This window comes from Ruegeria sp. CL5, from assembly GCF_056536485.1.
In genome coordinates this window covers 113,208-168,235 of the sequence record NZ_JBQFPS010000006.1, presented here as the reverse complement: position 1 = coordinate 168,235, position 55,028 = coordinate 113,208, and the positions used below count along the sequence as shown (strand labels likewise).

General features: G+C 55.5%; 59 protein-coding genes and 1 tRNA gene (1 of these 60 only partly in view). 30 read left to right on the top strand and 30 right to left on the bottom strand.

What is annotated here, in order from left to right:
- The first annotated feature begins 74 nt into the window (after positions 1–74).
- The 3 genes from ACR0IU_RS12330 (at position 75) to ACR0IU_RS12320 (ending at position 2,182) form a co-directional block, all read left to right on the top strand.
- Complete coding sequence (locus ACR0IU_RS12330; protein WP_058282012.1) at positions 75–941, top strand: cysteine hydrolase family protein; 867 nt, start codon at positions 75–77, stop codon at positions 939–941.
- 48 nt (positions 942–989) lie between these two features.
- Positions 990–1,475: a YHS domain-containing (seleno)protein gene (locus ACR0IU_RS12325; RefSeq protein ID WP_113789121.1), complete on the top strand. Its 486-nt coding sequence runs from the start codon at positions 990–992 to the stop codon at positions 1,473–1,475.
- A gap of 137 nt (positions 1,476–1,612) precedes the next feature.
- Positions 1,613–2,182 (top strand): carboxymuconolactone decarboxylase family protein, encoded by a 570-nt coding sequence (locus ACR0IU_RS12320; protein WP_113789122.1) that lies wholly within the window; start codon positions 1,613–1,615, stop codon positions 2,180–2,182.
- Between the two features lie 30 nt (positions 2,183–2,212).
- Here the strand turns inward: ACR0IU_RS12320 and ACR0IU_RS12315 are convergent, their stop codons facing one another.
- Positions 2,213–3,130: a LysR substrate-binding domain-containing protein gene (locus ACR0IU_RS12315; protein WP_170668234.1), complete on the bottom strand. Its 918-nt coding sequence runs from the start codon at positions 3,128–3,130 to the stop codon at positions 2,213–2,215.
- 118 nt (positions 3,131–3,248) lie between these two features.
- Between ACR0IU_RS12315 and ACR0IU_RS12310 the strand changes: the two genes are divergently transcribed.
- From ACR0IU_RS12310 to ACR0IU_RS12295, 4 genes are read left to right on the top strand one after another with little or no spacing between them, the layout of a single operon-like run.
- Positions 3,249–3,533 (top strand): hypothetical protein, encoded by a 285-nt coding sequence (locus ACR0IU_RS12310; protein WP_480716460.1) that lies wholly within the window; start codon positions 3,249–3,251, stop codon positions 3,531–3,533.
- A 51-nt stretch (positions 3,534–3,584) separates the two neighbouring features.
- Positions 3,585–3,875: a hypothetical protein gene (locus ACR0IU_RS12305; RefSeq protein WP_480716459.1), complete on the top strand. Its 291-nt coding sequence runs from the start codon at positions 3,585–3,587 to the stop codon at positions 3,873–3,875.
- Between the two features lie 60 nt (positions 3,876–3,935).
- Complete coding sequence (locus ACR0IU_RS12300) at positions 3,936–4,916, top strand: alpha/beta fold hydrolase (RefSeq protein WP_480688841.1); 981 nt, start codon at positions 3,936–3,938, stop codon at positions 4,914–4,916.
- A 55-nt stretch (positions 4,917–4,971) separates the two neighbouring features.
- Positions 4,972–5,883: a PhzF family phenazine biosynthesis protein gene (locus ACR0IU_RS12295; RefSeq protein WP_480688843.1), complete on the top strand. Its 912-nt coding sequence runs from the start codon at positions 4,972–4,974 to the stop codon at positions 5,881–5,883.
- A gap of 230 nt (positions 5,884–6,113) precedes the next feature.
- On the opposite strand, the gene ACR0IU_RS12290 is transcribed toward ACR0IU_RS12295, so the two are convergent.
- The 7 genes from ACR0IU_RS12290 to ACR0IU_RS12260 form a co-directional block, all read right to left on the bottom strand.
- On the bottom strand, positions 6,114–6,290 hold the full coding sequence (locus tag ACR0IU_RS12290) for a hypothetical protein (protein WP_480688845.1): 177 nt from the start codon (positions 6,288–6,290) through the stop codon (positions 6,114–6,116).
- 192 nt (positions 6,291–6,482) lie between these two features.
- On the bottom strand, positions 6,483–6,776 hold the full coding sequence (locus ACR0IU_RS12285) for a hypothetical protein (RefSeq protein ID WP_480688847.1): 294 nt from the start codon (positions 6,774–6,776) through the stop codon (positions 6,483–6,485).
- A gap of 53 nt (positions 6,777–6,829) precedes the next feature.
- The gene (locus ACR0IU_RS12280) at positions 6,830–8,119 is read right to left on the bottom strand and encodes an AAA family ATPase (RefSeq protein ID WP_480688849.1); all 1,290 of its coding nucleotides are present in this window, start codon (positions 8,117–8,119) and stop codon (positions 6,830–6,832) included.
- Between the two features lie 4 nt (positions 8,120–8,123).
- A complete protein-coding gene (locus ACR0IU_RS12275) occupies positions 8,124–8,621 on the bottom strand; it encodes a hypothetical protein (RefSeq protein WP_480688851.1) in 498 nt (165 codons plus the stop codon).
- Entirely contained in the window at positions 8,614–9,036 is a 423-nt protein-coding gene (locus ACR0IU_RS12270; protein ID WP_480688853.1) for a hypothetical protein, read from the bottom strand. The genes ACR0IU_RS12275 and ACR0IU_RS12270 overlap by 8 nt, the downstream gene beginning before the upstream one ends.
- 502 nt (positions 9,037–9,538) lie before the next feature.
- Positions 9,539–10,054 (bottom strand): hypothetical protein, encoded by a 516-nt coding sequence (locus ACR0IU_RS12265; RefSeq protein ID WP_480688855.1) that lies wholly within the window; start codon positions 10,052–10,054, stop codon positions 9,539–9,541.
- A gap of 209 nt (positions 10,055–10,263) precedes the next feature.
- Positions 10,264–10,494, bottom strand: coding sequence for a hypothetical protein (locus tag ACR0IU_RS12260; protein WP_480688857.1), 231 nt, complete (start codon positions 10,492–10,494; stop codon positions 10,264–10,266).
- A gap of 1,918 nt (positions 10,495–12,412) precedes the next feature.
- Between ACR0IU_RS12260 and ACR0IU_RS12255 the strand changes: the two genes are divergently transcribed.
- From ACR0IU_RS12255 to ACR0IU_RS12240, 4 genes are read left to right on the top strand one after another with little or no spacing between them, the layout of a single operon-like run.
- Positions 12,413–13,093: a hypothetical protein gene (locus ACR0IU_RS12255; RefSeq protein ID WP_480716458.1), complete on the top strand. Its 681-nt coding sequence runs from the start codon at positions 12,413–12,415 to the stop codon at positions 13,091–13,093.
- The gene (locus ACR0IU_RS12250) at positions 13,090–15,297 is read left to right on the top strand and encodes a Mu transposase C-terminal domain-containing protein (protein ID WP_480688860.1); all 2,208 of its coding nucleotides are present in this window, start codon (positions 13,090–13,092) and stop codon (positions 15,295–15,297) included. Before ACR0IU_RS12255 ends, ACR0IU_RS12250 begins: the two co-directional genes overlap by 4 nt.
- A complete protein-coding gene (locus tag ACR0IU_RS12245; protein WP_480688862.1) occupies positions 15,297–16,295 on the top strand; it encodes a TniB family NTP-binding protein in 999 nt (332 codons plus the stop codon). The genes ACR0IU_RS12250 and ACR0IU_RS12245 overlap by 1 nt, the downstream gene beginning before the upstream one ends.
- A complete protein-coding gene (locus tag ACR0IU_RS12240) occupies positions 16,228–18,135 on the top strand; it encodes a TniQ family protein (RefSeq protein ID WP_480716518.1) in 1,908 nt (635 codons plus the stop codon). The genes ACR0IU_RS12245 and ACR0IU_RS12240 overlap by 68 nt, the downstream gene beginning before the upstream one ends.
- A 1,591-nt stretch (positions 18,136–19,726) precedes the next feature.
- On the opposite strand, the gene ACR0IU_RS12235 is transcribed toward ACR0IU_RS12240, so the two are convergent.
- Both ACR0IU_RS12235 and ACR0IU_RS12230 read right to left on the bottom strand, forming a co-directional pair.
- Positions 19,727–19,864: an entericidin A/B family lipoprotein gene (locus tag ACR0IU_RS12235; protein WP_010443271.1), complete on the bottom strand. Its 138-nt coding sequence runs from the start codon at positions 19,862–19,864 to the stop codon at positions 19,727–19,729.
- Positions 19,865–20,052: 188 nt separating this feature from the next.
- Complete coding sequence (locus tag ACR0IU_RS12230) at positions 20,053–20,394, bottom strand: ArsR/SmtB family transcription factor (RefSeq protein ID WP_010443270.1); 342 nt, start codon at positions 20,392–20,394, stop codon at positions 20,053–20,055.
- Positions 20,395–20,689: 295 nt separating this feature from the next.
- On the opposite strand from ACR0IU_RS12230, the gene ACR0IU_RS12225 reads away from it, so the two are divergent.
- From ACR0IU_RS12225 to ACR0IU_RS12200, 6 genes are all read left to right on the top strand, one after another.
- Entirely contained in the window at positions 20,690–21,322 is a 633-nt protein-coding gene (locus tag ACR0IU_RS12225; RefSeq protein WP_010443269.1) for an ATP-dependent Clp protease proteolytic subunit, read from the top strand.
- Between the two features lie 137 nt (positions 21,323–21,459).
- Positions 21,460–22,725, top strand: coding sequence for an ATP-dependent Clp protease ATP-binding subunit ClpX (gene clpX / locus ACR0IU_RS12220; protein ID WP_170685905.1), 1,266 nt, complete (start codon positions 21,460–21,462; stop codon positions 22,723–22,725).
- Positions 22,726–22,917: 192 nt separating this feature from the next.
- On the top strand, positions 22,918–23,280 hold the full coding sequence (locus ACR0IU_RS12215; RefSeq protein ID WP_480716457.1) for a RidA family protein: 363 nt from the start codon (positions 22,918–22,920) through the stop codon (positions 23,278–23,280).
- A 79-nt stretch (positions 23,281–23,359) separates the two neighbouring features.
- Positions 23,360–23,743, top strand: a complete 384-nt coding sequence (locus ACR0IU_RS12210; RefSeq protein WP_480716456.1) for an NADH:ubiquinone oxidoreductase subunit NDUFA12 — start codon at positions 23,360–23,362, stop codon at positions 23,741–23,743.
- Positions 23,744–23,754: 11 nt separating this feature from the next.
- On the top strand, positions 23,755–24,207 hold the full coding sequence (gene mlaD, locus ACR0IU_RS12205; protein ID WP_480716455.1) for an outer membrane lipid asymmetry maintenance protein MlaD: 453 nt from the start codon (positions 23,755–23,757) through the stop codon (positions 24,205–24,207).
- Positions 24,204–24,563, top strand: a complete 360-nt coding sequence (locus ACR0IU_RS12200) for a DUF2155 domain-containing protein (protein WP_480716454.1) — start codon at positions 24,204–24,206, stop codon at positions 24,561–24,563. The genes mlaD and ACR0IU_RS12200 overlap by 4 nt, the downstream gene beginning before the upstream one ends.
- Here ACR0IU_RS12200 and aat read toward each other — a convergent pair.
- The 4 genes from aat to ACR0IU_RS12180 all read right to left on the bottom strand — a co-directional run bounded on the left by aat (position 24,527) and on the right by ACR0IU_RS12180 (position 27,754).
- Positions 24,527–25,159, bottom strand: coding sequence for a leucyl/phenylalanyl-tRNA--protein transferase (gene aat / locus ACR0IU_RS12195; protein WP_480716453.1), 633 nt, complete (start codon positions 25,157–25,159; stop codon positions 24,527–24,529). The two genes, ACR0IU_RS12200 and aat, sit on opposite strands and share 37 nt — an antisense overlap.
- Positions 25,160–25,207: 48 nt before the next feature.
- A complete protein-coding gene (accC, locus tag ACR0IU_RS12190) occupies positions 25,208–26,557 on the bottom strand; it encodes an acetyl-CoA carboxylase biotin carboxylase subunit (protein WP_039534085.1) in 1,350 nt (449 codons plus the stop codon).
- 9 nt (positions 26,558–26,566) lie between these two features.
- Entirely contained in the window at positions 26,567–27,067 is a 501-nt protein-coding gene (accB, locus tag ACR0IU_RS12185) for an acetyl-CoA carboxylase biotin carboxyl carrier protein (RefSeq protein ID WP_480716452.1), read from the bottom strand.
- A 150-nt stretch (positions 27,068–27,217) separates the two neighbouring features.
- Positions 27,218–27,754 (bottom strand): helix-turn-helix domain-containing protein, encoded by a 537-nt coding sequence (locus tag ACR0IU_RS12180; protein WP_010443260.1) that lies wholly within the window; start codon positions 27,752–27,754, stop codon positions 27,218–27,220.
- A gap of 176 nt (positions 27,755–27,930) precedes the next feature.
- On the opposite strand from ACR0IU_RS12180, the gene ACR0IU_RS12175 reads away from it, so the two are divergent.
- The 5 genes from ACR0IU_RS12175 (at position 27,931) to ACR0IU_RS12155 (ending at position 33,843) form a co-directional block, all read left to right on the top strand.
- Positions 27,931–29,226 (top strand): short-chain fatty acyl-CoA regulator family protein, encoded by a 1,296-nt coding sequence (locus ACR0IU_RS12175; RefSeq protein WP_480716451.1) that lies wholly within the window; start codon positions 27,931–27,933, stop codon positions 29,224–29,226.
- 78 nt (positions 29,227–29,304) lie between these two features.
- Positions 29,305–29,685: a response regulator gene (locus ACR0IU_RS12170; RefSeq protein ID WP_170775084.1), complete on the top strand. Its 381-nt coding sequence runs from the start codon at positions 29,305–29,307 to the stop codon at positions 29,683–29,685.
- A complete protein-coding gene (locus tag ACR0IU_RS12165) occupies positions 29,682–30,002 on the top strand; it encodes a hypothetical protein (RefSeq protein ID WP_480656068.1) in 321 nt (106 codons plus the stop codon). Before ACR0IU_RS12170 ends, ACR0IU_RS12165 begins: the two co-directional genes overlap by 4 nt.
- Entirely contained in the window at positions 29,990–32,671 is a 2,682-nt protein-coding gene (locus ACR0IU_RS12160; protein ID WP_480716450.1) for an ATP-binding protein, read from the top strand. The genes ACR0IU_RS12165 and ACR0IU_RS12160 overlap by 13 nt, the downstream gene beginning before the upstream one ends.
- 77 nt (positions 32,672–32,748) lie before the next feature.
- Positions 32,749–33,843, top strand: a complete 1,095-nt coding sequence (locus ACR0IU_RS12155) for a FliM/FliN family flagellar motor C-terminal domain-containing protein (protein WP_480716449.1) — start codon at positions 32,749–32,751, stop codon at positions 33,841–33,843.
- A gap of 5 nt (positions 33,844–33,848) precedes the next feature.
- Here the strand turns inward: ACR0IU_RS12155 and ACR0IU_RS12150 are convergent, their stop codons facing one another.
- The 4 genes from ACR0IU_RS12150 to ACR0IU_RS12135 are packed head-to-tail and all read right to left on the bottom strand — an operon-like array spanning position 33,849 to position 36,037.
- Positions 33,849–34,277 carry a TIGR01244 family sulfur transferase gene (locus ACR0IU_RS12150; protein WP_170543264.1) on the bottom strand — a complete coding sequence of 143 codons (429 nt, stop codon included), beginning with the start codon at positions 34,275–34,277 and terminating at the stop codon, positions 33,849–33,851.
- 9 nt (positions 34,278–34,286) lie between these two features.
- Positions 34,287–34,718 (bottom strand): DUF6691 family protein, encoded by a 432-nt coding sequence (locus ACR0IU_RS12145; protein WP_480716448.1) that lies wholly within the window; start codon positions 34,716–34,718, stop codon positions 34,287–34,289.
- Positions 34,718–35,146 carry a YeeE/YedE family protein gene (locus ACR0IU_RS12140; RefSeq protein WP_260022869.1) on the bottom strand — a complete coding sequence of 143 codons (429 nt, stop codon included), beginning with the start codon at positions 35,144–35,146 and terminating at the stop codon, positions 34,718–34,720. The genes ACR0IU_RS12145 and ACR0IU_RS12140 overlap by 1 nt, the downstream gene beginning before the upstream one ends.
- A 27-nt stretch (positions 35,147–35,173) precedes the next feature.
- Positions 35,174–36,037: an MBL fold metallo-hydrolase gene (locus ACR0IU_RS12135; protein ID WP_170775067.1), complete on the bottom strand. Its 864-nt coding sequence runs from the start codon at positions 36,035–36,037 to the stop codon at positions 35,174–35,176.
- 242 nt (positions 36,038–36,279) lie between these two features.
- Here ACR0IU_RS12135 and ACR0IU_RS12130 point away from each other — a divergent pair, with 242 nt between their 5' ends.
- Entirely contained in the window at positions 36,280–36,495 is a 216-nt protein-coding gene (locus ACR0IU_RS12130) for a hypothetical protein (RefSeq protein ID WP_010443250.1), read from the top strand.
- A 9-nt stretch (positions 36,496–36,504) separates the two neighbouring features.
- Here ACR0IU_RS12130 and ACR0IU_RS12125 read toward each other — a convergent pair whose 3' ends face one another.
- Positions 36,505–36,723 carry a hypothetical protein gene (locus ACR0IU_RS12125; protein ID WP_010443249.1) on the bottom strand — a complete coding sequence of 73 codons (219 nt, stop codon included), beginning with the start codon at positions 36,721–36,723 and terminating at the stop codon, positions 36,505–36,507.
- Positions 36,724–36,870: 147 nt separating this feature from the next.
- Here ACR0IU_RS12125 and ACR0IU_RS12120 point away from each other — a divergent pair, with 147 nt between their 5' ends.
- Positions 36,871–37,137, top strand: a complete 267-nt coding sequence (locus ACR0IU_RS12120) for a DUF2312 domain-containing protein (RefSeq protein WP_170686114.1) — start codon at positions 36,871–36,873, stop codon at positions 37,135–37,137.
- Positions 37,138–37,147: 10 nt separating this feature from the next.
- On the opposite strand, the gene ACR0IU_RS12115 is transcribed toward ACR0IU_RS12120, so the two are convergent.
- Positions 37,148–38,023 (bottom strand): hypothetical protein, encoded by an 876-nt coding sequence (locus tag ACR0IU_RS12115; protein ID WP_480716447.1) that lies wholly within the window; start codon positions 38,021–38,023, stop codon positions 37,148–37,150.
- Between the two features lie 179 nt (positions 38,024–38,202).
- Here ACR0IU_RS12115 and ACR0IU_RS12110 point away from each other — a divergent pair.
- Positions 38,203–38,278, top strand: a tRNA-Thr gene (locus ACR0IU_RS12110).
- Positions 38,279–38,382: 104 nt separating this feature from the next.
- Here the strand turns inward: ACR0IU_RS12110 and ACR0IU_RS12105 are convergent.
- Positions 38,383–38,883 (bottom strand): hypothetical protein, encoded by a 501-nt coding sequence (locus tag ACR0IU_RS12105; RefSeq protein WP_480716446.1) that lies wholly within the window; start codon positions 38,881–38,883, stop codon positions 38,383–38,385.
- A gap of 278 nt (positions 38,884–39,161) precedes the next feature.
- Between ACR0IU_RS12105 and ACR0IU_RS12100 the strand changes: the two genes are divergently transcribed.
- Complete coding sequence (locus ACR0IU_RS12100) at positions 39,162–39,596, top strand: hypothetical protein (protein ID WP_480716445.1); 435 nt, start codon at positions 39,162–39,164, stop codon at positions 39,594–39,596.
- Positions 39,597–39,869: 273 nt separating this feature from the next.
- On the opposite strand, the gene ACR0IU_RS12095 is transcribed toward ACR0IU_RS12100, so the two are convergent.
- The 6 genes from ACR0IU_RS12095 to pepN form a co-directional block, all read right to left on the bottom strand.
- Entirely contained in the window at positions 39,870–40,301 is a 432-nt protein-coding gene (locus ACR0IU_RS12095; protein ID WP_480716444.1) for a DUF4177 domain-containing protein, read from the bottom strand.
- A 98-nt stretch (positions 40,302–40,399) separates the two neighbouring features.
- Entirely contained in the window at positions 40,400–41,638 is a 1,239-nt protein-coding gene (gene pepT, locus ACR0IU_RS12090; protein ID WP_480716443.1) for a peptidase T, read from the bottom strand.
- 153 nt (positions 41,639–41,791) lie between these two features.
- Positions 41,792–43,303, bottom strand: a complete 1,512-nt coding sequence (gene gatB / locus ACR0IU_RS12085) for an Asp-tRNA(Asn)/Glu-tRNA(Gln) amidotransferase subunit GatB (RefSeq protein WP_480716442.1) — start codon at positions 43,301–43,303, stop codon at positions 41,792–41,794.
- 77 nt (positions 43,304–43,380) lie between these two features.
- Entirely contained in the window at positions 43,381–44,634 is a 1,254-nt protein-coding gene (locus tag ACR0IU_RS12080; protein ID WP_480716441.1) for a hypothetical protein, read from the bottom strand.
- A gap of 126 nt (positions 44,635–44,760) precedes the next feature.
- Positions 44,761–45,147, bottom strand: coding sequence for a hypothetical protein (locus ACR0IU_RS12075; RefSeq protein ID WP_260022846.1), 387 nt, complete (start codon positions 45,145–45,147; stop codon positions 44,761–44,763).
- Positions 45,148–45,185: 38 nt separating this feature from the next.
- Entirely contained in the window at positions 45,186–47,738 is a 2,553-nt protein-coding gene (gene pepN, locus ACR0IU_RS12070; protein ID WP_480716440.1) for an aminopeptidase N, read from the bottom strand.
- A gap of 205 nt (positions 47,739–47,943) precedes the next feature.
- Between pepN and ACR0IU_RS12065 the strand changes: the two genes are divergently transcribed.
- The 3 genes from ACR0IU_RS12065 (at position 47,944) to ACR0IU_RS12055 (ending at position 51,540) form a co-directional block, all read left to right on the top strand.
- Positions 47,944–50,118, top strand: a complete 2,175-nt coding sequence (locus tag ACR0IU_RS12065; RefSeq protein WP_480716439.1) for a malate synthase G — start codon at positions 47,944–47,946, stop codon at positions 50,116–50,118.
- Between the two features lie 81 nt (positions 50,119–50,199).
- Positions 50,200–50,625 carry a GlcG/HbpS family heme-binding protein gene (locus ACR0IU_RS12060; protein ID WP_480716438.1) on the top strand — a complete coding sequence of 142 codons (426 nt, stop codon included), beginning with the start codon at positions 50,200–50,202 and terminating at the stop codon, positions 50,623–50,625.
- A gap of 135 nt (positions 50,626–50,760) precedes the next feature.
- Positions 50,761–51,540: a gamma-glutamyl-gamma-aminobutyrate hydrolase family protein gene (locus ACR0IU_RS12055; RefSeq protein ID WP_029622151.1), complete on the top strand. Its 780-nt coding sequence runs from the start codon at positions 50,761–50,763 to the stop codon at positions 51,538–51,540.
- Between the two features lie 39 nt (positions 51,541–51,579).
- Here the strand turns inward: ACR0IU_RS12055 and ACR0IU_RS12050 are convergent, their stop codons facing one another.
- Together ACR0IU_RS12050 and ACR0IU_RS12045 are read right to left on the bottom strand one after the other, a co-directional pair.
- Positions 51,580–53,820, bottom strand: coding sequence for a xanthine dehydrogenase family protein molybdopterin-binding subunit (locus ACR0IU_RS12050; RefSeq protein WP_480716437.1), 2,241 nt, complete (start codon positions 53,818–53,820; stop codon positions 51,580–51,582).
- A 3-nt stretch (positions 53,821–53,823) separates the two neighbouring features.
- On the bottom strand, positions 53,824–54,288 hold the full coding sequence (locus tag ACR0IU_RS12045) for a (2Fe-2S)-binding protein (protein WP_170476616.1): 465 nt from the start codon (positions 54,286–54,288) through the stop codon (positions 53,824–53,826).
- A gap of 99 nt (positions 54,289–54,387) precedes the next feature.
- Here ACR0IU_RS12045 and ACR0IU_RS12040 point away from each other — a divergent pair, with 99 nt between their 5' ends.
- On the top strand, positions 54,388–54,966 hold the full coding sequence (locus ACR0IU_RS12040; RefSeq protein WP_480716436.1) for a TetR/AcrR family transcriptional regulator: 579 nt from the start codon (positions 54,388–54,390) through the stop codon (positions 54,964–54,966).
- Here the strand turns inward: ACR0IU_RS12040 and kynU are convergent.
- A protein-coding gene (gene kynU, locus ACR0IU_RS12035) for a kynureninase (RefSeq protein ID WP_480716435.1) crosses the window boundary here: on the bottom strand, positions 54,959–55,028 show its end. The gene runs 1,124 nt beyond the window's last position; the window shows 70 of its 1,194 coding nt (coding positions 1,125–1,194); its start codon lies beyond the right edge, outside the window — the gene reads right to left on this strand; its stop codon occupies positions 54,959–54,961. The genes ACR0IU_RS12040 and kynU overlap by 8 nt on opposite strands.

The window sequence follows — 55,028 nt, the reverse complement described above, 5'->3', positions numbered from 1 at the left end:
CTTTGTCAGATCCACCTGGGGCGCTCCCGAGTAAAGCAAACCAATTTGCCCCTCTCAGACAAAGGAAATTTGCAATGAGCAATCATGACCACAAACATGGAGCAAGCTGCGCTTGCGACGTCACGCCCGAACGCGTTGATATGGCGCGCCGGCGACTCTTGCAACAAGCCGCCGGTGCGGCCGCGGCAGGTACAACAATAGTGGCTGGCGGGCAGGCCCTTGCCGCGACCGACGAAGCACGCGCCTACTATGCTGACCCGGAAAATCCAGGCCTTCCCCAAATCGACATGACCATCGAGCCGGGGCGTACTGCGCTTGTGGTGACCGACCCCCAGATTGATTTTTTGTCAGAGGACGGTGTGACGTGGGGTGTCGTTGGCGAAAGCGTGACCGAACAGGGCACGGTCGACAATATCGAACGGCTTTTCATTGCCGCCAAGGCTGCGGGGATGCCGGTCTTCATCTCGCCCCACTATTACTACCCACATGACCACAAGTGGGAGTTCGAGGGCACTCTGGAAGCCACGATGCACAGCATCGGCATGTTTGACCGCCTGGGACCGCTCAATTTGGACAACTTCGAGGGCTCAGGTGCCGACTGGATGCCGCAATACAAGAAGTACATCGAGGATGGCGAAACCATCATTTGCTCGCCACACAAGGTTTACAGCCCTGCTCAGAATGACCTGAACCTGCAATTGCGTAAACGCAAGATCGACAAGGTGATCCTCGCGGGGATGTCGGCGAACCTGTGTACGCAGGCGCATCTCTACGAGCTGCTGGAGCTGGGCTACGAAGTCGCTGTCGTTCGCGATGCCACAGCCGGGGCCAAGGTGCCTGAAGGTGACGGGTATCTCGCCGCCATCATCAACTTCCGAATGGTCGCCAACGGCGTCTGGTGGACCGACGACGCGGTTGAGCGCATTGGCCAATCGGCCTGACGCAAATCGATCTTCAAATTTGATCCTGACATCCTGAAAGGACATATCATGACACGCATCTTCACATTTCCCGCACTTACAACAGCGTTGACTCTCGCCCTGGCGGCGGCGGCATTGGCTGACGATGAATACAACGTTTCGAACAGTCTTACCTTGACTGGGCAGCCCCTCGGCATGCATGGCGTCGATCCTGTATCGATGTTTGAAGCCGAAAAACCCGAAATGGGCAACGCCACTTTTACATCGGCCCATGATGGAGTGGACTACTATTTTGCGTCGCAGGCAGCGCAAGCCACATTCGAGGCGGATCCGACGGCACATCTGCCTCAATTCGGCGGGTTCTGCGCCTTTGGCGTCTATGTAGGCAAGAAGCTTGATGGCGATGTTCGGTATGCCGATATCGTGGACAACAAGCTCTATCTCTTTGTGAATGAGGACATCTTCAAGAAGTACCTTGAGGACAAAGAGACCGTGATCCAAGGCGCCCATGCCAAGTGGGCAGACATCCACCACACGCCTGTCGGCAGCCTTTGATCGAGGAATTTGGTGGCTTTTGCCGGTCGGAGCCACCGCTGCCTCTCCCCTCCCCAAAAGGCCGGCATTTCTCCAAGACGCCCTGTCCGCAATGACAATTCGCGTGCGTCGAAAACTCTTCCCAAAGGAAACCAGACATGACTGATTTTGAGACCTATACAATCGCCTCAGCCCCTGATGCCGCGAAACCAATTCTGGAAGCATCGCTGAAAGGATATGGTTTTGTGCCCAACCTTTATGCGGCCATGGCCGAAGCGCCCGCAATTTTGGAAGGCTATACGACACTTTCCAACATCTTTGGAAAGACCGGCCTGTCAGAGACTGAGCGCCAGATCATCCTTATGACCAACAACCGGTTGAACGGGTGCAAGTACTGCATGGCCGCCCATACCACTCTTTCACAGATGGCCGGTGTCCCCGAAGACGTGATCGCAGCGTTACGCGATGGCAGCCCTATCGCCGACCCCAAATTGGAAGCACTGCGCAAATTCGTCATCGTGATCAACGAAAGCCGAGGCTGGCCCAGCGACGCACAGGTCGAGGCGTTTCTGACGGCTGGCTATACCCGCCAGACCATGCTGGAAGTCATCCTTGGCACAGCGTTGAAAATCCTGTCGAACTATACGAACCATGTGGCGGAAACGGCTTTGGATGATGCGTTTGTCCCAAATGCATGGACCGCCTCATCCGCGGCGGCGGCTGAATAGCGCGATTTTGCCTAATTGTTGGTCTTGCGCTTAGGCCTGAGTTTGGTTCTGGCCAATAAGGAAATCCGATTTGAGACGTTCGACCGCAAAATCAACAAAAGCGCGTACCTTCGCAGACACGGTTCGACCCTCTTGATGCACAAGATGGATGGGAACCTCGGGTGGCTCATATGACTTCATGACAGTCTTGAGCCGCCCATCTGCAATGTAGGGTGCCACCTGATACGACAAAAGCCGTCCGATCCCATGACCTTGCAACGCCAACTCAATCACGGCGTCATTAGTATTCATGCTGATGCGTGGGTTCACTCGTTTGGTTATGCTCTTTCTACCGCTTTGAAAATGCCATTGGGCGGATGCATTCAGGGCAGTAGAATTAATGATCGCGTGGCAGGACAAATCATCGGGCGTATCTGGTTCGCCATATTGGTCAAGATATTTACGGGAAGCAAACACGACCTGCCTCACCGTACCACACCTGACAGCCATCAAACTGGAATCAGCGAGGTTGCCAATTCTGATCCCGACGTCGAGACCCTCATCAATCAGATTGACCACGCGGTCCACATAGAGCGTGCGCGCTGAGAGCTTTGGATACAGATCCAGAAATTCGCCCAGAAGCGGAGTGATGAACATACGACCAAACAAGACCGATGCGGTGACACTTAGTTCCCCGGTTGGTTCGGCATAGGAACCGAAAGCGGCGCGCTCGGCCTCTTCAAGATCAGCCAAAATACGTCTGGCATCCTCAAAAAACCTTTGTCCACTATCAGTCAGCATCACCGAGCGCGTGGTGCGCACAAAAAGACGGATCCCCAGGCTGTCCTCAAGCATGGAAACCATTCGGGTCACTGTTGGCGGTGACATGTTGAGGTGGCGGGCCGCCGCGGCAAAACCTTTCAACTCGGCCACCTTCACAAAGACGTTTAGCGCGTGAAATCTGTCCACAGCATTATTCCACTTTTTGGAATAATATATTGCCAAGTATCTGAATTCCGCAACATAGAAGCTCTGATTAACTTCACCTCAGTCCCAGGGCATCGCCCAGACCGAGATGGAGAATTCAATGGCACGACCCTTTGCAGAGATCAGCTTCACGCCTTCCGTGCGCGAAACGCAGGCCAAAAATGGTTCAGCGAACGGTTACGCGAAGTTTCTGGAAGGCACCCGTGACGAGGACCTGATCAGCCCAATTGAGGCCAGCTTCATCGAGCAAAGGGACGGCTTCTATCAGGCCACGGTCTCAGAAACCGGCTGGCCTTATGTGCAATTCCGCGGCGGTCCAACGGGTTTTCTGAAAGTGTTGGATGAACGGACACTTGCCTACGCCGATTTCCGCGGCAACCGGTAGTACCTCAGCACTGGGAATCTGCTGGGCAATGACCGCATCTCGCTGATTCTGATGGACTACCCCAATCAGAAGCGTCTCAAGATCTGGGGTCAGGCGATGATCATTGGTGCCGAGGACGATCCGGCCCTGATGCAGCGCCTGAGATCGCCGGACTATCGCGCTCACCCGGAGCGGGCGGTTGTGATCAAGCTTGAAGCGATGGACTGGAACTGCCCACAGCACATCCCCCAACGCCTGACCTTTGAAGAGTTTGAAGATTATCTGGCCCCGTTTCGCACTGAGCTGGCAGCGCTGAAAGCACGAAACGCAAAGCTCGAAGCGTCGCTCGGACAGCAAATCTGACCAGTGTCAATCCTGGCGTGTTCAGACGCGCCCCCCGTAACCCAATGAAAGGAAATACCCATGTCGCGCAATTTGAAATCCATCCTGAGCGCCAGCATTCTCGCACTTTCCATTGCTGTGCCATTTGCTCCGGCGCCTGCAATCGCCGTAGAGACTGGAGTTGAAGCTGCGCAAGCCGTCAGCTTCCGCACGGAAGAAATCGGCGACATCGCTATCGCCTATCGTGAGGCCGGAGATCCGAGCAGGCCCACCGTCCTGCTGCTTCATGGCTTTCCGACTTCTTCGCATATGTTCCGTAACCTTATCCCGGAACTGGCCAAGAACTACCACGTGATCGCGCCCGATTTCCCCGGATTTGGCGCGTCGGACATGCCGATGGCTGAAAACTTCGAGTATTCTTTCGCAAATATCTCTGGAATGATGACGGCGTTGCTCGACCGGAAGGGTATCGATCAATACGCGGTCTATCTGATGGATTACGGTGCCCCGGTTGGTTTCCGTATGTTTGCGGAACAACCCGAGCGGGTCACTGGCTTTATCATTCAAAACGGGAATGCTTATGAAGAAGGGCTGCGCGAGTTCTGGGATCCAATCAAAGCCTATTGGGCCGAGCCATCGCAAGAGAACGGCGACCAGCTTCGTGGATTCCTCACTCTGGATGCCACCAAATGGCAGTTCACCCACGGAGTTCAAAAACCCGAGTTGATCAGCCCGGATAACTATTGGCACGTCCAATACCTGCTTGACCGCGATGGCAATCAAGAGGTGCAACTTGAACTCTTTCTGGATTACGGCACCAACGTTGCCGAGTACCCAAAATGGCAAGCGCTGTTTCGGAAGCATCAACCCCCGGCGCTGCTGATGTGGGGCAAAAATGATCACATCTTTCCGGTCGAAGGCGCCTATCCCTATCAACGCGATCTGAATGATCTCGAGTTTCATCTGCTCGATACGGGACACTTTGCACTCGAAGAGTATGGGCCCGAGATTGCAGCGCAGATGACCGCCTTTCTGAACCGCATCACCGCCGCCAGCAACTGACGTGGAACTGGCCGCACCGCGCTCAAAGGTGCGACCTCACGCATGGAGTAAGTCAATGAATACGCAAACAAATACTGCCGTAGAGGTAACAGTGGAAATCGTACACGGCTTTGTCGACGGTGGCGCCGGAGGAAACCCCGCAGGCGTCGTCCTGGACGCTGATGAATTGAGCGAACAGGATATGCAAGCCGTTGCGGCAAGGGTTGGATTGTCCGAAACGGCCTTTGTCTCTCGGTCTGAGACCGAAGGCTTCAAACTTGATTTCTTCACACCAAACCGGCGCATTGCTCATTGCGGTCACGCAACAATCGCCGCCTTCTCGCGCCTTGAAGCGCTAGGCCGGATTCCCAATCCCAACACCTCGAAGGAGACGGTTGATGGGCCGAGGCGCATACTCATGAAAGAAGGTGCCGCCTATATGGAACAACTGGCCCCAAAATACGCGATACCAGAGGAATGGGCGGAAAAGGGTGTAAGCATCGACGATGTACTGAACTCCCTTGGGATCAGCAGACATCAACTTGATCAGGAGATCCCACCGGTTTTGGTCAATACCGGCAACAGTTTCATTGTTATCGGCCTCGCTGATGCCGAAGGTCTTGCCAAGGTGAAACCAGATTTCGCCAAAATCACACAAATCAGCGAACAACTGGATCTGATCGGCTATTACGTCTTTACAACAGACCCATCAGCGACCAACCGAGACGCGACAACCCGCATGTTTGCGCCCAGATATGCGATTGAAGAAGAAGCCGCGACGGGGATGGCTGCGGGGCCTTTAGCGTGTGTATTGCACGACTTTGTCGGATCATCTCAACGATCATTTCAAATCGAACAAGGGGTGTTTATGAACCCGGCGAGTCCGAGCCTGATAAATATCGATCTGGAAATCGATAATGGAACAATCTCTGGCCTCATGGCAGGTGGTTTCGGCAGGGTCATGTGCTCGCGTCGATTTGTTTTCTAGCGTGGCGCTCGCGGCGAATGGCGGGCTGCACCGCAGCAACGACGCCCATCGGGCGACGTCCGAATTGGGCCGTCCGCTGAATTTTGCAAAGTCCGCTGTCTGCGCATCGCTGACGTTTGGGTGGAACGCAGCGAATGTCCGAATTCCGCACCGTGTGTCAAAATCTGACGTCTGCTTTGGGCTGCGAGCGGCCTATCGCACAATTTCAAAACCGGCGACACTTGCCCTTGTTAAACCTGCTTTGGAGCGAGTTCTCCCCACTCATCCGCGCTCATGCTTTTTCGCGTTAGCCCATCCTCTGAGGCGAACTGAGCTGCTTTGACGAGGAGAAAGGCCACGGTGATCGCATCTACCTCGCAGCGTTTCTCGAATTCTTCCGTAGTCTCATTGGGCCTTTCTTCTGACATTCCCATTCCCCTCTGTATCCGACGCTTTCGGGCAATTGGCTAACTTTGCATAATACTTCGTCGCACTCGGAAAGCCAATTCTCGGGCGTGCGACCGCTTCTTCCGAAGAGGCTCTAATTCCACAAACAAGCTCGTCCTTCAGCGCGAGTAGGTTGCAATGGTGTAGAAGGACGGGAAACCGGCTCCAGCACCTCATTTTTCGTTTTGTTGCGTGTCATCTGGCGGCCCGTCCTGCTCATCGTCAGACTTTGCTTCAATCTCCCGAACGGCCAACCCGGCGATCTTTCGAACCAGATACCAAACGCTGCTGCGGCGTGTGTGCCCCTTGATCCAGCCGGTCACATCCTGAGCCGGGATGTCTAGATGTGGGGCTTCATCTTCGAATACTCGGACCTTGTAGTCGGAAATATCCGCAAGCCCGCTCATGTTTCCTGCACGCGCCTCCGCAATTGGGGTGTGGTTTACATAAACAACAACTCTTAGCATTTTCATCTTTCCTATTTTGGTATGTTTGCACGCTTGGCCGTCATGGACCCGCCTTAGTTCCACGGGTGATTTTTGGTCTTTTGATGCAGCAGGCCCCGAACTAACCGTCTCAGAACCCGCACTGATCTGTGCCGCCCATAGGTGCCTACCAAAGCTTCAACATCGCCCAGATCCAGCCGAAAGAACTCAGGTCTCAACCCAAACTCAGCAGCAAATTCGCTCACCAGGCTTTGAATGATCGCAGGTAGTTGCTCTGGTGTCGGAGGTGGGATTTCATAGATTGTGCAGCGGCTGAGAAGAGGCGCAGGAATGCCACTCAGATCATTTGCCGTCAGAATCCAGCTCACGTGGGAGGCGTCCACGTCAGCCGCCAGATATTTCTCTCGATATCTCCTGGCTTCAGAGGGCTCGAGCAACGCCAGAAGTTCGCCGGTGATATCTCCGTTGCGGCTCGCGTGCGTCTTGTCGATTTCGTCAAGGATGATCATTGGGTTAAGGATGCGTGCCGTTGCCACGGCCTCCGTCACGATCCCTGCATGCGCGCTACTCCAACCTACCGAAAGACCAAACAAATGGTTCTCCGATTTGCCGCCGACGTTTGCGCTTTGCACATAAAGGCCGAGAGCTTTACAGGCTGTCTTTGCAAAAGCTGTTTTGCCAACGCCGGGCTCGCCAACCAGTAGGGTGGGTTGGATATAAAGGATGTCAGATCCGATGCTCCATCGGCACTCGATGTCATGGGCCATCTCTTCGATGACGAAGTTGCAATGAGGGAACCTGTGGGAAACCTCACGAAGTTTGTTCAACTCATCAAGTGAGGCCAGCCGGGAAAATTGATTGCTCCAGGTTGTGAGTTGCTTGATATGTTCCGGCATCTCTTTTCTGAGTGTGCGCGGCAGGTACTCAAAGTCCACCTTGTCCAGCAGATACCTAGCAGCAGTGGCTTTCTCACTCTCTGCTCGCGAGGCTTCCATGCTCATATCGGCAGTGTGACGTTCGGAAATAAGGCCCATGACCTCTTTCCAGCGCTTCAGGCTCGTCATCTGTTCCACTGTGTCTTGGGCGAAGACCGCCAGAGCAGGATCGATTTCCCTCAAACGGTTAATTTCAATCTGCCGCCAATTGTCGGGTTCATCGCTAAATCTTGCAGTTTCTTCAGATCTTTCATTGATCACCTTGAGGAGGTCTTCAGAACCGGCTCTTTCCAAAATCATTTGCTTCACGATTTCCCAAGACGCATGGGAGTTGGCTGCGCTCAACACAGGGCGGAGGATGTCTGCCTTGTCATGGCTGAAGCCAGCCAGCGTAAAAATCTCATCTTCTTCCCAGGTTGCATCACTCATCGGGCTACCAACCTTTCGCAACACAGGCGGGGCATCGGTGGCCCGATGCGCCCCAGGCAATTTGGCCGATATAGCCGCAGCTACGACATTGAAGCGCATCTCGCTTGGCACGAGTATTCAAACGCACTGTGGGAAAGGTTTCCATCCGCTCACTGGCCGCCTCGTGCGCGTGCCAACAGCACAGGTTGACATGCCAGGCGGCGATGACCTGAGTTGTAGAGGCGTTTCCGCACCGCTCGCAGGACATCTCCGCTTCCTGCATAGCTTGCTGCAACCGCAGTTGAATGAACGTGTCTTCCTGCGCGCCATCTAGGTAAATCCGAAGCGAGCCGAATTTCTGCTTGATCTGGCCGACCGAGGGATAGCTTTCCTCTCGCTGATCGCAGTGCTCCTTGATCGCTTCAAAGCACTCGGTGATAATCCGAACCCATCCCAGATTGTCTTTTCCGAGGTGCTTCTCAACGGAGCCGCGGATGTCATCGTAGTCGAAGGTGTTAGTCATCCGCCGAATCCCCGGTTCTAGGGGGCTCGGACTCTTGCGCTGAAGCGATTTCCTCCAGCGCAGCAATAAGACGATGCAGGCCTTTTTCTGTCTCTGCCGCCACCGTCGATTTCAGAGCAGAGAAGTGTTCGTCCGGTAAGTCGAACAGGCATTCAGAGACGTTTTGATGACTGATACTGTCAGGATCGAATTCGTGAAAAGGGAATACCAAGCGCAGAATGGCGTCTGGAGGAAGACGGCGTCGGTCTTCTTTCCCATCGTCTGAGTACATGCGACCTGTAGCGCCATGGAACAGAAGCGTTTCTTTCAGCTCACCAGTCTCGATGCGCGTTTTGACTTCCGATAGAAGCTCGTCGTTGGCGTAGAGCTTCAGGCGTCTTTTCAGGTCTTCAATTGTTTTGGGGTCTTTTGACATGGACTGCCTCCAGAGGTTGGTAGGAGGCGTCGGAATCGAACCGACTCGTGCACTCTAATCTGGAGCTTTCACAGGGGTATAAGCCCCGCCCGCATAACCAATGCTGCCTCCCACGTGTTTCGGTGGGGTATCGACTTAAGCCGATATTCGTTGGCAGTGGATGCGTGTGTTGGTCATGGGGCGAAGCTGAACCAGCATGGGTCGTCATGTCAATATGAAGCGTGCAAAACGTCGTGATTCACCGCGTAGTTCCGGGATCTTTCTATCATGGGTTGTTCGAAACGCTGCCTCCCGACCGTATCAGGCACGTATATTTCCCCACTCAAGGTGAGAATCTGGAGGTGATTCTGGTTTCATAAAGAGCGCCAGAACGTCCGGTTTCTTAGTCGGCGCGAACTGGTTTGAAGCTTCCATGTCTTCTTTGAAACAGCGGGAGACCAGTTCTTAAGCCACTCCACATGAGGCGATGAGTTTCGTGAGCAGCGTGGAACCCGCCCAGATCTCACCATCCTTTTTTCACGCAACTGGGGCACCTCCGCCTGTCATCTGAACGGTCGATATGTCCAACGTAACCACAGACCGCACAGACGAGGTGTTCGGGTGCGTCCGTTCGGCGGAAATAGCGGCGTTTGTGCTCGTTGAACCGTCTGGCCGCTTCCTCATGTGCGCACCAGCAGCATAACGTTATGATCCAGCTTCCTAAATTCTGCGGGCGAGCCGCGTTCCCGCAACGCTCGCAACTTTGGTTCGCCCTATCGATAGTGGCTGTGACCCAGCCGCGGATGCGTTCGTCCTCAGATGCCTTGCTGAAGTAGATTCGGAGTTCGCCGAGTTTTTCCTTGATTTGGAGAACCTTCGGATAGTCGATCTCGATCTCGTCACTGCGTGCTTTGATGTGCTCAAAAAGTTCAGTCACCATCCCCGACCAACCCAATGGGGTTTCGCCTAATTCGAGCTCAACGCTTTTCTGAATGTTGTCGTAGTCGACCACATTGATGGTGGCTTCAGCTTCAGACATTGCGCGCCCTCCTGGAATTCCGCCGGTAGGAGGGTCAGCTCCGATTGGGTTCCGGCAGCACTTTGGCGGGACAACGGTCTTCGCTTAGGGTGTCAACTGCAAGTTGTAGTATCTATTACTACAAGAAAGTCGCGTTTCTTTGTGCCGGAATTGCAACTGCTTTCGTCACATGATCACAGGACCTATCGGGCCGGCGGTGAATTAATTTCCTAGAGCGCGTGTTTGCCAGGCCTTTGCTGTTCCAACCGCTCTATCTCGGCTTTTAACAGCGCAATCCTCTGCGATGTCTGATGTTCCGCAATCAGATCGAGGAACATCTTGGTCTTACCGCCATGCTTCATGCCATAGCGCTCGTAGACCATCGTATTAAACTCATCCAGCTTCGCCTTCGGGATCCGGAACTGGATGTGCTCAAAGTGTTCAGTCTCAGTTTGTGTCATCGAATCCACCTCTTTTGGCTGAGGATAGCAGACCAAAGCCAGTGGTGTTGCCAAGGCTTCAGCCAGGACGTTGGCACTCAGGCAAACTTCAGAACGCGTTGTCCATTTTGAACTTCGCTATCTCACACCACGCGAAATGAACCCACCCTTCAAATAGCAGTATTGAAGTGCGGGCCCCGGTTTTTCAGCGACGATTCCGGATGGATTTCACCCGTGTTGCGAAGTGTCCCACGAATGAGGTTGCATGAACTGTGGGACAGCCACGGTCTTGCCACTCAGTCTCTGTAAAGATTCCTTTGTCAACTCAAGCGCCATCCAGGCCTCTGGTGTAGACATCAGGTTCGCGTGTGGCGTCTGCTTGTCCGTTGGGACACACCCATATCGAGGGTAAAACGCAGGGACGCTCAACACGAACACCGCATCCGTGCTGACGGAACTGAGATGTTCAATACTGGCCTCCAAGATATCTTTCCCAACGCCGTGGCCCAGATACGCTGGTAGCACCCCGCAGGGTGCCGGCAGGTAACAGTTCGCGTCAGAGAGATCTGACATTCAAGAGAGCATTATGCTGTGAAAATCAGTGCCGCTGTAGAGCGCTGAAAACGACCATATGATCCAAGTGGCAAGGGTTTCGGTGGTGTGGCTCCGTTTGAATTTGGACACACTTTATAGGCGTATTGCTCCTCAACCAGTGGTTTTTCCAACCTCCTGCATTTAAGTCACTATGAGTCCCCCACTACGGTTTGGTTATCATCTGGAGAAATTTGATCAACATAAAGAAACGCAGTTGCCGACAACAGATTCTGCCATTTTCTGTTGCTGCGATCTTGGTTGAATTCTCCCGCGGTAGTGCTTTGACACTGACTAGCTTCCATTGCCAGTACCAACTTTGGTAGTGAGTATTGCCCGGAGAGCCTCGCTCCGAACAATCCCAATTTACCGAAGCATCGCTGCCTGCGGAGTTTTGGAAGTATGACAGCTCCGTCATCTCAGTTTTCTCACTCAACCAATAGTGCCGCTCCGGGATTGGATCGACTTCGAACTGGGTGAAATCGTACGAGATTTTCGGGAAAATCTCAATAAGATATTGTTTTAAAACGTTTATCCTTGATGGCCTGTGGGAATAAGCAAAACCGGTTTGAATTAGGCTTTGCCTAATTCACGCAGCGAAAAACCAAGAATAAACCTGCTTCCATACAAGAATAGAGTCGTTCTCTCAGCAAATTTTGAAGGCACCTTACTCCAAAATTTGTTCGCTTTAAGTTCTCTTTTGGGAGTGCTCAGAATGTAAGAAACCCGCTGCCTTGTGAAACTGATTCGGATGGAGCAGTAAGAGCCGTCAGGCAGTTACTTTCACTAAAGAACCCAAGTTGGTTTTTGCTACTCAGAGCGTTTTCAATTCCTCGATGACCAGTTTGATTGGCTCGCGCCGTGGAAGATCTCACGGTTCGGGCAGGGTCGCAATTTTCGCTGATCTCACACCAATAAGTAGAAGGAAATTTTTGGAAGGCGTAAGTTTTGCCTTGATCTGGAACGCAAGATGTGTGAATTGAAGGGTCCAATGACGAACAAGTGCTACGATATCGCTTTCGCTCGTATAAGAGCCTGCTGAATCTCCGTAACGGAAGTTCAGGTCGTCTGTCATTGCATTCACTACGATTGCTGCGACCTTCAGTGGTTTTGAGTTCGGAATGAGGCAAGAGTCGTGGTCGTCATCCTTTCAAGAAATGTTCGATTGCTCCGATTTTTTGGCGTGAGCCATAGCTTTGCGATTAAGGGCATTTTTCACATCTTCAGTTTCGCACGAATAGCCGGATAAACCAGCGGCATTCCCGCTGGTTTCGTGGTCTATCCGAAATTGACCAAGCATCATCTCAGGGTTGCTGAGGGTGCGGTCGAAAGCGTGCGAGAAAGAAACATGTACCATGTAAAGGGTGGCATTAAGTTGCCAGCTGCCTCTAGGGCAGACAGAAGAATTGCGAACGCCTCCAAGGGGCATTGTACGGCATTTGCCGTCCTTGGTGAAAACGAAGGATATCGGGTTCAAGCTGAATCCCACCTCGAACTCTGCAATCTTTTACTTTTGAATGCGAGTGGCGAGGTCGAGCGCCTCAAGGAACAGGCACTGTTCGAATGGGAAGAGGGTGGACGTACTAAACGTCACTATTTCGATGTCCTTGCATTTCTGAGATCAGGCGCACGTATCGCCTATACCGTCAAACCAGAAAGACGAGCATCGTCTGAACGTTTTCTTTCCGAAATGAGAGTTGTAGCTGGTCATGCAGTCCACTCGGGCTTCTGTTGTGAGGTTCGCCTGGTGACTGAAAGAAGCTTTTGCCAGATCGACCTTCGAAACGCAGCTATTTTTGCGTCTGTTAGACCATCCGAGTTTAGTGCCGGAGCCGAAGACAAAGCTAAGAAAGTTACCGAAAACTTGGTCGGTTCCGTCACACTGCGTGATTTGAGCACGAAGGTTGGTATGGCGGCATGTGGCTATCGCGCATTGTTGTTTTTGGTTCGGCGGGGCGTTCTTCGGCAATCACGTCATGAAGTCCTTTCACCCGAGGCTCTCGTGCATGCGGTGGGAGCTGAAAAATGACCCAAGCAAACTCATCTCACTACGGCCGATTTCAGATTAACCAGCATGACCGTGTCGTCATTGGAGGCAAGGCGATGCGTTTGGTCTATCAATCGGGGGATAGCTATATTCTCCGGTCAACAGACGATGTCGGACTTGCTGAAACATTTTCGTTCGGTGAATTGGCACGCTTGAATGGAAGCGGAAAGATTCTCCATGAACCGGACTATTTTTTACCAGAGCATGCGCGCCAACGGCTTGTAGCTCCTGTGTCCCGTATCTCGGACCTTACGCCAAAGCAGAGGGCTCGTCTCCGCTTCAAACAGGCGTATGTTTCAGCCTACCTGGATATGCATGCTGAAGGTCTGGTTGCTGCGAATGATCCCTCAATCGAGCTGAACATGACTGAAATCTGTTCGCGAGGATCTGAGTACCTGCGCGAAGTGGCGCCAAGCCCGGACGAGATTCAAAGAGAGAACGAAATCCGCGCGGGTCAACGTCGTCGGCGTCCCGGTGGAAAGGCCACCGAGGTGCTCGATAAGGTTCATGCCAGAACTCTCCGAAAATGGGTAACCGCCTATCGCGAATATGGACTCGCAGGCCTTGCGGACAACATGTCCAATCGCGGAAACCGTAACAGTTACTTCACCCCAGAAGAGCGGGCACTACTCGTCGCAACTGTCAGGGAAAGCTATCTTTCTCCCAATCGCCCTTCCAAAGCCAACACCTACCAAGACGTCAAAGCAAAGTTCTTTTTTGAGAACCAGCAGCGCGTTGAGCAGGGCTTGTCGGAGTTCCGGATTCCTTCCCGGGAAACTGTTCGCAACACAATCAATGACCTCGACAAATTTGAAGTCGTCTTGAACCGGGAAGGCCGACAGGCAGCAGAGAAGATGTTCAAGCCGGTTGGCCGTGGTCTGGAAGTTGCGCGCCCATATGAAAAAATTCAAATCGACGAGTGGAAAATCGATCTTATCACGCTCATGGCCGACAGTGGCCTCCTCGGTCTTTTTTCTACGGATGAACTCCTTGAGCTTGGTCTAAACAACGAAAAGGCGCGATGGTGGATTACCGCAGCAATCGATTGTCGAACGCGCTGCTTCGTTGGGATGAAGCTGGCACGCAACCCAAAGGCCTCTGGTGCTATTGATTGCCTTCGAATGAGCATGTGCGACAAAGGTGAATGGGCAGACCGTGTAGGTGCCGTGTCAGGGTGGCACATGGCTGCGACACCAGAAATGGTAGTTACCGACAATGGTTCAGCCTTCAAATCCGGCGTATTTGCTGATGTCTGCGCGGAACTCTGGATTGTTCTGGAACGAACAATCGCGGGCATCCCGGGTATGCGCGGAACAGTCGAACGTCTGTTTCGGACGGCCGGGCTGACGCTGCTGCATCGATTGAATGGTCGAACTTTCTCATCAGTTCTTGAGCGGGGAGATCATCCCTCTGAAGATCGCGCTTGTCTTACTTCTGAAGACCTGTGTTACGCGCTGGTGCGTTGGATCGTCGATATCTATCACAATACGCCCCATTCTGGATTGGGGGGGCGCACACCTCTGGAGCAATGGAAAGCCGACCATGAGGCAGGGAACTATCCGTTGCGAGCAACTCCGCATGAGAAGCACCAGAGGCTTGCGTTTGGAACTCACCTCTCTCGCAAAGTCAGTAAGAATGGTGTCACCGTACTTGGTGTTCGCTACCATTTTGAGGGACTCGCCGCTTGGTTCACTCGGTATGGTAACACTGAAGTCGAAGTGCGGTGGCTACCAGACGATATTGGTTCCATCGAAGTGCGGCTTGGTGACATCTGGGAGACGGTCCAAGCAAGCCATTCTGGGTTTTCTGGCGTACACGCGCAAGTTTGGATGGAGGCGCGACGCAGCCTCCGCACGAAAGACCAAAAGGCGCTCAAATGGCGAGATCGTGTGGTCTTCGAAGCAATCGATGCGATCAATATGATGAACCAGCAGCGCTCGCTGGAATTCGGCCTGATTTCGCAAAACTGGTCCCCTGAACGGGTCAAGAACCTCGAAGACTCCCTCTTTGTCGGGTTCAACGTCTCATCTTCATCAACTTCACTAAATGAGGCTTCTTCTGGCTACGGAGAAATCATTTCTCCCGCTGAACCAGATGAACTTCAGCATCCTAAGACTACTGTGCCGCCGCGTACGGAAGAACCGGCACCGAACCCAACCTGGACAATCAAGAAAGGCGAAGAATGATGTCGGATTTCAGCCAAAATGAGAAATACACGACCCTGATGGAGCTGAGGAAGCACCACGTAGAAACAGACCGCGATAAGCAGATTCTACGACACCTCAATCGCCTTTTGATGCGCGATGAACATGGAAACTATTTGCCGCGGGCGAGGCGCTTCACTGGAGACCTTGAAACTCGTGGCATCACGATCATCGAAGCTGCGGGCAGCGGGAAAACTACTGCTGTCAATCGTGTGTTATCACGACACCCCGCGCTTCAAGTCAAACAAGGCGAAGACTGGCCGCGCTATCTGAGAATTCAAGTGCCCAGCCCTGCAACACTTAAAAGCCTGGGTCGTGCCGTTTTGTCCGCGACCGGGTTGGATCGGGTCGCAGCAAGTACCACCGCGTGGGAGATTTGGCGCATTGCACGTCATCGGCTGGCTCTTCTCGACATCGTGGTCCTTTGGTTCGATGAGGCGCAGGATATGTTTCTTTCTGGTTCAGCCCGAGAGATCGACGACATGCTCAAAATGTTAAAAACTCTGATGCAAAATGATTCCGCTGTCATCCCGATCCTTAGCGGGACGGAGCGTCTCGCAGAAATCACAAGCTACGACCCGCAGGTGAATCGCAGGTTCACGAAAGTCGTACCGGCTCCACTGGCGCCGGGCTTGGATGACGCCAATTTGCTGCATCTGATTGAGGCATTCACCGATGAGATCGGTCTTCGATTTGAAAGAGACAAACTTCTCGCAGGGCGATTGATTCACGCGAGTCGATGCCGATTTGGAAGAGCGGTTGAAACTATCCTGAACGCAATTGAGTGCGCTGTTGAAGAATGTGCACCCAACTTGACCACAATGCACTTTGCCGAAGCATGGGGTATGCAGGAGGGCTGCGATTGGGAGCGAAATGTCTTTGTGTCTCCCAATTGGGCTTCCATTGAACTTGATGCTGGGGCTGCGGCATTCGAGGCCGCGCGCACAGCTCGACAGAATCTTCAGGCCGGGCGGAAGTAACTCAATGGCGATGCGTCCCAATCTGCCTTTGGCGGCAGGCGAAAGTGTTGTGTCGTGGGTCAACCGTTTTGGATTGCTTCATTGCGGTCTCGGCGCAACGGAGTTTTTGAAACTCATCGGTGTGTGTCAGAGGGAGTTGATCTCTGGAAAGCGGAGTGCGCTGGAACGCCTAACCGAGGTTACAGGGGTCTCGTTTGAGTTGCTTGCCTTGGGGGCGTACGAAAACGTTTCCCACCGCCTTTATCGCTTCAAAGATGAACAGTTCCATCGTGAGTTTCTGGATATGAATTGCATTCAGTTTTGTCCAACTTGCCTGTTGTTGGGCATTGAAGATGAAACGGACGGTGTTCGCGCCGGGACCTTTCGGATCAACTGGTCGTTTGCTCCAATACGAACCTGCGCCATCCACAGGTTCCCATTGGTAAGGAAACGTGTGGCTAAAACTTGGGGAGTCGTTGGAAAATATGCTGAATTCGCCGGCAATCGGAGCGCATTGGAGGAATGCTTGCAGGTTTCTCAACCAAGAGACCCGTCCGCCCTGCAACTCTATGCTGAGGCACGATTTGAAAGGTGTAGTAGCTATCATTGGATGGACTCGCAGCAGATTGATTTGGCTTGTCGTGCCACCGAGATGCTGGGCGCCTGTATCGAGTTTGGCGCACAAGTTACACTGTCAAAGCTCTCAGAAGATGATTGGGATGTTGCCGGTCAAACGGGTTTTGAGTTCACATCCCGTGGAGAAAAGGGCATCGTTGAGGGGTTCGAAATCATCTGTAGTCGTCCGGTAAAAAATGCCTCTATGGTCGGACCCAAGGGAATCTTTGGGAAGCTCTACGAGTGGGCTCAGTTCAGAAAGAACGATAAACCTGTTGGACCCATCCAGGATGTCTTTCGTGAGTACATTCTCGACAGGTTTTACGTACCTGCGGGATCGAAATTGTTTGGGAAGACTGTGGACCGACCGAGACGGCACACGGTCGCGTCGTTGTCGGCTCAATACGGCCTTCATCTTAAGACGACCACTCACGCGCTTCGCAAATCAGATCTTCTACCGTTGTTTGACCGAATTGACGATGAACGGCGAACCGTGCCTGCGGATCAGGCCGAAGCTCTCTTTGAAAAACTGAGTAGAGCTATTCCAGTAGCCAAGATCCCAAGAACTATCGGGTGCAGCAGAGCGCAGGCCGAACTTTTGCTAAAGAGCGGTATCTTAAAGCCAGTCATTCAGGATGACGGTGACACTAGCGGGAGACACAAGGGCGTAGATTCAAACGACCTGAACAGTCTGGTCGAAAGAATGCGGCAAACCGGTTGTTCGGTTGCTCAGCCAAGCGTGGGAATGTCGAACATCTGTGATACAGCAATCACCCTGCATTCGCCCTCCATGGAGATTCTGACTTTATTGCTCGACGGTCACCTGAACAAAGTCGAACTTCTACCGATTGACCTCAAGTTCCAGTCAGTGTTGGTGAATCTCGAAGAAGTCGCGAACAAGCTCGGCGTAAAAGCAGGTCAACCTGGCTTTACAATCTCGGAGGCTTCACGAGAGCTAAGCGTCCTCCCGAACACTGTGAGATTTCTCTTGCAGGCAAAGGAAACTGATGGCCATCCCGTTTTGGAAGCTAGCGGACAGGTTCTTCACATGGGGGTCATGCGCGAACTGGTGGATTACGAAAGCCTGCGCAAGTTCGAAAGCCGATTTCGAAAACTCTCAGCCATTGACGGCTATTGGAACCGCGAGCCTGAACGTCTACGCAAAAAATTGGTCGCCAAAGGTCTCAGGCCAGTGTGGGATCCAAAGGTTGCCGGTGCCGAGTTCTACAGGGTCTCCGACCTCTGACGACAAAAGCTTAAGATCTTTGACCTAGACCGCTCTATTGAGCGGTCTTTTTTGTTGCAAGTGATCTTTCACGTGGGCGGGAATGACCTTGTCGTATGGGCCATTCGGTAGCCGGATACCATGCATCCATTGTTTTTTCACTATTTTTGAGCGGTGATCTGTCTACGAGTGGGTTCTAATAGGTTGGTGCTTCAACTGCGTGACCCACCAAGCGATTGAGGCTCAAATCGAATTTTCTCACCTGAGTATCAAAATCCCCTCGTATACATAGTGATGAGAAAGCGCTTGATATTTCTAGTCGAACGCTCTGCTTGTCGTGGCCAAATGGTCGAAGCTATTAACGCGCTCCGGAGTAGCGCTAGTTAATACTATGACGGCTTCGCAGCATATCTTTCTCATACGGTTTTTTGATCTGCCCCTGTTAGGGCAGATCTTCGATTACTCTTCTGCTTTCTTCTTTTGCGTTTGTATTGGTCAGTTCATCTGGCTGGATAGATGAAGGAGTAGCCTTGAGGACCATCAAATTCCTACTCGTGTCGGATCCCAATACGAAACAGGTGCCGTGCGCATTAGTTTACAGAATACAAAAAGTATTTGCGCAATACAGGGCTGCCCAAAAGCGCATTAGAAATGATGAACACTTGGCCGATTTCGGAAGAGGTGATTTCACCAATGCGTTTGCGCGCAATCAGATGGGGTTACGTTAATCCGGCATGCCAACTCGTCCTGAGGATCGCAAGTGAATGGAATTGTCACGTGCGCTAGGGAATCATTGGTTCTTCGATTCGAAAAATCGGGGTCCAGAATACCGATTCCTTTGGTACTGCACCCTAAGAACAACGCTCAGAACCTTCGCAAGTGCAGAAACTGGGTGATATCTGGCTCGTAGCACGCTTTTTAATTTGTCTGCGTCCAAGCCTGTGTCATGACGCAAATTCTCGGGTTATCCACATTTATCTCCCGCCGGATATCAACAGTTTATCCCCGTCTAATTTTCATGCTGCAGTGCTATTTTCTTGCCCGAACAGGGTCCTGATGCAAAAGTCTGGATACGGCTTCTGATCTCAGGAACAGGGGCTGGACGCAAAGGCCAAGGGGGCCACGGCGACAAAGGCAGGTTTTAGGATTTGCTCTTGGTTGCAATGGTTTACCGGTAGTGGATCAGATAAACTGGGCTTCGGTTCGGATTAGGTGGTCAGCTTCTCAGAAGGTCTGCGCGGGCTGCGACGCGACATAGCGCGTGTGGCAGTCGCCAACGCCTCTTCGGGGGCAGAGGCAACTGGATCGGGACGCCCCTCGGGCGGTTCGAACCGGCAAGGCGTCAGGAGTGTCCGTAAGGATGCATGCAAAGACCGCGTCTGAGCACCTGGCGCCTTTTCCTTTTTTAGAACTTAAGGTTCATACAGGCTACCACGCACAAACCTCCGGAACGGAACGGGGTTCTTTTGCTTGCGCAAAAGAACCCCGTAGAAGTGTCAGAAATGCAATGCCGCGTCTATGCACCTGTGCGGACGACACTACGCCTGTTGTTTGGGTCTGGCAACTACATATTGCGGATTTGGCGTTGCTAAACCGCAACATCCCGTCGCAATCAGATGTTTTCCTGAACGTCCTCAGCCGCGTTCTGGATAGCATCGCCTGCATTTTCGATGTCTTTGCCCGCACCCTTTGCGGTTTCGCAAGCGGTAAGTGTGAATAGGGCCAGGCCAATTAGAATTGCTCGGATCATCGATTGCTCCATAAGTGCTTGTTTCGAATTGGGTAGCAGCTTTTATGTATCAGAGCCACAGATTTTAAAGGCTCCTTCGCTTACATCGCTCGTATAGCGAACGGCGCGTAAATACGACCTCAAGACTACGGAGAAGGCCTTGGGCCCGTTTCCAGTTACACCTTGGATTTTAGCCAGATTTACAGGGATTAGCCTGCTTCCGGACTACAGAAGAGCTCGTACACCACCTCAAGTATCCGCGCGGGTCTTTCGTCCGCTAATCGGTAGTAGATTGTCTTGCCCTCCCGTCTGGGAACGACAAGCCCCTCCAATCTGAGGCGTGACAATTGCTGTGAGACCGCCGCCTGCCGGGCCGACAGGAGCCGCTCTAATTCGGTCACGGATTTCTCGCCGGAAACAAGGTGGCACAGGATCATCAAACGCCCTTCGTGGCTGATCGCCTTGAGAAAATTCGACGCACGGGTTGCGTTTTCAACCATCCGCTCAAGTTCGGACTGTGACATATCTTCGGTCATTTGCGGCAAAGCCATGATCGTGTTCCTCGATTATATTCGCCCAAGTTCGAGATTGTCTGAAGTTACTAGGTTGAAAGTGCAATTGGTACAACTACTAGGCATGTATCACTATATGCACGGATCAAAATAACGTGATGTTATATGGTATATTCCTGTCGGTTTGCCAGACCTCTCGTGGAGGAGTTTCGGAAACCGAAGGAATTCCTCGGAACGCTCAGCCCCCCTTGCAGCCCCCCAACAGCAGCACTAAGACTCGGGTAACTCTTCTTCGGGTAAAGTCCCGATCCATCGCAAAGCAGGCAGGTTCCGAATGTTCGATCCAGTTGAAACATATATGAACACTCTTGTCCCCATGGTCGTCGAGCAGACCAGCCGGGGCGAACGCGCGTATGATATTTTCTCGCGCCTTCTGAAAGAGCGAATTATTTTCATCAACGGACCGATCCACGATGGAATGAGCCATCTGGTCGTCGCTCAGCTGCTGCATCTCGAGGCGGAAAACCCCAACAAGGAAATCTCGATCTACATCAATTCGCCCGGTGGCGTGGTCACCAGCGGTTTGTCGATTTACGACACAATGCAGTATATCAAGCCGAAATGTTCTACATTAGTGATCGGTCAGGCGGCTTCGATGGGGTCCGTTCTTTTGGCTGGTGGCGAGAAGGGAATGCGGTTTTCTCTGCCCAACAGTCGGATCATGGTGCATCAGCCCAGCGGTGGATATCAGGGTCAAGCCAGCGACATTATGATTCACGCAGCAGAGACCCAAAAGCTGAAGGATCGCCTGTATGATATCTATGTTCGTCATACGGGACAGACAAAAAAGGCGGTTGAAAAGGCTCTGGATCGCGACAATTTCATGAGCCCGGAAGAGGCCAAGGAGTGGGGTCACATCGACGAGATCGTCGAGAACCGCGCCAAAATGGACGGCGACGACGCCTAGGTTCAAATCCGCGCGCGTCAGGCGTGAGGATTGATTTTGAGATTGTAGCTGCCAGAGGGCTGGCCTAAGCTGCAGGCATATACGGCAAGCGCGGCCCCGAGACGGGGGCTGCTGAGACGGAGCCCGAGGGGTAAAGCATGGCGACGAATTCAGGCGGTGACGGCAAGAACACGCTCTATTGCAGCTTTTGCGGCAAAAGCCAGCATGAGGTGCGTAAGCTGATCGCAGGCCCGACCGTGTTCATCTGCGACGAATGTGTCGAGCTGTGCATGGACATCATCCGTGAAGAGACCAAGGCCAGCGGCCTGAAGTCGTCGGACGGCGTGCCAACGCCCAAGGATATCTGCGAAGTGTTGGATGATTATGTGATCGGTCAGGCCACCGCCAAGCGGGTTCTGTCGGTTGCGGTACACAACCACTACAAGCGCCTGAATCACGCCCAGAAAGCGGGCAGTGATATCGAGCTTGCCAAATCCAACATCCTGTTGATCGGTCCCACCGGTTGCGGAAAGACCTTGCTGGCGCAAACGCTGGCACGGATTCTGGACGTGCCCTTTACGATGGCGGACGCAACCACACTGACCGAAGCGGGTTACGTGGGTGAGGATGTCGAAAACATCATCCTCAAGCTGCTGCAAGCCAGCGAATACAATGTCGAACGCGCACAACGCGGCATCGTCTATATTGACGAGGTCGACAAGATCACTCGCAAGTCCGAGAATCCATCGATCACTCGCGATGTCTCGGGTGAGGGCGTCCAGCAGGCGCTGCTGAAGCTGATGGAAGGCACCGTGGCCAGCGTTCCGCCGCAGGGTGGCCGTAAGCATCCTCAGCAGGAATTCTTGCAGGTGGATACCACAAATATCCTGTTTATCTGTGGTGGTGCCTTTGCAGGCCTCGACAAGATTATTGCGCAACGTGGCAAAGGCTCGGCTATGGGCTTTGGGGCTGATGTCCGCGACAATGACGAACGCGGTGTGGGCGAGATCTTCAAGGATCTTGAACCCGAGGATCTGCTGAAGTTTGGCCTGATCCCTGAATTTGTTGGCCGTCTGCCGGTTCTGGCAACGCTCGAAGATCTGGACGAAGATGCTCTGGTCACTATCCTGACCAGCCCGAAAAACGCTCTGGTCAAGCAATACCAGCGCCTGTTCGAGCTGGAAGATGCCGATCTGGCCTTCACCGATGATGCGCTGAAAGCCATCGCCAAGAAGGCTATTGAACGCAAAACCGGCGCACGTGGCTTGCGCTCGATCCTCGAAGATATCCTGCTGGATACGATGTTCGAGCTGCCGGGCATGAAGAATGTGACCGAAGTTGTGGTCAACGAAGAGGCGGTGACGTCAGAGTCGCAACCGCTGATCATCTACGCTGACACAGCTGAATCTGCTTCCGCTGGTTGAGCCGAGGCTGATTGCCCGCGGCACTGGTTAGGGGGCTCTGCCCCCGTCGCCATTGGGCGACTTCCCCAAAGTATTTATAGCCAGATGAAGCAGGGGTCCGCTCTTCATCTGGCTATAGATACTTCGGAGCGCGAGGCAGAGCCTCGCATTGAATCGGCTTTGAGGTCATTGAGGCAATATTAGTAGGCAAGCATGGCAATCAAACGGATATCTTCTGGCGGCGAATTCGAGGCCAAGGCTGGCTATTGCCGCGCAGTTGTCACTAGAGGCTGGGTGCATGTCGCGGGGACTGTAGGTCAGGGGGACACGGTGGTTGACCAATGTCGCTCAGCTCTGTCGATTATCGAAAATGCGCTTATCGAGGCTGGCTCATCATTCTCAGACGTTGTGCGCGTCACATATATGTTGCCGGATCGCACCGAGTTCGAGCCTTGCTGGCCTGTTTTGGCCGAGAGGTTTGGCGCGAACCCTCCTGCAGCCACGATGATTGAATGCGGGTTGGTCGATCCGAAATATCGGATTGAAATTGAGGTTACCGCTATTCTGCCGGAATGACGCAGGCGAGCCCGGTGGCACTGGACCTCAGCGTGCCTTTGGTCCATATCTTCGGGGACAGAAATGCCGGAGGCAGCCGATGGGAATCCTGAACAGTCTATTGCGGGCCGTGACCTGGTGGAACGGAGCCACCCTGAACACGCAGTTCTACACTGCGCGCAAAGGGATCAAGGTCGGTGAAGACGATGAAGGCAACGTGTTCTATCGTAACGCAGACGACAGCAAACGTTGGGTGATCTTCAATGGTGAGGCCGAGGCCAGCCGGATTGACCCTGATTGGCATGGATGGCTGCATCGCACTTGGGATGAACCGCCAACCGACAAACCTCTGGCCCACAAATCCTGGGAGAAACCGCATCAGGAAAACCTGACGGGAACCGCGCTGGCCTATGCACCTGCCGGTTCGCTGCGTCGTGCCGATCCGGTTGAACGCAGCGACTACGAGGCGTGGAACCCGGAATAGGCGAAGCACAGATGTCTACTCATACCAAGACCGAAGTGATTGTCGGCGGGGTCGTACTGGCCTGCGCTGTTGCGTTTGGCGTCTATGCGAGCCAGTCCACTGGCCTTTCTCAATCCAGCACAGGTTATGAGCTGGGCGCGTCTTTCCGCTCGCTGGAAGGTGTCGGCGTCGGCACCGATGTCCGTCTTGCCGGCGTCAAGATCGGGACGGTGACGGGTGTTACGCTGAACTCTGACACGTACCGCGCGGATACTCAGTTTTCCGTGGCTGATGGTATCCTTATCCCGGATGACAGCGCGGTCGTGATCTCGTCCGAAGGATTGCTGGGTGGCAACTTTGTTGAGGTCATGCCGGGTGGTTCCCCGTTTTATTTCGAGGCGGGTGATGAGATCACTGATACCCAAGGCGCGGTCAGCCTGATCTCGTTGCTGGTCAAGTTTGTGGCCGGGGACGGCAGCGAATGATGCGGGCGGCCCTTGTGGCCCTGATCGTCACCGCGACCGGAGCCGCAGCGCAGCAGAAGGTCGAATCCGGCCCCGGTGCCATGTTGCGCGGTTTGGACAAGGTCAGCGGGCAGACGGTGGATATCGAGGTGCAGAACGGCGAGACAGCGACGGTCTTTGGCCTAGACGTCGCGCTGGGTGATTGCCGCTATCCAGCCGAGAACCCGACAGGCGACGCCTTTGCCTATCTGACCATCTGGGAACAGGGCAAGGCGCAGCAACTGTTTGATGGCTGGATGATTGCAACCTCGCCCGCGCTGAACGCGCTGGACCACGCGCGCTATGACGTCTGGGTGATCCGCTGTATCACACCCTGAGGGGTCTGCTGCAGATCAGCGGTGAAGTCCGCATCGACCTCAAGCGCTTGTTTCAATTCGCTATGATAGACCGCACGCGGGATTTCAATCGCACCCAATGAGGCCAGATGCGCCGTCAGAAACTGCGTATCGAACAGCGTAAACCCGGTTTGGCGCAGCCGATCCACCAGATAGGCAAGTGCAATCTTCGATGCATCCGTGCGGCGCGAAAACATGCTTTCGCCAAAAAAGGCAGCTCCGAGGACCACGCCGTAAACGCCGCCAATCAGCGACGAACCATCCCAAACCTCAAGCGAATGCGCGCGACCGCTCCGGTGTAGTTCCTGATACAGGCGGCGCAGTTCGGGATTGATCCAGGTGTCCGATCGGTCGGCGCAGCCATCCACCACGCCCACAAAGTCCTGATTGATGCTTACCCTAAAGCCGCAGGTCCGGATACGCCGCGCCAGACTGCGTGAGATGTGAAAGCCATCCAGCGGGAACACGCCGCGAAACTTTGGGTCGACCCAGAACAGCTCGGGGTCATCGCGGTGCTCGGCCATCGGAAAAATGCCGATGGAATAGCCATGCAGCAGAAGTTCGGGGGAAAGGCTCATGCCGGGTGCCCCGGGACCAGAGGGCCGTAGCCCTCTGATCCCGTTTTCTTATTGGGCCATGTTCTCCGCAAGCCAGTGCTCCAGCCAGTGGATGTTATAGTCACCGCTATGCAGATCTGGTTCCTGCAGCAGCGCGTGGAACAGCGGCACGGTGGTGTCGATGCCGTCGACGATCAGCTCGCCCAAGGCACGTTCCAGACGTGCCAACGCTTCGGCCCGGTCGCGACCTTGCACGATCAGCTTGGCGATCAGCGAGTCGTAATAGGGCGGGATCGAGTATCCGTCATAAAGCGCCGAATCCATCCGCACGCCCAGACCACCCGGCGCGTGATAGGCCGTAATCTTGCCCGGGCAGGGCGAGAAGTTCGGCAGCTTTTCCGCGTTGATGCGAACCTCGATGGCGTGGCCGTTGATTTCCAGATCGTCTTGACCAAACGACATGTCCTCACCAGCGGCGACGAGGATTTGTTCGCGCACCAGATCGACACCAAAGATGCCCTCGGTCACCGGATGTTCCACCTGCAGGCGGGTGTTCATCTCGATGAAGTAGAACTCGCCATTCTCATAGAGGAACTCGATGGTGCCAGCGCCGATATAGTTGATCTTGGCCACCGCGTCGGCGCAAACCTTACCGATCTTGGCGCGTTCTTCCGGGGTGATGCATGGGCCGGGGGCCTCTTCGAACACTTTCTGGTGGCGACGCTGCAGCGAGCAGTCGCGCTCGCCCAGATGAACCGCTTTGCCCTTGCCGTCGCCGAAAACTTGAATCTCGATGTGGCGCGGCGTCGTCAGGTATTTCTCGATATAGACCTCGTCATTGCCAAAGGCTGCTTTGCCTTCGGCGCGCGCGGTCATGAAGGCGCTTTCCATCTCATCTGCGGTCATCGCGACTTTCATGCCGCGACCGCCGCCACCGGCGGTGGCTTTGATGATGACGGGATAGCCGAACTCTTCGCCGATGCGCTTGGCATCTTCCAAGGTGGGAACGCCGCCATCGGAGCCGGGAACGCAAGGCACGCCCAGTTCCTTCATCGTGTCCTTGGCGGTGATCTTGTCACCCATGACGCGAATATGTTCTGCGGTGGGGCCGATGAAGGTGATGCCGTGATCTTCGACGATCTGCACGAACTCGGCATTTTCGGAGAGGAAGCCATAGCCGGGATGGATCGCCTGCGCGCCGGTGATTTCACAGGCCGAGATGATCGCGGGCACGGACAGATAGCTTTGCGGGCTGGGCGGGGGGCCGATGCAGACCGATTCGTCGGCCATACGCACATGCATCGCGTCGCTGTCGGCGGTGGAATGGACGGCAACCGTCTTAATCCCCATCTCGCGCGCAGCACGGATCACGCGTAGGGCGATCTCGCCTCGGTTGGCAATCAGGATTTTGTCGAACATGGGCCCGCCTTACTCAACGATGACCAGAGGCGTGCCGAATTCCACAGCATCACCATCGCCGACCAGAATGCGCTTGATGGTGCCCGACTTGGGCGCGTGGATGTGGTTCATGGTCTTCATGGCTTCGACGATCAGCAGTGTGTCGCCTTCGGATACCGACGCACCGACCGAGATAAACGCAGGCGCGCCCGGCTCGGGCTGCATGTAAACGGTGCCGACCATGGGAGAGGTCACAGCTCCGGGGTGGCTTGCGGGATCATCCACTGCGGTGGGTGCCTCGGCAGCGGCAGGAGCGGCGGCGGCAGCAGGGGCAGCAGCGGGTGCAGCCGCAGGAACCGCAACCTGAACCGGAGCGGCCACGGTTTGCGACATACGGCTGACACGCACATTCAGGCTGTCGTCATCGCCATATTCGCGTTTGACCTGCAGTTCGGTCAGGTCGTTTTCGCGCAGCAGTTCGGCCAGTGCCTTGATAAACGCGACATCCGCTTCGTGTTTGGTATCTGTCATGAGTGTCCTCGAAGGTTCCCCTATGGCCCGTCTGTTCCCTGCGGGCTTGGTCTGATTACGCAGGGTTATAAGCTATGCAGACGCCCATGAAAAGCGTCGACTGAGCCCGTTAAATAGGGGTTTTCGCTTCAAGTTCGAGGGGCGCTGCAATTACAGCGGCGTCCCTGACAGTTTTGCCACCAACTCGGGCAGCTTTCGAGCGCCATATTTCTCTAGAAGACGAGCGCGATAGGCCTCGATTGTGCGATAACTCAGCCCCAACTCCACTCCGATTTCTTTTGCAGACAGGCCGCGGCAGGACAGGATGGCGACTTCGCGTTCGCGGGTGGTCAATTGCACAAGTGGGCGTTCTTCCGAGATATCCGAAAAGCTCCATATCCCGTGACGAAACGGATCGTCGGGCGTAAGGGACCGCCCTCGTGCGCGGCACCAAAACAGGTCCCCGTCGCGCCTCCGCATAACTCGTTCATCCGTATAGTACCCGGTGTCGCGCATCACTTGCAGGCTGCGTGCTCCAATCCGCTCCCAGTCGGCAACCGAGGGATAAAGATGTAGCAAGGGCATGTTGCGGTAATCAGCTTCATCCCCGCCAAAGGTCCGCGCAAATTGCAAATTGCACCGCCGGATGATCCGGTTCTCAAGCTCAACAAGGCCGATAGGGGCGTATTCGAAGGCGGGATCGCTCATGTACTTATCGTGACGGGTATTGCGTTGAATTAGAAGAGCAGGTGGCGGGAAACGGTGGGTTTCTTTCTGTTGTCGCTGTCAAAGTTGTAAATCTTCTTTGATAATTCTTCGCCAAGGGTTAAAAATCATGCAGTTATTCTGCAAATCAGTTTGCAGACGTCAAGGATACAAACAAGATGCGAGATACCCTTACCGGCAGCCGGATACGCGAAAGGCGGCAAATCTCGGGGTTGCGACAGGCGGAACTGGCGCGGCAGGTGGGGATTTCGGCATCGTATCTGAACCTGATCGAACACAATCGCCGCCGCATTGGTGGCAAGCTTCTGATTGATATTGCGGCGGCATTGTCAGTGGAACCATCGCTGCTGACGCAAGGGATAGAAGATACGCTCATCTCAGCCCTGCGCGAGGCGGCGGCAGATTCGGTTGGTCAAAAGGCCGAGGTTGACGGGCTCGAAGAATTCGCCGGACGCTTTCCCGGCTGGTCTGGCGTTCTGGCACAGATGCATCGCCGCGTAGTGACTTTGGAACGTACAGTCGAAACCCTTTCGGATCGTTTGACCCATGACCCACATCTGGCCGCTTCGATGCATGAGGTGCTGTCGACCGCTGCCGCCATTCGTTCAACCGCCGCGATTCTGGCCGAACCCGGAGAGATCGAGGCCGAATGGCGCGACCGCTTCCATCGTAATCTGCATCAGGATGCCGAGCGGCTGGCTGAAAGCTCCAAAGCGCTTGTGGCCTATCTTGATGACAGTGACGGGCAACGCGATCTGCGTGGCATCCCACTTGATGCGGTCGAGGCCTTTTTTGCTGAACAGGGATATCATTTCCCGGAACTCGAAGCCGGAGGGGAATTAACCGATGTGCTGCTGGATGGGCTCGAGTCCTCCGCCGCCAACGCCGTAGCCTCGGGCTTGCTGAACCTTTACGCAGCCGATGCGCTGGCCATGCCGTTGGATCAGGTACGCGACGCGCTTGATGCAACGGATCTTGACCCGCTGGCCCTCGCGGCAGCGTTTTCGGTGGATTTGGTTACGGTGCTGCGACGGTTGGCCTTTCTGCCCGAAGGCACGCTGGCACGTCCTGCAGGGCTGGTGATCTGCGACGCCTCGGGCAGCGTTCTATTCTATAAGCCTGCGCCGGGCTTTGCCCTGCCGCGCCATGGCGAGGCGTGCCCGCTCTGGCCTTTGTTCACGGCGCTAAACCGTCCTCTGGTGCCGATCCGCAAGCGCGTCGTGCAACTTGGCCGCACCGCCGCCCAGTTTGAATGTTTCGCCATCGCCTCCCCCCAACCGGCCGAGGCGTTCGGAGCCGAGCCGGTCTACCGTTCGGTCATGTTGGTGCTGCCGGTTGAAGACACCGTGCGGCCGACGGAGAACGCGGCGCAAGTCGGGGTCAGTTGTCGGATTTGCCCCAAACGAGATTGCGGCGCACGTCGGGAACCGTCGATCTTGAGCGAAGGGTTTTGACAGTTTCGTGACGCTGCGCTTAAGCTGGTCTGGACAGGTGGCCGGACGTGCAACCGGTCCTGGGGAGGAAGTACAAATATGAGCCGTAAGGTTCTGTTGATCGAGGATGAACCCAATATCACCGAGGCGATCCGTTTTTTGCTGACGCGTGAAGGGTGGCAGGTTGAAACGCATGCCGAGGGAACGGACGCGGTGCAGATAATCCTGTCCGCTCAGCCCGATTTGGTGATTCTGGATGTGATGTTGCCGGGTAAAAGCGGAATGGATGTGCTGCGTGATCTGCGCGAGCATGAAGAGATGAAGGCATTGCCAGTCCTGATGCTGACCGCACGCGGGCAATCCCGTGACCGGGAGATGGCAGAACAAGCCGGGGTTAGTCGTTTCATGACCAAGCCGTTCTCGAATACCGAGGTTTTGACGGCGGTGCGTGACCTGCATGCGCAGGCGTCACAGTCATGAATTCCCCGGACGACGGCAAAGACCGGCCCTCGCCGGCCCGACCGTCTCTGTTTCTCGAGCGGCAGGGTTATCGTCGGCGCAGACTGGCGGATGCGGCGCGGCTGCTGCCATTTCTGGGGGCCGCCCTGCTTGCGCTACCGCTTCTATGGCCTGATGAAAGTGAAAGTGCCGAGGCGTTGTCGCTTTCCTCAGCCATGTTTTACATCTTTGCCTGCTGGGGGGTTCTGATTCTGATCAGTGTGGTCTTTGGCATTGCTGCCAGGCGTATGGCAGCACGCGAGAACGCCGAGCCCGGGGCCGAGTCATGGCGACACTGAATGTCCTGATCCTGGTCTGTCTGGGCTACGTGGTGCTGCTGTTCGGCGTGGCCTTTACCGCTGATCGGGTTGCGGCACGCGGAGGTGGGAAATGGCTTCGGTCCCCGCTGATCTATACGCTGTCTCTGTCGATCTATTGCACCGCCTGGACATTCTATGGCGCGGTCGGCAACGCCGCGCGTTCTGGACTGGAATTTGTGACCATCTATTTGGGTCCAACTCTGGTAATGATCAGCTGGTGGTGGGGCCTGCGCAAGTTGGTTCGTATCGGACGCAGCCAGCGTGTGACCTCCATCGCTGACTTGATCTCGTCGCGTTACGGTAAGTCCAACACCCTGGCGGTTTGCGTGACGATCTTGGCGGTGCTGGGTGGCACGCCGTATATCGCGCTGCAATTGCAGTCGATCACGCTGTCCTTTTCGATCTTTGCCGAGGCTGATCCAACCGGCCTTTACCGCGAGGGATCCAGCGTATTCTGGGTCGCTGCCGGTCTGGCGGTCTTTGCGATCCTCTTCGGCACTCGCAATCTGGACGCAAACGAGCGCCACCACGGCGTTGTCACGGCTATTGCCTTGGAATCAGTTGTTAAACTCTTTGCTCTGCTGGCGGTTGGTATCTTTGTCGTCTGGGGCGTCGCGGGGGGGCTGGGGCCGATGATGGACCAGATCGACGCGTCTGAGATTGGTCAGTGGCATGTGGATGCTGGGCGCTGGACCACTTTCATCTTCCTCTCGGCAGCGGCTTTTGTCTGCCTGCCAAGGATGTTTCAGGTCATGGTGGTCGAGAATGATGACGAAGGCCATCTGCGCACTGCAGCCTGGGCCTTTCCGCTTTATCTGCTGCTTATGAGCCTATTTGTGGTGCCGATCGCGGTGGTCGGGCTGGACCTGATGCCTGAGGGATCGAACCCGGACCTGTTTGTGCTGACCGTGCCGCTGTCGCAGGGCAATGACTGGCTGGCGATGCTGTCCTTCATCGGCGGGTTCTCCTCGGCTACGTCGATGGTGATCGTCACGGCCATGGCGCTGTCGACCATGGTCTCGAACCACTTGGTCATGCCGATCTGGCTGAATACCCAAGAAGGCACCGCGTCGGTATCCGGTGATGTCCGGACCATCGTTCTGATGGCCCGCCGTGTCTCGATCGCTGTGATCATGGCACTGGGCTATTTCTACTACAGCTTGTCAGGTGGCGGGGCTGCACTGGCTTCAATCGGTCTGGTGGCCTTTGCAGGGATCTCTCAGATCCTGCCCGCTCTGGTGGGTGGTTTGTTCTGGCGCGGTGCGACCAGAACCGGGGCGTTGGTGGGGCTCAGTGTTGGGTTCTTCCTGTGGATTTATACTCTGCTGCTGCCCGGCATGGAAGGTGGTATCATCCCGGCGTCGGTGATCGAAAACGGACCTTTCGGCTGGGGCTGGCTACGCCCGCAAGCGCTCTTTGGGATCGAAGGAATTGATCCGATGGTGCATACAGTCATGTGGTCGCTGTCACTGAACACAATCGCCTTCTGCGTCGCTTCGATGCTCAGCTTTCCAAGCCCGCTGGAACGCCTGCAGGGTGCACAATTCGTCAATGTCTTCGACCACTCGGTTTCGGCGCGCGGCTGGACCGGGTCAGTCGCGCAAAGCGAAGATCTGATGATCATGACCCAGCGGATTTTGGGCACCATACCCGCGCAGGAATTCTTTCAGGCCGAAGCGGAACGGCAGAATGGCCGGCCTGGACGTCTCCCCGAACCGACTCCGCAGTTTCTGGAACGGCTGGAACGTGAACTCAGCGGTTCGGTAGGTGCCGCAACCGCCCATGCGATGATTGGTCAGATCGTGGGTGGTGCGTCTGTTTCGGTCGAGGACCTGCTGGCCGTAGCCGACGAATCCGCTCAGATGCTGGAATATTCCAGCCAGCTCGAAGCGAAATCGGCTGAACTCAGCCGCACTGCGCGCCAGTTAAGAGAGGCCAACGCCAAGCTCACCCAAGTATCAAAGCAGAAAGACGCCTTTCTCAGTCAGGTCAGCCACGAGTTGCGCACGCCGATGACCTCGATCCGCGCATTTTCCGAAATCCTGCGCGACGCCGAGGGCCTGAGCGCAGAAGAGCAGACCCGCTATGCTGCGATCATTCATGACGAGTCGCTGCGTCTGACCCGGCTGCTAGACGATCTGCTGGATTTGAGTGTCCTTGAAAGCGGGCAGGTCAGCCTGAATATGGATGACGCAACGCTGAACGAGGTATTGGATCGCGCAGTCTCAAGTGCTCTGGCAGGCAGTGATCGCAAGATTTGTGTGCGGCGGGTGCGCGCCAACGAACGCATCCCGCTCTACACTGATCTGGATCGGCTGGGGCAGGTCTTCATTAATTTGATCTCGAATGCTCAGAAATACTGCGACGCTGATGAACCGGTGCTGACGATATCGGCCCATGATGTTGGCGGGCAGATGGTGATTGATTTCATCGACAATGGCAGCGGCATCCCAACCGAGGCCCAATCGCTGGTGTTCGAGAAATTTGCCCGCGTTGGCTCGGACAAGGCAGGTGGGGCCGGGTTGGGTTTGGCGATTTGTCGCGAGATCATGCAGCGCCTAGGGGGCGAAGTCGCCTATTTGCCTGGGCAGGCAGGAGCCGCCTTCCGTGTCAGTCTGCCTCTTGCTTATCGGCAGGCCGCGCAATGAGGATGTCATAAAGATATTTGTAACGATCTGCGGGTTACACAATTCCTAGGTGTATTCTAAGACGGCAGAGCGAGGCGATGACTAAATCAGCATTGGCACGCAAACTATCGGCGAGGCAGGGTGAAGTTGATACGCCCCGTTCAATTCTACGTGCCCTGCGGCTTGGTTTGGCGCGGGCGGCAGGTGATGGCATGGGGCTAGCGCTGACAGTCATCGGGGCCAAACAGGCGTTGCGTGCGCAGGAGGATGTGACCGCGCGATTGAAACAGGGTTGGTTGATACTGCTTTTTGGCTCGGATCACGGTAGCGTGGCGGCAGTGTGTCTGGACCCGGGATGCGTGTCGGCCGTGATTCAGCAGCAGACGATCGCAATTGTCACCTCTGATCCACCGTCGGAGCGAATGTTTACGGACACTGACGCCGCCATGGTCGCCCCCTTGATCGAGGATATGCTGGGCCGGGCGCAGAAGCTGGTCGAATCCCCGGCGGATATGGCCAGCCTGTCGGGGTTTGAGTTCACATCGCGAGCTGAAGATCGGCGCAGCCTGACACTGGCGCTGGTGGATGAGGCATATCGTGTATTCGATCTGACAGTCGAGTTGGCTGGCGGTCGCCGACAGGGGGAGGTTTGCGTGTTGTTGCCTGACCGACCGCTGTCTGATGCGGAGCAGGAGGTGGAAAACAGTCTCGAGGGTAAGAACCTCGATCAGGCATCCGGCGTGATGCGCGCTGAACTGAACGCTTTAATAAGCCGTATTTCACTGCCGTTGACTGCTCTGTCAGAGTTGACAGTTGGCGACGTCCTTCCGTTGCTAGGCGCGCGTGTGGATCGGGTTGAAGTTCTGTCAATCGACCGTGCCCGTATGGCGATTGGTCGGTTGGGGCAATGCGGTGGGATGCGCGCGGTTCGGATAAATGAACACAATCCGGTCGCGACATTGCCAACGACGGACGAACAGTCATTTCTGGCTCACAAGTCTGGCCCAGTTTCCAAACTGGACGATGACGAAAAGTCAGCGTTGCTGGACGAAGAAATTGTGACCAGCGAACAGGCAATGAATGATACTCTGCTTAACCCGGATGATATTTTGCCATCGAATCCTGACCAACGCGTTGCCGAGATTTCACATCTTGCTGGGCTACCAGCGCCTGAGGGCGATGGGCCGTACTAGGTGGCTTAGTCCTGTGCGCGCAACTGCTCCAGCGCTGGGCGAAGTCCGTCGAGCGCATAGCCAGCCTTACCCGTCGCGTCCAGAATTTCATCCGTGCTTAGCCGGTTGCACTGTCCCAGCGCCCAAACAACGGAGCAACGGGTACCGGATGCGCAATAGGCCAGGACAGGCCCGCTGCAGCTTTCGGCCAGATCGCGCTGCAGGGCGACATTCTCTGGCGTCATAGTCTGGTGCGTCAGTTCCAATACCTCGTATTCCATTCCGGCCTCGCGCACGGCCTGCCCGATGGCATCAGACTGCTGATCTGGCGGCACCTCCGTATTAGGACGATTGCAAATCACCTTGACGAAACCTGCCTTGGCGATGGCTGGCACATCCTCAACCGTGATCTGGGGTGAGACAGCATAGCGGGGGGTAATCGGTCGAATCTCCATGACAACTGATTAGGCCGCGTCAGCCATCCTGTCCAGTTGTGCACCCAGCTTTGGCGCGGCCAACATGCCCGCAATCATTGCGATTAGGAACACAATTCCGCCAACACTACCATAACTGAGTGAGGCCATCGCCGGGCCCGGGCACAGACCTGCCAACCCCCAGCCAACCCCGAACAGAACCGAACCAACGATCAGCCGACGATCCAGCTCAACACGAGGTGGAGCAGGAAATTTGCCACCTACCAGCGGCGTTCGGTTCCGGGTCATTTGCCACGCCACCAACATGGGCAGGATCGCCCCGCCCATGACAAAGGCCAGCGTCGGGTCCCAGTTGCCGAACACATCCAGCCATCCCTGCACCTTGGTGGTGTTGGTCATGCCTGAGATCAACAGCCCGGTGCCAAACAAACCTCCGGCGAGAAAAGCAAATACTGAGCGCATCAGATCACCCCCAGAACTTGGCGAAACAGAACAACCGTTAACCCGCCAGCAAGGATATAGAAAACCGTGGCGACAATCCCGCGCAGGGAGAAGCGAGAAATCCCGCAGACGCCGTGACCCGAGGTGCACCCATTTGCAATCCGCGTGCCCACACCGACCAATAACCCGGCCAGGATCACAATTGCTAAATCCGGGGTCAGATGAGTCTGAGTCTGTGGTGCAATCAAGGGGCGTAGCAAGAAAGGTATCCCGATCAGCCCAATAACAAAGGCTAAACGTTCCGTCATTGCACTGCGGTCGCTGCGCTCAACCAATCCGCCAAGAATGCCACTGGCTCCCATGATCCGACCATTGCACAGAAGATATACAGCGGCACCCAGCCCGATCAGCAGGCCACCCGCAAGACCCCACATCCACTCCACATTCATTTCTAGTTCCTCACCCGATATTCCGTGTCAAAGCTTGTTGACCGGAATTTTCATGAAAACATCACCTTGTTCATCCGCCGGTGGCATCTGACCGGCCCGCATATTGACCTGCAGAGAGGGTAAGATCAGACGTGGCATTGCCAAGGTCGCATCCCGCGCATCGCGCATCTCGACAAATTCCTCAACGCTTCGGCCTTGTCCGATATGGACATTCAACGCCTTCTGTTCGCCTACCGTCGTTTCCCAGGCAAATTCATCTCGTCCGGGCGCCTTATAGTCATGCCCTACGAATACCCGTGTCTCGTCGGGCAATGCTAAAATCTTTTGGATTGAGGCAAATAGATCCTCCGAAGATCCGCCCGGGAAATCGCAGCGTGCGGTTCCAAAATCCGGCATGAACAATGTATCGCCAACGAATGCTGCGTCGCCGATCACATAGGTCATGCAGGCCGGAGTATGACCCGGCGTATGCAGGACGTCCCCGCGCATCTGGCCGATGTGAAAGCTGGCCCCTTCCGTAAACAGAGCATCGAACTGGCTGCCATCACGCTGGAACTCGGTCCCTTCGTTGAACACTTTGCCGAATGTGTCCTGCACGACTACGATATTCTCACCGATCCCGATTTTTCCCCCTAGCTTTTCCTGCAGATAGGGCGCTGCTGACAGGTGGTCGGCATGGACATGGCTTTCCAGTATCCATTCCACCTTCAACCCGTTGTCGGTCACATATTCGACAATCTGATCGGCCGAACTGGTGTCAGTGCGCCCCGAGGCGTGATCAAAATCCAAAACGCTGTCGATGATGGCGCAGGCCTGTCCTTCGGGCTCCTGCACCACATATGAGACTGTGAAGGTCTGAGGGTCAAAAAAAGCTTTCACTATGGGCGTCATGGGATCCTCCGTTCGGCTCTATCTCATATATCAATACTGGAATGTGATTAAAGTGCCAAATCACGAATTGATGTCAGTCAAAGCAAATGCCGCGAATTGAGCATATGTTTTGGGCGACCAAGGTCATATTGACGGAATTTGGCCCTCACAGGCAAGATTCCGCGATGTTTTGGCCCGGTCTCGTGCTGGTCTTAATCTTGTTACCTATATCAGGCAGACTGGCACTGTATGGGAGGATGCAAATGACTGCTCAGGATCTTTATACAGAGGCGGAACGGCTGGAAGAAAGGCTACATGGTGCATGCTTGGAGACCCGACTGGCTCTTCAGCCCCGTGTCAGTCAGGTTCTGGATAAAATGCGCGCGCAGCGTGTTCAGATACCTTCGCGCTTGCGGCGGCTGGATGCAGCGCTGTGCGAAGATGCGTTAGAGGCGCGGTTCGACAATATGCCCGTGTGATCTGTTCGGTTAACTAAAAGAAATTCCGAGGATAACCATCATTAGCCCCAGAACCGACAGGAAAAGGGATGCAAGATTCCAGGGTAATACGCCCTGAACTGCAGCGCGGAGTTCCTCATCGGTCAGGTTAGCTTTGCGCGCTTTCATCACCCGCAAGATGCACCAGACCAGACCGATCAGCCCGGCCATGGACAGGGCGGCACCGCCCCAGACGATAATGTCGAACATAGTTGTTTACGCTCACCCGTTGAACCCGTCGTCGCGCTTAGCGGATCGATGCCATTCAGACAAGCCCGTCGTATGGATTGTCTGCTTGCGATCGGGTCGGTGCCGATGTATCCGGCTGCTTATTTTCAGCCCTTGGGAGAGACGCAGATGGAAGACATCACTGAAGATCAGGCCGCAGCAAATTACCGAGTGACCGCAGGCGAGCTGCGCCAGTTCATCGAGCGTTTCGAGCGTCTTGAAGCCGAAAAGAAAGATATTGCCGACCAGCAGAAAGAAGTCATGGCCGAGGCCAAAGCCCGTGGCTACGATACCAAAGTCATGCGCAAGGTCGTCGCCTTGCGCAAGCGCGACAAGGACGATATCGCCGAAGAAGAAGCCGTGCTGGAAATGTACAAAGAAGCGCTGGGGATGTAACTTCAGCCGCTTACGGGTTCAAAAAACGGAGATCTGGCATGGTCCGAAGCCGCGCCAGATCCTGCTCATAAAGCTCGGTAAACGCCGCGATAATGTCTTCGCTCCAGCCGGGCAGTTCCACCTCCTCCTCGATCGCCTCTGTCAGCGCATGCTGCTGAAAAATCTGTGCTAACCTTCCTCTGAAAATGGGATCGTTGGGTGGGCTTTGTTGTTCCCTCAACCCCTTCAGCTCCTGCTTACCCAGATCCGAGATGAGCGAGGACAGCAGCGCGTATTCCTGATCAAGCTGCGTGTCCGCGGGTAGTCCGACAAGTGCGCGTGCAATGTCACCAAGGATCAGAGGAGAATCCTCGTTACTCCACAAGGTGATCTTGACGTTTGGAGCAAGATCGCGAATGTCCTCAATCATCGCAAGCCAACTCAGGCAACTCAGATCGGTCGTCGCAACTATATGTTCGCGCTCGGGGGCTGATAGCAACATCAATACCTTCGGAATAAAGCTGCCGGGATTGCGCAGCCCCACAAACAGTTCGACTGACGAATCGCTGAACAGGTGGTCCATATAGGACATCCTTTGACCCGCATTCGCATAGAACTGCCCATCCATGATGATCGATGCCCGTTCACCTAGATACAGCGCACTTGACAGGATCGCTCGATCAACCTGTTGCCCCTGAGGCATTAATTTCTGAAACCTTGCCCGCGTATCTTGGTGCGAAGGGCGGTCAGCCGCAGGCTTCAGTGCTGGCCGAAAGATCTTTCTGAACGGACGCATCCCCCAAAATGCCGCATGGCTCTCAGCGACAAGCTGGACGTTCGCCTGAAGCAGATTGAGCAACGGATCGTGGTCGGTAAAGTGTGCTCCGGCTTGGATGACCATCTGCATATTGGAATTGTCCTTGCCTCGGGCGAATTTATCGATTGGGTTACAACCAGTCCCCGGCGCAGTCAAATTTGGATAAGGCCTGATTATTAGGTTATCCTAAGGCAAACCATCACAAAGTTAAGGTGACGCGAAAATTCGGGCTTGCAGTCCCTGTTCCGAGCGATTAATCGACACCCAGTGCCCCTATAGCTCAGCTGGTAGAGCAACTGATTTGTAATCAGTAGGTCCGCGGTTCGAGTCCGTGTGGGGGCACCATTCAAACACTTAGAGATCAAGTGGTTAAAGGCCTATCGTGCGACGGGCCTTTGTTTTGGTTGGGTTTTCTGCAACGTCTCTGCGACATCGACTACACCCGACGCCTAGAAATCTCCCAGATCGTCGAAGTCGCCATTGCCGTTTTCGCCATGCGCTTCGCCGTATTGGCAACCGGGGCCGCAGGGCAAATCACAGTCGAAACGGTCACCAAGTTCAAGATTGCGCTTCTTGGTAGTGATTTTCAGGTTCCAAGGAACGTGCAGGTCACACACCACATGGCGGCCCGTATCTGAACACTTGCCGACCAAAGTTACGATGTGATGAACGTGATATTCCATTCCGGCCGCCTGTTGCTTTGCTGCCGCCAAGTCGTACTTCGCAAGAATTTGTGTGCGTTGCTCATCCGTTGGCAACGGCGGTACCGCGTTGAGCGATTCTGCGCGTTGCGTCGCTATTTCGTGATGCATTAGGCCGCGATTATTGGCTTTGTATCGGAGTCGCCGTGGTATCGCCTTCAGCTCTGTCTCGCGCTGTTGTTGCTCTTTGAAGGCGACTATTAGATCGTACTCTGCTTGCAGTTGCTCGACGATGTCAGCCGGGTCCACCGGTCATAGGTTAGTCATGTAGATAAACGATTCCTTCCAACGGATAGTTTAGAGAACGCTAGTTTGAAGCACATCATGCTGCTTCTTGGTCACATTATGACACTTCGAGAGGCGGGGTGAACTTTTAAGATTGAACTTGAAGCAAGACTTTATCCTTTTGGCCCCCTAATGAGTTCTCTGTTCCCTAATGAAAACCTCAATACGTGTTAGAAGATGAAGAAGTACGCAATGGTTGGCCTGTTCCTAATGGGCTTGAGTGCATGTGAAGTAGCCAACCCATGAAACTAAGAAACAAACTAAACGCTGCTGTCATGGTGGCTTTACCTGCTGCGTGGCAGCTACCCAGTTCTGCCAACGCGCAGTCACAGGCTGATCCAAAATATTCGATTCAATACGAGTGGTCGAACATCCCAGATAATCTGGATGTTATGCCAAACCTCATGGGGCAGACGATAGACTTCGGAACCTACAAGGTGTTCCACTGCCAGTACGATTTGGTGGTTGCCTCTGAAGCTCTCTACGTTAGCGCAAGCTATGATGTGGAAACGATGAACGTAGTGGGTTCAATGTTTGCCGATGGTGAAAAGAGGCCCTTTCCTGAGGACATGGGGTTTCTGGCTAGGCTGATAGGTAAACTGACCCCAGAAGCCGTGCCTCCCTTTTTCGAGTGTATTGATCGCATGGATGAAGAGGCAACGGCAGAGGCGCACTAAAAGCTACAACCGCTCGTGAGAGGGTATGTGATATCGGTAGGTGGATTTAATCAATGTGGGGGCACCATTCAAACCTAGGTGCGACCACATCCACCGCTTCGTTTGTTCGTACGAATTCAGACAGTTTCGAACATCCGATTGGGGCTCATCGCAAGAGGTCGGTATCGCGATGTGTCAGGGTTGATGAGTAATTATCCTGATCACACGCGAGTATCATTGGTGCTACTGGTCACATTCAACGCAAGCTGACTAATTAGAACTCTCGAAGTCACGCTAGCGCGAAGGCCCGGTCTGGTCTTTTTCTGCCGTTTCATCCGAGGGCTTCAGCGACAATGGCGGGGCTTCCGGCTCTTCTGAGATCGGGGCAGGGGCGGCCGGAGGTTCTGTCAGTCCATCGTCAGGTCCGGGAACCGGGCGCGCGGTCGGGGTGGCGCCTTCTTCAACCGGGTTTTTCGAATCCGGCTCATCCGGAGCAAGCACCCTGCGAAATACCAGCACATTTCGCCAGTTGGTGGTTGAACCCGTCAAACCTGTGCGTTCCTCGCTGGGCAGCAATTCTGCGCGCTGATATTCCCAACCCTCTTGGCCCAGTTGGTTCAACAACTGCTCAATTGAGGTGGCGAACCGGCCCTCGGGCGTTTTCACTCCCTTCGCCTTGGTTCCCTTTTGCGGAGCGGGGACAACTTTATATTCGTAGCGCTGCATCAATTGGTCCTAATTGCGTAACCCGGGCAAATTAACATTTTGACAGGCGGGTGAAAGCCAAGATCACGCATTGGCGAATTTCGGCCCGCACTGTGGCTTTAGCTCCGCGCGGCTTTGCCCACAAGCGACAGACAGGTTTCGGTTGCGATCGCCATGTCCTGCACCGAGATCCACTCCAGCGGACCGTGTATGCATTGCATTCCCGTGAAAATGTTGGGCGTGGGCGTGCCAAACTCGGTCAGGCGTGAGCCGTCGGTGCCACCCCGGATCGGCACCGAAACGGGCTCGATCCCCTGTTCACGGCAGGCTTCACGCGCCAGATCGACGGGCGTCATGTCCTTTTCCAGCCAATAGCGCATATTGCGGTACTGGTGCGAAATCTCGCAGGTGATGGTGGCGCGCGGCTCGGTGGCCTGTACGGCGGCGCAGACCTGACGGACAATCACGCGCTGGGCTTCCAGCGCGTCCATTTCGAAATCACGCAGGATCAGCTTGATTTCCATCTCTGACGAGCCGCCATTCATATCTGTGACATGGATGAACCCCTGACGCCCGTCCGTGACTTCGGGCGTCATCGTCGCCTGCGGCAGGGTCTGCACGATCTTCGCCGCCAAATGCGCCGCGTTTACCATCTTGTCTTTTGCCAATCCGGGGTGGATCGACACGCCGGTGATCTTGATCACCGCGCGGTCGGCTGAGAAGCTTTCATATTCGATCTCACCCAGTTCTTGCCCGTCCAGCGTATAGGCGAAATCCGCACCCAGATCTTTGGGCAGCTGTTCGGTAACACCGCGCCCGATCTCTTCATCGGGTGTAAAGGCGATACGAATCGGGCCGTGTGGCAAGTCTTTGTTCTCAAGCAAGTGCCGCGCCATCGTCATCAGGATCGAAACGCCTGCCTTGTCATCGCCCCCCAGCAGGGTGGTGCCCGACGCGGTGATCAGATCATGCCCGATTTTCTCGGCCAGATAGGGGTGTTCTTCGGGTGATAACACCAGATCGGGATCATCGGGGAAGGTGATCCGGCCGCCGTTATACCCTTTGATCACCCGCGGCTTGACACCGGTTGCGTTGAACTGGGGCGCGGTGTCCACATGCGCCAGAAATCCGATGGTTGGTCCGTCGGCTGTACCGGGTATGGTTGCCACTACAACGCTGTCCCCGGTCATCTGCACATTCTGCGCACCGATTTCCGTCAACTCCTGCTGCAGCAGGTTCAGCATGTCGAACTGGATTTCGGTACTGGGGGTCGAGGGCGAGGTCTCATCGCTCTGACTGTCGATGGCTGCGTAGCGTACCAGCCGGGTTTCCAGTTCCTGATCAAACCGATTTTTCATGTCTGCTTCCTCTCCGCGTTGCGGGAAGAAGAATGCCCATTTGGGCGGGGAGTCAAGCTGAAGGCCTGCCCGTTTTGAGCAGCCTGAAATTAACTTTTTTGTTATGTACAAGTTGAACAAACCCCTGTGCGGGGTTTGTTCAACTTGGAAGATTTACGAACCCAGCTTCTTGCTGACCAATTCGTTAACGGCCTTCGGATTGGCCTTGCCGCCGGTGGCCTTCATCACCTGACCGACGAACCAACCCGCCAGTTTAGGGTTCACCTTGGCCTTCTCAACTTGCGCCGGATTGGCGGCGATGATCTCGTCCAAAGCAGCCTCGATGGCGCCGGTATCGGTCACCTGTTTCATACCGCGCTCTTCGACGATCTGCGCTGGATCGCCGCCTTCGGTATAGACAATCTCGAACAGATCCTTGGCGATCTTGCCCGAGATTGCATCCGACGAAATCAGATCAATGATTCCCGCCAACTGAGCGGGTGACACCGGAGACTCGGTGATGTCATGGTCTTCTTTCTTCAACCGGCCAAACAGCTCGTTGATCACCCAGTTTGCAGCCAGCTTGCCGCTGCGCCCCTTGGCGACCTCTTCGAAATAAGCCGCTGATTCCACCTCAGCGGTCAAGACCGAAGCGTCGTAGTCGGTCAGGCCGAACTCGCTGATAAAACGAGATTTTTTATCGTCAGGCAGCTCCGGTAGCTTGGCTGCGATGTCGTCGATCCACGCTTGTTCGATCTCCAACGGTAGCAAGTCAGGATCGGGGAAGTAGCGATAGTCATGCGCTTCTTCCTTAGACCGCATCGAGCGTGTCTCACCCTTATCCGGATCATACAGGCGCGTTTCCTGATCAATCGTGCCGCCGCCTTCGACGATTGCGATCTGACGACGTGCTTCGACCTCAATCGCTTGCTGGATAAAGCGCATCGAGTTCATGTTCTTGATCTCGCAGCGTGTGCCTAGATGCGAAAAGTCCTGTGTTTCCTGATACTTCTCATACGCACCCGGCAAACAGATCGAGACGTTCACGTCCGCCCGCAAGTTGCCGTTCTGCATGTTACCGTCGCAGGTGCCGAGATAACGCATGATCTGACGTAACTTGGCGATGTAGGCGGCAGCCTCTTCCGGTCCGCGAATATCGGGACGCGAAACGATCTCCATCAGGCAGACACCGGTTCGGTTCAGGTCGACAAAGGACATATGCGGATCCATGTCGTGGATCGATTTGCCCGCGTCCTGCTCCATGTGGATGCGTTCGATCCGTACCATACGCGCAGTGCCGTCACCCATCTCGACCAGAACTTCCCCTTCACCCACAATGGGCTGATAAAGCTGGGAAATTTGGTACCCTTGCGGCAGGTCAGGATAGAAATAGTTCTTACGGTCAAAGGCCGATTTCAGGTTGATATCCGCTTTCAATCCCAGCCCGGTGCGCACGGCCTGTTCAACGCAATACTCGTTGATCACCGGCAGCATCCCCGGCATCGCGGCGTCCACAAACGCCACGTTCGAATTCGGCTCGGCCCCGAATTGGGTCGACGCGCCCGAGAACAGCTTGGCATTGGATGAGACCTGAGCGTGCACCTCCATCCCGATCACCAGTTCCCAATCGTGCTTGGCCCCGGCAATGGTTTTGGGTTTGGGCATTTCGTATGTCAGGTCGAGCATGGCGCGCCTCATTTCCGCAGAAGTCTAAGCCTGCGTATTAGGCCCGGCGCGCCAAAGGGGCAAGGGGCAATGGCGGTTTAGTTCCCCGAGAACTGCAGCCCTGACGGAGTGAACGTCACACTTTGCCCGCTGCGCAGTTCTTCGCGTAACAGGTTGGCGATGGCCTTTAACGCATCGCGGCGACCGCGTGCAGCAAATCGCTCGGATGAGTTGATGCGAAGGCTATTGTTGAACCCGTTTGCTGCATGGGCCCAAATCAGAGGGTGCAGTTCGGTCAGGTGGTCGCGGATCAGCCAATTGGCAGCCTCACAAATCTGTTTGCGGGCGATATCCGCCTGAGGGTTTTGACCCATTCGGTTCTGCTGGGTGATCGCGCAATAGGCCGCGAGTAAGTTGATAGTTTGCTGATCCGGGCGACGCGCTACGATATCCCGCAGACCCTCAAGGAAATACTCCACATCCACCCGTGCGCAGGCCTCGTCATCCAATGCGATGGCGTCGAACTGTACCCAGGTGTATCCGCCTGCGCCCCATGTTTTCTGGGTCCGCGCCGCGTTGCGCAATGCTTGAACTTCAAGCTCTTCATAGCTCCCGAACCAGCGCGGCAGCAGGTGGCTGCCCATCGCGCGCATATGGCGATGGTTCTGAATGTCTAGAGTAATCAAGTGTTCATACTTATCTGCCACACGGGTGCGCGGATCGACGTGACCTGCCAGCAAAGCGCAATCGGCTGCGGCAATCGCAGGGCTGTCTGGCATTGCAGAACGGCAAAGTGGCAGCAATGCTGCCGCACGGTCGAAATGCGCCGCACAGCGAGATTGATGCAATGAAGGCAGCGCCTCTGGATGCGCATCGCCGCGCCATGCCCAGGCAAGATCAATATGGGCCAGTGCAACGACCAGCGTGATCATCGGATCGTTGGGATGGTTTTGGATCTCGCCTTCCAGCTCGAAAATTCCACCCAGCAGATCGTAGTCTGACATCGCCTTGCCATCTGACAGCGCGTGCTCGACAGCCAGCACGACATCTGAACGGGCGCCAAAGGCCAAGAGGTCTGCTATGGGCTGTCCGCAGGGCGTGGATTTGCGTGCCTGATCCGCAGCGCGCATCTCTTGCGAAAGTTCGGCCCACATATCCTGCCGCGCCAGATAGCGACCGCGTTCAATCACCTGATGTCCGTTTGCATCCTGTTCGTCCGTTTCGACGATAGGGACATTCAATTGGCCCGATGCGACAAGCCAGGCGGTGGCATCAGCGACTGACGCAGGCAGGGGCGTTGAAGGGGAGGAACCGAAAAAACGGGCGGCAATAGCCTTGATAGACCAAAACATGGCAGAACTCGAACTGGAACAAATTAGTAACGCGTTCAGTTTGCCAAAAATTGTGTTCAATTCAAAGAGACACCACCTCAAGCCGGTATTTCAGGCACCAATCGTGTTCAGATTCGATGAATCGTTTCAAAATACTCTAAAATGATGACGTTCAACGGCGATTCCCGCCTGCTGCAGAACCTCTTCAAGCTGTTTGTGCGGAGGAAGTGATTCATCTGGCAGACGCAGTCGTTTTTCGGATTTCAGTATCGCAGAGACCCGCACCGAAAAGTCCCATCGCGTGTCGAACCGAAAGCGTTTCACTGTAGAAAGATCCAGCGTGCCCCGACGCTGACCTGTATGCCAGCGTAAGGTGCCATCTGACAGTTCCATCCCCGCGCTGGTATCTTGGAGTACATCCCAAAGCGCGGGCAGAGTAGTCAGGGCCAGCAGGCCTATCAGCCACCAGACCGCATCGAACAGGACGATCAGCCCGGTCAGAACCGCATAGATGCCGATTAGAATCAAAACCATGCGCGGATTTCGGTTCTGTCGTGTGAATGTGAAAGCGGTCATGCGCCCAGGATGCGCGAGACCATTTCGGTTGAGTCCCGAGACAGGCCTGGAGTTTCGGCGATGCGGTTTAGTTGTTTTCGGATCAGGGCCTGACGGTTCGCGTCATAGCGTTTCCAGGTCTGGAACGCGCTGCACATCCGGGCGGTGGTTTGCGGGTTCACCGGGTCGAGTCGGATCAACCAGTCTGCCAGCAATGCATAACCTGCGCCATCGGTCTGATGGAACCCCGCATGGTTTCCGACCAGAGATCCCATCAACGCTCGGAAGCGGTTGGGGTTTTTCCAATTGAAATCCGGGTGCTCAGTCAGTTTGCGCGCGGTTTCGACCGTAGTTTCTGGACCGGCCATCGAAACCTGCAGGGCGAACCATTTGTCCATCACCAACCGATCATGTCGCCATTGATCATAGAATGCGGCCAATTCAGCCTCACCTTTACCTGCGCGTAACAGACAGGACAAAGAGGTGAGTTGCTGGGTCATGTTGTTGGCGCGCGAATATTCCTCGGCCGCCTTGATACCTCCATCCAGGCGCGAGGTCAGGGCCAGCGCTGCGCTGCCCAAGGCGCGCTTTCCAGATTGTTCGGCGTCCGGTTGGTAGGGCGCATCCACCAGCGTTTCACTGTGAAGCCGGGGCAGCAGGTCTTGTACATGTTGCGCCGTGGCTTGACGCAAGGTTTCAACTACCCTCCAGATCGCCATCGGATTGGGGGTGATCCCCTTTTCATGCAGCGCCGCAGCCAGTTCTGATTGCGTTGGCAGACCCAACATGAGCGCCCGGTAAGCAGGGTCCAGCGTTTCATCGCGAAGGACTGACAACAAACCGTCGAGGTAGTCGGCCTCTGGTGTTGCTTCCTCGGTGATCATGCGCAGAAGGGTGTCTTCGGCCAGCGACCTTCCAGCTTGCCAGCGGTTGAACGGGTCGGTGTCATGGGCAAGTAGGAATGCGCGTTCTGCATTCGTTGAATCGTGTTCCAGGATCACCGGAGCCGAGAAACCCCGCAAGATCGAAGGCACAGGTTTCGCGGCGAGACCGGTGAACTTAAAGGTCTGTTCGGCTTCGGTCAGTTCCAACACTTCGGTTACGCGTACCTCATCGCCGTTCGGGCCGAGCAGACCCACGGCGACAGGAATGACCTGAGGCTGCTTGTCCTCCTGTCCCGGCGTCGGTTCGGTGCGTTGGCTGAGGGTCAGGGTGTAGGTGCCATCGGCCCAATCTTCAGCGACCGAGACCCTTGGCGTTCCCGATTGACTGTACCAGCGCTTGAACTGGCTTAGATCGCGACCAGTGGTCTCTTCGAACACTTGCAGCCAGTCCTCGATCGTGCAGGCCTGTCCGTCATGGCGGTCGAAATAGAGGTCCAGCGCCTCTGAGTAGGCCTCGTCACCCACTAGACATTTCAGCATACCGATTACCTCAGCGCCTTTCTCATATATGGTTGAGGTGTAGAAGTTGTTGATTTCCTGAAAACTCTCGGGCCGCACCGGGTGCGACAAAGGCCCGTTGTCCTCGGGGAACTGTCGCGCGCGCAGGTCGATGGCGTCGTGAATACGTTTTACCGGGGCCGAGCGCATGTCCGAGGTGAACTGCGCGTCGCGGAACACCGTCAGCCCCTCCTTCAGACACAGCTGAAACCAGTCACGGCAGGTGATGCGGTTGCCGGTCCAGTTGTGGAAATACTCATGCGCGATAATCGCCTCGATCCGTTCGAAATTCGCATCGGTCGAGGTTTCTGGGCTTGCCAGAACGGCGGAGGAGTTGAAGATGTTCAGCCCCTTATTCTCCATCGCGCCCATGTTGAAATCGTCGACCGCCACGATGTTGAACACGTCCAAATCGTATTCGCGGCCATAGACATCCTCGTCCCATTTCATGGATTTCTTCAACGCTTCCATGCCAAAGGCGCATTTGCCTTCATCTCCGGGACGAACCCAGAGGTTCAATTCAACGTCGCGACCAGATTTGGTGGTGAACTGGCCAGGGTGGGCAATCAGCTCCCCGGCGACGAGCGCGAACAGATAGGCGGGTTTAGGCCACGGATCGACCCATTCCGCCCAGCCTTCCCCTTTGTCCGAGGGGTTGCCGTTGGACAGCAGCACCGGCAGGTCTCCGTTGATGCGCACCGTAAAGGTGGACATCACATCAGGGCGGTCAGGGTAATAGGTGATCTTGCGAAAGCCTTCGGCCTCGCATTGGGTGCAGTACATGCCGTTCGACATGTAGAGACCTTCAAGTGCGGTGTTGTGAGCGGGATCAATCTCGACCACGGCCTCCCAGATGAAAGGCGCGTCAGGCACTGTAGCGGTGAGGCCTTCTGCGGTGATCTCGGGCGTAATCACTTCGCCATCAATTGCAGCTCGGATCAGGTTCAATTCTTCCCCGTGCAGAAAGAATGTGCGGTCCGTGGCTTCGGGATTCGGACGGAATCTTATCCGAGAGGTCACGCGCGTGGCATTTGGGGCCAGATCAAAAGTCAGATGCACACTGTCCACCAGGTAACCAAACGGGGTGTAGTCTTTCAGATAGATCGTGGTGGGGGCGGCGTCGCGCATCGGGGGCCTCATCATCTGGGAATCTGGCGTGACGTTAGGGGCTTCGCGCTGGCGCTGCAACCAATGGGCAATTGTCCAGATAGATTTGAAACAGTTTCGTGTTTGGCCGAAAAAACTGAACCTATGGGCACAAGTTGCCTATCGGAAACAAACCACCTAATTGATGGTCGCATACAATGGCACACAATCGTAGGGGATTCGGAACATGAGCAGCAGAGAGATCCGCGGCGGGCTGCAGATCGACCCGGTTCTGGTGGACTTCATCGAACAGAAGGCACTGCCGGGCACAAAGGTCACGGCTGATCAGTTCTGGTCGGGTCTGGAGCGTTTGGTGAATGAGCTGGGACCGAGGAACCGCGCGCTGTTGGAAAAGCGTGCTGACATTCAGGGGCGCATCGACGGTTGGCATGCGGCGCGGCGCGGCCTGCCCATCAATGCTGGCGAGTACCAGTCTTTCCTACGTGAGATTGGGTATCTGGTTGATGAAGGCGAGGATTTCGAAATCGAAACCACCAATGTCGACCCCGAAATCGCTCTGACACCAGGCCCGCAGTTGGTTGTGCCGATCACCAATGCACGCTTTGCGCTAAACGCTGCGAATGCCCGTTGGGGCAGTCTGTATGATGCGCTTTATGGCACCGATGCGTTGGGCGATCTGCCTCCTGGCAAAGGTTATGACGCAGAACGTGGCGCAAGGGTGATTACGTGGGCCAAACACCATCTTGGCTTATTCTGCACGCCAGCGATTGACGATTGGTCAAGTGTTGTAGGTTTTTCCGTCGAGGACGGGGACCTAGTCGTCACAATGGACGATGATGAAAGAACGTACATATATGGATCGCAAAAGCATGGGGCGGGGAGTTTTGTAGGCTACAAAGGCGACCCTGATTCGCCGTCGTCGATCTTGTTAGAGAAGAATGGCCTCCACGCTGAAATAGTGATCGACCCGTCCAGTATCATTGGTGCGTCTGACCCTGCGGGCATCGCGGATGTACGATTGGAATCCGCCCTGTCGACGATCATGGACTGCGAAGACTCAGTCTCTTGTGTCGATGCCGAGGACAAGGTTGTGGCCTACGGCAACTGGCTGGGCTTGATGAAAGGTGACCTGACCGAAGAGGTCACCAAGGGTGGCAACACCTTCACCCGCAAATTGGCGGGTGATGTGGGCTACACCACTGCCAGCGGCGATCAAGCCGTGCTGAAAGGCCGCTCGCTGATGCTGGTGCGAAATGTTGGGCATCTCATGACCAACCCCGCCGTTCTGGATGCTAATGGTAATGAGATCGGTGAGGGCCTGATGGATGGGCTTTGCACCACGCTGATCGCCATGCATGATTTGCAGCGTGAGGGCGGCAACTCGGTCACCGGCTCAGTCTATGTGGTCAAACCCAAGATGCACGGACCCGAAGAGGTCGCGTTCGCGGTCGAGATTTTCGACATGGTCGAAGACATTCTGGGTCTGCCACGGAATACCGTAAAGCTTGGCATCATGGATGAGGAACGTCGCACCTCGGCCAACCTCAAGGAATGCATCCGCGCCGCGAAATCGCGCGTGGCATTCATCAATACCGGCTTTCTTGATCGCACAGGGGATGAAATTCACACCTCGATGGAGGCGGGTCCGATGCTGCCCAAGGGCGATATCAAGGAGACGCCTTGGATTGCGTCCTACGAGGATCGCAACGTCGATATCGGATTGGCCTGTGGCCTCAAGGGTAAGGCACAGATCGGAAAAGGCATGTGGGCAATGCCGGATCGAATGGAGGATATGCTGGCGGCCAAGATCGGTCACCCTCAAGCGGGCGCAACCTGCGCCTGGGTGCCTTCGCCCACTGCCGCAACCTTGCACGCAACGCATTACCACAAGGTCGATGTGCTGGCGCGTCAGGACGAGTTAGCCGCTGGCGCTGCTCGGGGGACGCTGGATGATCTGTTGACGGTGCCACTGTTGGGTGGTCGCAATCTCAGCGCTGAGGAGATTACCCGTGAGATCGAGAACAATGCTCAGGGCATATTGGGTTATGTTGTGCGCTGGGTCGATCAAGGCGTCGGCTGCTCGAAAGTGCCGGATATCAACGACATTGGTCTGATGGAAGACCGCGCGACCTGCCGGATTTCGTCTCAGGCGTTGGCGAACTGGTTGCATCATGATCTGATCAGTCAGGAGCAGGTGATGGCAGCGCTGCAGAAAATGGCTGCTGTAGTGGATCGGCAGAATGCGTATGATCCGTCCTATAAGCCGATGGCGCCGGGTTTTGACGGGATCGCCTTTCAGGCGGCGTGTGATCTGGTATTCCGTGGGCGAGTGCAGCCCTCAGGATATACTGAACCGGTGCTGCACGCGCGCCGGTTAGAACTGAAGGCAAGCTTGCGCTAAGGGTAGGGGCGGGAACGAGGGGGCTGTCTACCCCCTTGCGCTCTCCAGAGTATATTTTGGGCCAGATGAAAGGGATCGGGCATGGTTATTTCATTGCGCAAAGCGCGGACCATCATTCGAAAAGCGCTGGAAAAAGGGCGTGAGATGGAGCTGAAGCCCCTCTCGATTGTGGTTCTGGATGCGGGCGGTCACGTGATCGCTTTTGAACGCGAAGACGGTGCCGCGCCGGGGCGGTTTGCAATTGCGCATGGCAAAGCATACGGATCGGTGATGCTGGGCATGGCGGGTACTGCGCAGATGCAGCGCGCCGAAGGGCAGGCTTATTTCATGGCGGCGGTGAACGGGGTTTACGGCGGTCAGGTTGTACCAGTCCCAGGCGGAGTTCTGGTGCGTGACCGTAAGGGTGCAGTGATTGGTGCCGTGGGCGTCACTGGCGACACGTCCGACAATGACGCCCAAGCCGCGCTAGTTGGCATTGAGGGTGCCGGGCTCGTGGGCGAGATCTAAAACCCTCGGATCGATTTTACAGGGGATGTGCGCGGCTGAACACGCGCTTGCGCTGCCATGCAGGGTCTGTGTCGTTGCGCGCGGCTCGGGCTGCCGATAGGTTCTGCAGAATACCTGCGAAACAAAGGACTTGGAATGGCGCGCCCCGTTGTTGGAATTATCGGCAACTCTTACTTGATGAATGATCAGTACCCGACGCATGCGGGCGGGACGATGAATTCTGATGCGGTGTCCAACGTATCGGATTGTCTGCCTTTGCTGATACCTGCTGATCCGCGCTATGTATCGGTCGACGAATTGCTAGAGGTTTGCGACGGGTTTTTGCTGACAGGCGGGCGCCCCAATGTTCATCCTGAGGAATATGGCGAGCCCGCAACCGAAGCGCATGGTGAGTTCGACCGCGCACGGGATGCGATCACGCTGCCTCTGGTCCGGGCTTGTGCCGAGCGGGGGCAGCCGTTTTTTGGGATCTGCCGAGGATTTCAGGAAGTGAACGTCGCCTTGGGTGGCACGCTTTATCCTGAAATTCGCGATCTTCCTGGGCGCCAGAACCACCGCATGCCACCCGATGGAACGTTGGAGGAAAAGTTTGCCCTGCGGCACGTCGTGAAGATGACCGAAGGTGGAGTTTTCCACCGCTTGTTGGGTGCGGCTGAAGTGATGACCAACACACTTCACGGGCAGGGGATCAAAACATTGGGCGAGAATGTGGTGATTGACGGCCACGCCCCTGATGGAACGCCCGAGGCGATTTATGTCAAGGACGCGCCCGGATTTACCCTGTCGGTCCAGTGGCATCCAGAGTGGGATGCGGCGAATGACCCGGTCTCACGGCCGCTGTTCCAGGCGTTCGGACGCGCTGTTCACGCTTGGGCCGAAGGGAATGAGGCGGCCCGTTTCCAGCGCACGGCCTGAAGGTGAATTGGCCCGACGCGGCGCCGGACCAAATCGTTCTTAGACCATTAAGTTGAACTGTTTGTTCAGCGGCAGGCTGCGCGCGCGCTCTCCGGTCAGATCAAACAACGCGTTCCCCAAAGCGGGCATCGAGGGAGGAGTACCCGGCTCACCGACACCACCCAGATGTTTCTGGGTTTCGAGTACCCGGACTTCTGTTACCGGAGTGCTGTGCATCCGAAGCCCGTCATAGTCCGGGAAGTTCAGTTGTTCGACTTCACCATCCGAGAAGGTGATCTCGCCTGAGGTCGCGGCCGAAAGGCCATAGATCATGCCGCCAATCATCTGCGCCTCAACTGTTGCCGGATCGAGCGCGAGGCCGACATCGCAGGCGATCCAGGCCTTGAGGATGCGGATGGTTCCATCCTCGTCCACCACCTCGATCACCTGCGCGACCGGGGTCCCAAAGCTGTAAGTCATCGCCACGCCACGTCCGACACCATTTGGGGTCTTGCCGGTCCAACCTGACATCTCCTTGACGGCTTCAAGACATCCCGCAGCTGGGGCGAATTCGGTCTTGGTCAGTTCAATCCGAAAGTCCAGCGGATCACGCCCGGCGGCATGGGCCATCTCGTCCAAAAAGGTCTCGTGAAAGAAACCATTGTGGCTGTTGCCGACCGAGCGCCAGAAACCAACCGGTACGGCCAGATCAGCGATGTGGCCGCTCATGCGATAATTCGGAACGGCGTAAGGTTGGTTGAAGAAACCTTCGACAAGGACTTTGTCGGGTCCCCCGCCGGAAAAGCCGGTATATCGCTTCACGGCTTGCTGGGTTGGGGATTGGGAGGCGACCTTGCCGTCGATCAGAACGGCTTTGCCGTCCTTCACCGCACCACGCATTCGGGCTATCGCACCTGGACGGTAGTAATCGTGGCGCATATCCTCTTCACGGCTCCAGGTGGTCTGAACCGGGGTGCCGGGCATCGCCATGGCGATTTTGGTTGCGATCTCGCCGAAATCCAGCTCGCCCCGACGGCCGAAGCCACCACCCAAATAGGTGGTGTGAATCTCAACTGCCTCGGTCTCAAGCCCGGCGGTGTTGGCCACCCGCATCTGGATCAGCGTCGGGGCCTGATTGCCGCACCACAGGTCCAGCTTGCTGCCGGTATAGAGCGCGGTGGCGTTCATTGGTTCCATCGTGGCGTGGGCCAGATAAGGAACAGTGTAGTCCGCCGTGATTTCGGTGGCCCCTTCGGGCAGAACATCTACATCTCCATCATCGCGCATGGTCGAGTTCGGAGTGTCATCAAACGCTTTGGCAATCTGTTCAAACAATGCATCGGTTTCGGGAGGATAGGGGGCGTCGCCCCAATCTACGTCGATCGCCTCGACCGCCTGAATGGCAAGCCATGTATTGTTGGCTATCACTGCAACACCTGTGCCCAGATCAACGATTTTTTCGACCCCGGGCATGGTTTCGGCCGCGCTGGCGTCAAAGCCGTTCATGGTGCCGCCCAGATTGGGGTTCATGCGGACCGAGGCGAATTTCAACCCCTCAGGCCGTACGTCGATACCAAAGGTTGCGGTGCCAGTGGACTTTCCCGGAATATCAACGCGCGCGAGGGCCTTGCCGATCAAACGCCACTCGGACGGGTCGCGCAGGGAGACCTCAGGTAGTTCAATCAGGCCTGCGGCTTCTGCTAATTTGGTATAGGGTATGCGGGTGTCGTCCGGCGCGACCACAGCGCCATTTTTGGTCTTGAGCTGGTCGCGATCAACGCCCAGCTGGTCCGCTGCGGCCTGTTTCAACGTCTCGCGCGCGGTGGCTCCAGCCATCCGCATCCGTTCGAATCCGTCTTTCATCGATGTCGAGCCACCGGTGACCTGCAGGCTGAGTGTTCGGCCCAAAACACCCAGTGCCTCACCCAGATTGTGCTGGAAATCCGAGACGTCATAACCTTTGTTTGGCAGGCTTTCCCCCATGAGGGCGTGGTTGTAATAGGCCGCAGCAGCAGGACCGTGCAGCACGCGGATATCGTCCAGTTCGACATCCAATTCTTCGGCGATCAGCGCTGCCCAGGTGGTCATCACGCCCTGACCCATCTCTGCACGCGGCGCGAACAGGGTCACGCCCTGCTGGTCGATCAGAACAAAGGGGCTGAGCGCGGTTTCACCTTCACGCGGCTTCAGCGGATTCGCGGCAGGACGAGTGACATAATAGGCGCCAAAGGCCACGCCACCGACAATGGCGGCTGATCCGATCAGGAAGGTGCGGCGCAGGATTTTTCCGATGCTTGCCATGGATCAGGCCTCCTTCAGCTTAGATGCGGCGTCGTGGATGGCAGCGCGGATGCGGGGATAGGTTCCGCAGCGGCACAGGTTGCCCTGCATGGCATCGTCGATATCAGCGTCCGATGGGGCTGGGTTTTCGGCCAGAAGGGCTGCGGCCTGCATGATCTGGCCCGACTGGCAATAGCCGCATTGGGCCACTTGGTGATCAACCCAGGCCTTCTGGATCGTTGCCATGGCGTCAGGCGTACCAAGCCCTTCGATCGTGGTGACATCTCCCCAAACATCCGAAAGTGCCACCTGGCAGGACCGCACGGCCTCACCATCAATATGAACTGTGCAGGCACCGCAGGCGGCCACGCCGCAACCGAACTTAGTGCCGGTCAGTCCAACCTCATCTCGCAGCACCCACAGCAAGGGCACATCATCAGGCAGATCAACCTGATGGGTCTTTCCGTTGATCTTTAGGGCCGTCGCCATGGCGCACCTCTCTTAGCTTTGGCTGGTTCCTGACATATTTAATGGAAAGTGTCATCTTGTCAATTGACAAAATAAACAAGAACTGTCAGAGGTTCTCTCATGACGAGTGCAAGTGAAGAATCCAAGACTGCGGCCATTCTGAATTCGGCTTTTCGCGCCTTCGCAGCTTATGGGTTTCGCAAGACGTCCATGGATGACATCGCCAAAGGGGCAGGGATGTCGCGGCCCGCAGTATATCTGCATTACAAAAATAAAGAGGCCATCGTCCGCGAGCTGACTCAGTATTACTACGACGAAAAAGTCATACTGGTGGCTGAGGCATTGGCCGGTGAAGGCTCTTTGCCGGAAATTCTTGCAGGCGCCGTCCAAGCACAATCCCAAGGGATGGCCGAGATTTTGGCATCGCCCCATGGGCTTGAAATGCTCGATGCAACAAAGTCCATGTCGACCGACATCGTTCAGGAGGGTGAGGCCAAACTAACGTGTCTTTACGCGGATTGGTTGCGTCGTGAAAACTCTGCTGGTCGTGCGCATTTGCCGGTTGGTCCGGATGAGGCCGCAAAAACGATAACAACATCGCTGAAGGGCATCAAAATGACGGCCTCCAGCGCTGAAGAATTCGAGCAGGGCATTTCGCAATTGGCCACGCTGTTGGGCGCGGCACTTGAGATCAGGTAACGCGCTGACGGATTTTGAATTCCGGCTTGTCCCACAATTTGTTGGTGATGATGTCGGCGAGA

Coding starts and splice junctions, on each gene's coding strand:
- accB (WP_480716452.1), bottom strand. CDS start 27,067: ATGACAGATACCAAACACGAAGCGGATGTCGCGTTTATCAAGGCACTG.
- ACR0IU_RS12160 (WP_480716450.1), top strand. CDS start 29,990: ATGGCGACACTGAATGTCCTGATCCTGGTCTGTCTGGGCTACGTGGTG.
- ACR0IU_RS12115 (WP_480716447.1), bottom strand. CDS start 38,023: ATGCAGATGGTCATCCAAGCCGGAGCACACTTTACCGACCACGATCCG.
- ACR0IU_RS12310 (WP_480716460.1), top strand. CDS start 3,249: ATGGCACGACCCTTTGCAGAGATCAGCTTCACGCCTTCCGTGCGCGAA.
- ACR0IU_RS12305 (WP_480716459.1), top strand. CDS start 3,585: ATGGACTACCCCAATCAGAAGCGTCTCAAGATCTGGGGTCAGGCGATG.
- pepT (WP_480716443.1), bottom strand. CDS start 41,638: ATGAAAAATCGGTTTGATCAGGAACTGGAAACCCGGCTGGTACGCTAC.
- ACR0IU_RS12130 (WP_010443250.1), top strand. CDS start 36,280: ATGACTGCTCAGGATCTTTATACAGAGGCGGAACGGCTGGAAGAAAGG.
- ACR0IU_RS12295 (WP_480688843.1), top strand. CDS start 4,972: ATGAATACGCAAACAAATACTGCCGTAGAGGTAACAGTGGAAATCGTA.
- ACR0IU_RS12280 (WP_480688849.1), bottom strand. CDS start 8,119: ATGAGTGATGCAACCTGGGAAGAAGATGAGATTTTTACGCTGGCTGGC.
- ACR0IU_RS12210 (WP_480716456.1), top strand. CDS start 23,360: ATGGGAATCCTGAACAGTCTATTGCGGGCCGTGACCTGGTGGAACGGA.
- ACR0IU_RS12245 (WP_480688862.1), top strand. CDS start 15,297: ATGTCGGATTTCAGCCAAAATGAGAAATACACGACCCTGATGGAGCTG.
- ACR0IU_RS12200 (WP_480716454.1), top strand. CDS start 24,204: ATGATGCGGGCGGCCCTTGTGGCCCTGATCGTCACCGCGACCGGAGCC.
- ACR0IU_RS12285 (WP_480688847.1), bottom strand. CDS start 6,776: ATGCTAAGAGTTGTTGTTTATGTAAACCACACCCCAATTGCGGAGGCG.
- ACR0IU_RS12145 (WP_480716448.1), bottom strand. CDS start 34,718: ATGCGCTCAGTATTTGCTTTTCTCGCCGGAGGTTTGTTTGGCACCGGG.
- ACR0IU_RS12150 (WP_170543264.1), bottom strand. CDS start 34,277: ATGGAGATTCGACCGATTACCCCCCGCTATGCTGTCTCACCCCAGATC.
- ACR0IU_RS12255 (WP_480716458.1), top strand. CDS start 12,413: ATGTACCATGTAAAGGGTGGCATTAAGTTGCCAGCTGCCTCTAGGGCA.
- ACR0IU_RS12180 (WP_010443260.1), bottom strand. CDS start 27,754: ATGAGCGATCCCGCCTTCGAATACGCCCCTATCGGCCTTGTTGAGCTT.
- ACR0IU_RS12065 (WP_480716439.1), top strand. CDS start 47,944: ATGAGCAGCAGAGAGATCCGCGGCGGGCTGCAGATCGACCCGGTTCTG.
- ACR0IU_RS12040 (WP_480716436.1), top strand. CDS start 54,388: ATGACGAGTGCAAGTGAAGAATCCAAGACTGCGGCCATTCTGAATTCG.
- ACR0IU_RS12330 (WP_058282012.1), top strand. CDS start 75: ATGAGCAATCATGACCACAAACATGGAGCAAGCTGCGCTTGCGACGTC.
- ACR0IU_RS12165 (WP_480656068.1), top strand. CDS start 29,682: ATGAATTCCCCGGACGACGGCAAAGACCGGCCCTCGCCGGCCCGACCG.
- mlaD (WP_480716455.1), top strand. CDS start 23,755: ATGTCTACTCATACCAAGACCGAAGTGATTGTCGGCGGGGTCGTACTG.
- ACR0IU_RS12050 (WP_480716437.1), bottom strand. CDS start 53,820: ATGGCAAGCATCGGAAAAATCCTGCGCCGCACCTTCCTGATCGGATCA.
- ACR0IU_RS12270 (WP_480688853.1), bottom strand. CDS start 9,036: ATGTCAAAAGACCCCAAAACAATTGAAGACCTGAAAAGACGCCTGAAG.
- ACR0IU_RS12045 (WP_170476616.1), bottom strand. CDS start 54,288: ATGGCGACGGCCCTAAAGATCAACGGAAAGACCCATCAGGTTGATCTG.
- ACR0IU_RS12170 (WP_170775084.1), top strand. CDS start 29,305: ATGAGCCGTAAGGTTCTGTTGATCGAGGATGAACCCAATATCACCGAG.
- ACR0IU_RS12320 (WP_113789122.1), top strand. CDS start 1,613: ATGACTGATTTTGAGACCTATACAATCGCCTCAGCCCCTGATGCCGCG.
- ACR0IU_RS12235 (WP_010443271.1), bottom strand. CDS start 19,864: ATGATCCGAGCAATTCTAATTGGCCTGGCCCTATTCACACTTACCGCT.
- ACR0IU_RS12240 (WP_480716518.1), top strand. CDS start 16,228: ATGCTGGGGCTGCGGCATTCGAGGCCGCGCGCACAGCTCGACAGAATC.
- accC (WP_039534085.1), bottom strand. CDS start 26,557: ATGTTCGACAAAATCCTGATTGCCAACCGAGGCGAGATCGCCCTACGC.
- ACR0IU_RS12290 (WP_480688845.1), bottom strand. CDS start 6,290: ATGTCAGAAGAAAGGCCCAATGAGACTACGGAAGAATTCGAGAAACGC.
- ACR0IU_RS12100 (WP_480716445.1), top strand. CDS start 39,162: ATGAAACTAAGAAACAAACTAAACGCTGCTGTCATGGTGGCTTTACCT.
- ACR0IU_RS12225 (WP_010443269.1), top strand. CDS start 20,690: ATGTTCGATCCAGTTGAAACATATATGAACACTCTTGTCCCCATGGTC.
- ACR0IU_RS12055 (WP_029622151.1), top strand. CDS start 50,761: ATGGCGCGCCCCGTTGTTGGAATTATCGGCAACTCTTACTTGATGAAT.
- clpX (WP_170685905.1), top strand. CDS start 21,460: ATGGCGACGAATTCAGGCGGTGACGGCAAGAACACGCTCTATTGCAGC.
- ACR0IU_RS12250 (WP_480688860.1), top strand. CDS start 13,090: ATGACCCAAGCAAACTCATCTCACTACGGCCGATTTCAGATTAACCAG.
- ACR0IU_RS12075 (WP_260022846.1), bottom strand. CDS start 45,147: ATGGTTTTGATTCTAATCGGCATCTATGCGGTTCTGACCGGGCTGATC.
- ACR0IU_RS12260 (WP_480688857.1), bottom strand. CDS start 10,494: ATGACACAAACTGAGACTGAACACTTTGAGCACATCCAGTTCCGGATC.
- ACR0IU_RS12125 (WP_010443249.1), bottom strand. CDS start 36,723: ATGTTCGACATTATCGTCTGGGGCGGTGCCGCCCTGTCCATGGCCGGG.
- ACR0IU_RS12275 (WP_480688851.1), bottom strand. CDS start 8,621: ATGACTAACACCTTCGACTACGATGACATCCGCGGCTCCGTTGAGAAG.
- ACR0IU_RS12175 (WP_480716451.1), top strand. CDS start 27,931: ATGCGAGATACCCTTACCGGCAGCCGGATACGCGAAAGGCGGCAAATC.
- ACR0IU_RS12095 (WP_480716444.1), bottom strand. CDS start 40,301: ATGCAGCGCTACGAATATAAAGTTGTCCCCGCTCCGCAAAAGGGAACC.
- gatB (WP_480716442.1), bottom strand. CDS start 43,303: ATGCTCGACCTGACATACGAAATGCCCAAACCCAAAACCATTGCCGGG.
- ACR0IU_RS12135 (WP_170775067.1), bottom strand. CDS start 36,037: ATGACGCCCATAGTGAAAGCTTTTTTTGACCCTCAGACCTTCACAGTC.
- ACR0IU_RS12120 (WP_170686114.1), top strand. CDS start 36,871: ATGGAAGACATCACTGAAGATCAGGCCGCAGCAAATTACCGAGTGACC.
- ACR0IU_RS12080 (WP_480716441.1), bottom strand. CDS start 44,634: ATGTTTTGGTCTATCAAGGCTATTGCCGCCCGTTTTTTCGGTTCCTCC.
- ACR0IU_RS12300 (WP_480688841.1), top strand. CDS start 3,936: ATGTCGCGCAATTTGAAATCCATCCTGAGCGCCAGCATTCTCGCACTT.
- ACR0IU_RS12155 (WP_480716449.1), top strand. CDS start 32,749: ATGACTAAATCAGCATTGGCACGCAAACTATCGGCGAGGCAGGGTGAA.
- ACR0IU_RS12215 (WP_480716457.1), top strand. CDS start 22,918: ATGGCAATCAAACGGATATCTTCTGGCGGCGAATTCGAGGCCAAGGCT.
- ACR0IU_RS12230 (WP_010443270.1), bottom strand. CDS start 20,394: ATGGCTTTGCCGCAAATGACCGAAGATATGTCACAGTCCGAACTTGAG.
- ACR0IU_RS12140 (WP_260022869.1), bottom strand. CDS start 35,146: ATGAATGTGGAGTGGATGTGGGGTCTTGCGGGTGGCCTGCTGATCGGG.
- ACR0IU_RS12060 (WP_480716438.1), top strand. CDS start 50,200: ATGGTTATTTCATTGCGCAAAGCGCGGACCATCATTCGAAAAGCGCTG.
- ACR0IU_RS12325 (WP_113789121.1), top strand. CDS start 990: ATGACACGCATCTTCACATTTCCCGCACTTACAACAGCGTTGACTCTC.
- aat (WP_480716453.1), bottom strand. CDS start 25,159: ATGAGCCTTTCCCCCGAACTTCTGCTGCATGGCTATTCCATCGGCATT.
- ACR0IU_RS12265 (WP_480688855.1), bottom strand. CDS start 10,054: ATGTCTGAAGCTGAAGCCACCATCAATGTGGTCGACTACGACAACATT.
- pepN (WP_480716440.1), bottom strand. CDS start 47,738: ATGCGCGACGCCGCCCCCACCACGATCTATCTGAAAGACTACACCCCG.